The sequence below is a fragment of the Kocuria atrinae C3-8 genome, from assembly GCF_000286355.1.
In the GTDB taxonomy this organism is placed as follows: domain Bacteria; phylum Actinomycetota; class Actinomycetes; order Actinomycetales; family Micrococcaceae; genus Kocuria; species Kocuria atrinae_A.
In genome coordinates, this window is record NZ_AJXN01000061.1 from 1 (window position 1) to 41,498 (window position 41,498).

Consider the following 41,498-nt stretch of genomic DNA (forward strand, 5'->3'; position numbering starts at 1 on the left):
TTCAGGAAGGAACACGGCGTAGTGACTGAAGAACGTCCAGCTGAATCTGCGGGGGACCAGCCCGAGCAGGAGCCTTTGCGCCCCCGCCGCTCGTCGCGTTCCTCAGGAGCACGCAGTGCCAAGAAACCGAACTCGGCGTGGAGCTCCGTCAAGGAGATCCTGATCGTGGTGGTTCTGGCCATCCTGATTGCCTTCATCGTCAAGACCCTGTTCGTCCGGGGTTTCTACATTCCTTCCGGTTCCATGGAGAACACCCTGGAGCTCGACGATCGCATTTTCGTGAACGTCATGAGCGCCAATCTGGGCACCATCGATCGCGGGGACATCGTGGTCTTCGACGACACCAAGAATTGGCTTCCGTCCCAGCCCCAGGGCAGTGACGGACTCGGCGGCGCGATTCAGAGCGCCTGTCCTTCGTGGGCATCCTGCCGGACAGCGGTGACCAAGCACTCGTCAAGCGCGTCATCGGTCAAGGCGGGGACACGTGGTCTGCTGCGACGCGGACGGAAAGATCAGCGTGAACGGCACGGCCCTGGACGAGACCTACGTGTACCCGGGCGCAGTTCCCTCTGAGATTCCGTTCGACGTGATCGTTCCGGACAACCACTTCTTCGTGCTGGGCGACCACCGCAACGCCTCCGCAGACTCCCGCGTACACCTGGCCAACAACAACGCGTTCATCCACAAGGAAGACATCATCGGCACCGCGTTCGTGATCGCCTGGCCGCTGGACCGCTTCCAGATCCTGCACCACCCGGACCAGGTCTTCGCGGACGTCCCGGCCACCGGCTCCTCCGACAACTGATCGTGGCCCCACGACTCACCACGGATCCGGGTCTGGATCTTGAGCGCGAGCTCGCCTCTCAGGGGCTGCGGTACGTGGGCGGCATGGACGAGGTGGGCCGCGGCGCGCTGGCCGGCCCCGCGAGCGTCGGGCTCGTGGTCTTCGACGCCGCCGCCCTCGACAGCGCCGACCCTTCCGCTTGGCACGGGTGCGGGATTCCAAGGCACTCACCGCCAAGCGGCGCGAGGCGCTGGCACCGGTCATCAGTTCATGGGCCGCAGCCTGCACTATTGGGCACGCGCAACCCTTCGAGATCGACCGGCTCGGGATCAGCGCCGCTTTGCGACTGGCCGGACTCAGGCACTCGCCCAGGCGGCGTCGTCGGGGATCACCGTGGACGGGCTGATCCTGGACGGCTCGTACAACTGGCTGCTCAGCGAACCCGTGTTGGGGCAGGATCCCGATCCCTGGGGTGTGCCGTCGGTGGTGCGCACCCTGGTCAAAGCCGACGCCCACTGCGTGTCCGTGGCAGCGGCATCGATCGCCGCCAAAGTGGAACGCGATCGCATGATGCGAGAGTACGCGGGGGAGTACCCGGCGTATGGCTGGGAGTCGAACAAGGGCTATGGGAGTGCCGTCCACCGGGCTGCGATTCAGGACCACGGTGTGACGCCGCTGCATCGGGTGAGTTGGAACCTGGGGATCTAGTGCTGCCCGAGTTTCGGGGCATCCGAACTGCACAGGCCCAGGCTTGCCATGGTGCTCTCCGCCGTGGATCGCCACGATGGTTCCATGACCGCACCTGCTGTTTCCTCTGCCGCTCCCGATCCTCCCGCCGCTCACATCAGTACGGGCCGTTCGGGGGAAGATCTGATCGCCGATCTCCTGTCCCGTGCCGGCTGGCACGTGTTGGACCGCAACTGGCGGGCTGGACCCGGGCGTGATGCGGTGCGCGGTGAATTGGATATCGTGGCCGAGCGGGCGGGTACGGTGACCATCTTCGAGGTCAAGACCCGCACCGGTTCCGGATTTGGCCACCCCGCGGAGGCCGTGGGGCCCGAGAAACTCAGGCGCCTTCACCTGTTGGCCCGTGCATGGGCCTGGGACCACGGGCACGCGGAGATTCCCAGTGTGGACGTGGTCTCCGTGCATTGGCCCGCCGGAGATGCCCCGCGCGTCGAACACCTGGGGTCGCTCAGCTGGCACTGAACTCGAAGGTCACAATTTGATGGACTTCCCGCGTGCTGAGTGACATTGCTAGGTCAACGTGTCACCGTAGGTCGGGGGTCGAATAAGGCACCCTGAACAGCCGATGATCAGTGAGGGCCGCTTGGTGACATTCTCTTTGCCACGCCAGCGAGCTTTCGGTGCCCTGATGGCCGCGGGTCTTCTCGTCACGGCGCTGACGAGCTGCGACGGTGGCGAAGAACGGGCTCCAGAACCGTCTGCCTCTGCATCGGCAGAGAACTCTGCGGCAGGGCTGCGCGGGGGGACCTTCAACGCGAGTCTGCCGTCGGGGGCGTCCGTGCGGATCACGTTGCCTGCCACGCCACCTCCGGATGAAGACGTGGAGAAGCTGCGCAAAGACGCGGGTATCGACCGCGCGCTGTACGCCAAAATCAGCATCGACAATCGAGAGGGTCGCCAACCCGTCTCCGTGAGCCGACTCGTGTTGACCGCCGAGGACGGCGCCATTTACCGCCTCGATGCGCTCCCCAAGTCAGTACCCGGGTGGTCGTCTGATCAAGCAGAAAACGGGGATTGGAAGAACGCCGGTGGTGACCGGGTCTCCGAGGAAAAAGCTCGGGACATTGATCGGCGCGTGGACGACACCGTGGCCAAATACACCGGCGACGTTCCCGTGGGTGGCCGCGGCGACGAAATCCTCGTGGGTGACCTGAGCCGTCTCCCCGCGACCTTTGCGAGCATGGAACTCATCCCGTCCATGGGCGACTCCGAGGAGCGGGCCGTGCGTCCGAGCCCGGACAGCGGTAACGAACCCGCAGCACCCCGCCCTGCGTCTCCCGCGGACCCCGAGGCCCCGGATTCCCCGGATGAGGAACCGCCCGCGGACGGCGGACCCGATCCGAGCTCCGATCCCGCCCCGGAAGAGCCCACGGATGCGCCAGCGCCGCCGCAGGACCCGGTTCCGTCGGAACCCGGGGACCAGCCCACCTCGGCACCTGAGGCCGGAGCTCCGGAGATCCCACCCGCTCCGTCCGTCCCCGCGCAGGCGGCGGGGGAGCAGGAACCGGTGCAGCCGTAATTCTCCGGCTACCAGCGATCCGGTAACCAGCTTTCCAGCAATCAGCTCTTCGGCCACCGTGCGGTCCGAACTCTAGAACTGCACAGCCGACTATTTGCTCTGGGTTACGTGACTGTCCAGCGTCATGGTGTTGTCATGTCCAGACACTCGCTTTTACAAGCCGATCCTCATGCACTTCGAAGCGCCCTCAGATCACTTCTGAGGAGGGCCGGGCGATGACGGGATTCGCGCGGACCAAGTCCGTCGCGTTGGTCGGATTGGACGGCCACGTGGTGGATGTCGAGGCCGATATCGGTCATTCACTGCCGGCGTTCAGCATCATCGGCCTCCCGGACCAGGCCGTGAACGAATCCAGGGAACGCATTCGGGCCGCCGCGCGCAACGCGGGTGTGAAACTTCCCGCCCGAAAGATCACCGTCAACCTGTCGCCGGCCACGCTTCCCAAACGGGGCTCCCATTTCGACGTCGCCGTGGTCATGGCGGTGCTCACAGCTCACGGAGCCATCCAGGCCGCCTCGGACACCGTGTATTTGGCCGAGCTGGGACTGGACGGGTCCCTGCGACCCGTGCGGGGCGTGCTACCGGCCGTGCACGCGGCGGTGCTGAACGGTCACTCGACAGTGGTCGTTGCGCGTGAGAATTACGAGGAAGCCCGGTTGGTCTCCGGCGCCAGGTCACCGCGGTGTCGCACCTGGCCGAGTTGCTCGTGATGCACGGCGCAGATCCGCAACTGCTGAACCGCGTGCCCGTGGCAGGCGATTCACCTGGAGGTCCCGGGGAGGTCTCGGAGAGCGCCGAGCACCCGGACCTGCGCGATGTCGTGGGACAGATCGAAGGTCGACAGGCCTTGGAAATCGCGGCCGCCGGTGGACACCACTTGATGATGGTTGGACCGCCGGGAGCTGGGAAAACCATGCTCGCCGAACGACTACCGGGGATCCTGCCGGATCTCGATGACCACCAGTCACTGGAGGTCACCTCCATTCACTCGCTGCGAGGCGACACCAGATGCTCCGAGTTGATCCGCCGGCCACCGTTGCAAGCCCCGCACCACAGCATCACCACGCCGGCATTGTGCGGTGGCGGTAGCGGTATTCCCCGTCCGGGGGCCATTTCACTGGCGCACCGAGGTGTGCTGTTTCTCGACGAAGCACCTGAGTTCGAGCGCCGCGTCCTGGACACGCTGCGCCAACCGCTGGAGTCCGGGACGGTGACCATCGCACGGTCACAGAACGTGTCCCGCTATCCGGCCAAGTTCCAACTCGTGCTGGCGGCGAACCCCTGCCCGTGCGGACAAGCGGAAGGGGTGGGCAACCGATGCACGTGTAGCGCTCACCAGAAGCACCGGTACTTCAACAAGCTGTCGGGCCCGCTCGTGGACCGTGTGGACCTGCAGTTACGAGTCCCCGCCGTGACGTACCACGAACTCAACTCCGCGCGTGGTGAGCCGCCGGAAGACAGCGCGCCCGTCGCCCAGCGGGTTGACGCCGCCCGAGGGGCACAACGCGAACGGTTGAACCGCTACGGTCTCCAGCTCAACAGTGACGTTCCCGGTTCCCTGCTGCGCAAAACCCTGTCCCCGGAACGGCAGGCCGTGCAGTCGCTGAAAAAGGCGATGGACAATCACACCCTGACCGCGCGCGGCTTCATCAGGGTGCTCCGGGTGGCCTGGACCCTCGCAGACCTGACCGGTGCCAGTTCTCCCACCTCGGAGCACGTGCAACTCGCCCTCTTCTTCAAGACCACGGTGACCTCATGAACCCATCAACAGAGCCCCGGGAAGCCACCTCCGAATACCGGGACGATCTGCGCCGGGCCAGGGTTCAGCTGTCCCGTATCTTTGAGCCTGCGGACCGTGCGGGAATGGCGCTCTTGCACTGCCTGGGACCCATCACCCTTCTCGAAACCGTGACCTCGCATGCGTCGCCTCCGGCGTGGTTGCTTCAGAAACTGCCATCGGCCATGGCCACGTGGGGCCTGCGCAGCAAACCCGCCGACCTGGGCGCCGCTTCGAGGCCTGGCGTTCCAGGCTGCCGGTGGTGGAACCGGATACGGATGCCCGTAACGCCCACTCCCTGGGCGCGTGGATTGTGATTCCGGAAGATGCTGATTGGCCCGAACAACTCGACGACCTCGGCTTGAGCCGCCCATCGCGCTCTGGGGTCGCGGGGATCGAACCAAGCTCTCCGGCCTTGCCCACAGTGTGGCCGTGGTGGGTTCGCGCAATGCCAGTGCTTACGGTGCCGCCGTGACGAGGGACATCACCCACCACGTCAGCGGCGAGGGATGGTGCGTGATCTCGGGTGGAGCCTACGGAATCGACGCCGCGGCGCACTCCGCCGCGCTGACCGCGGGCACGGGTGAGCCACCCACCGCCGCCGTGCTGGCATGCGGGGTGGACAGGTTCTACCCGAGCGCCAACGCGGGTCTGCTCAGCAGGATCGAGGAATACGGGCTCTTACTGAGTGAAGTGCCGCTCGGTTGCTCACCCACGCGATACCGCTTCCTGCAGCGCAACCGACTCATAGCGGCGCTGTCCCGCGCCACGGTGGTCACTGAGGCGGCCTGGCGTTCCGGTTCACTCAACACGGCCCACCATGCCGAAGCATTATCGCGAGACGTCGCAGCCGTACCCGGAGATGTCCTGAGCGGTGGGTCGGCGGGTTGCCACAAGCTGATTCGAGAAGACCACGCGGTGCTGGTCAACAACGGTGCTGAAGTCCTGGAACTACTCGGGCCTCTCGGGAACGACGCCACCGTGGGAATCGACGCCGCGCAGGACAGCATGGCTCAGCGACCAGAGGACTCGCTGGAACCGCATCTGCTGCGCCTCTACGACGCCCTGCCGCTGCGCCAGGATGCCGATCCGTCCCACCTGTGTCGAGTGTCCGGTTTATCACCCACAGAGGTGATGACCGGGCTCTCCACGCTGCGCTCGCGTGGGCTGGCCACTGACTCCCTGTTGGGATGGCGCCGAGTACGCTCAAAGAATGGCCCCGCACCATCCCGAACATGAACCGTCACAGGAACCCGCCCATGATCCGATGCAGGGTGATGAGCCCGCAACGGCCCTCACCTCAGACATCGTGCTGTTCGCTCGCCACCTCCGACACGAGAAGGCCAGGAGCGAGCACACGGTCCGCTCCTACATCGGCGACTTACAGGAACTGTCCGCATGGATGACAGCTCATGGCCTGAAGAGCTTGGAGGATCTGGACCGGGAATCCCTGCGAGGTTGGTTGGCCCAGCGGCACCAGCGAGGGCTCGCCCGCAGCTCAGTGTCCCGGGGAATCGCTTCGGTGCATACGTTCTGTCGATGGGCGGTGGACAACGGGCGCCTGGACCATGACCCGGCCGCGTCCCTGAAGGGACCGAAGAAGGGCCAGCACCTTCCCGAGGTCGTCAACGCCACCGCGTTGTCCGACATGCTCGATGGCCTGGCCGATACGGCCCAACAACCTGCAGAGGATGATCGTCAGGCGGCACTGGCAGCGCGGGACTGGGCGTTGATCGAAATGCTCTACGCCACCGGTGCCCGGATCAGTGAAGTGGTCAATCTCAATGACTCGGATATCGACCGGAGCGCCGGGGTGATCACTGTGACGGGTAAGGGAAATAAACAGCGCCGAGTACCTTCGGAGAACGGGCGGGGCAGGCACTGGAGCTGTGGCGGCGTCGAAGTGAAGTCATCGCCACCGAGAAATCTGGCGAGGCAATCTTCCTGGGTGCACGCGGAGGTCGAATCGATGCGCGAGTGGCCCGCCGAACCGTGGCCGATGCCCTCCGCACCGTGCCGGACTCGCACGCGAGGGGACCCCACAGCCTCCGGCACAGCGCGGCAACGCACCTCCTGGACGGGGGAGCGGACCTTAGGAGCGTGCAGGAGCTGTTGGGCCACTCCACGGTGGCCACCACCCAGATCTACACCCACGTCTCGGTCGAACGACTCAAGGCTGCGTACTCGCAGGCTCATCCGAGGGCATGACATGTTGGCGGCGCAACGGCTTTAGGTTGACCCGGTCACGTCGCTACTGAACAATGGGTGCCAGCAGTCATACGAGCTGATCCACCGGCCTCGAATCCGCGAGAAGAGCTCATGGTGGCTGCACAACAATTGAATGTGTCTGCGGTGGTGAGCCGAAGGACTCCGTGCAGGGCGTTGGGGAAGACGTACCTACATGACGGAGGAACAGGCTATGTCTTCACCAACCACCCGCGGTGTGCTGTATGTGCACTCCGCACCCCAGGCGCTGTGCCCCCACATCCAGTGGGCTCTGGAGTCCGTTTCGCGACAGCGAACGGATCTTGAGTGGACCCCTCAGAACGCTGAGCCGGGCGCATGCGCGCGAACTCGAGTGGTCCGGGGTCGCTGGAACGGGCGCGCTGCTGGCCTCGGCCCTGCGCACCCTCGGACGTGTGCGTTTCGAGGTCACCGAGAACCCCAGCCGTGGCAACGACGGCTCCCGCTGGTCGTTCACACCGGATCTGGGGATCTTCCACGCCACCACGGACGTGGCCGGCAATATCGTGGTCAGTGAGGACCGGATCCGTTACGCCTACGAGGCTGCCGCCGGAGATCCCACCTTGCTCCTGACCGAACTCTCGGTGGCACTGGGTGAATCGTGGGACGAAGAACTCGAACCCTTCCGCCACGCGGCCGAGGGTGCTCCCGTGCGCTGGTTGCACCGCGTCAGCTGAGCTACGGCACGCTGCACGGGGTGAGTCGCAGCGCGGCGCACTGCTCATGAGCTGCAACAGCTCTGCCTGAGCGACTAACGCTCAGAGAGCTTTCGACGGCGCCCGCAACAGTCACGCGCTAACGTCACAAGAACCCACTGAAGAGCCCCGGCTCGCACCGCTTTCCGTCAGCGGTGAGAGCCGGGGCTCTTTACTTCTCAGTCGGTAGCCGACTCCTAGACGGAGCGGAAGGCCGCCACGGAGTTGTGACCGCCAAAACCGAACGAGTTGGAAATGGCCACCATGTCACCCGAGGGCAGATCGCGGGCCGTGGTCACCACGTCCAGATCGATCTTCGGGTCCTGATTGTCCAGGTTGATGGTGCACGGGGCAATGCGGTTCTTGAGCGCCAGGATGGTGAGCACACCTTCCACCGCACCGGAACCACCCAGCAGGTGACCGGTCATGGACTTGGTGGCCGAGACGGCCATGTTGTCCACCTCGGAACCGAACGCGGCGCGCAGGGCACCGGCCTCCGGGATGTCACCCACGGGCGTGGAGGTCGCGTGCGCGTTGACGTGCTTGATGTCGGAGGGCTCGAAATCACCCGAGACCATGGACTCCCGCAGAGCGCGCGCCGGGCCACCCTCATCTCCGATGGCCGGAGACGTGATGTGGTGCGCGTCCGCGCTGAGACCCGCACCGGCGAGCTCGGCGTAGATCTTGGCGCCGCGAGCTTGGCGTGCTCCTCGGATTCCAGGATGCACGCGCCCGCGCCCTCGCCCATGACAAAACCGTCACGGTCGATGTCGAACGGGCGAGAAGCAGCCTGGGGATCGTCGTTGCGACGAGACAGGGCCTGCATCGAGTTGAACGCGGCGATGGTCACGGGGTGGATGGCGCTTTCGGCACCGCCCACGATCACCACGTCCGCTTTGCCCTCGCGAATGAGGTTGAGGCCCTGGTAGAAGGCCTCGGTTCCGGAGGCGCACGCGGAGACCGGGGTGATGGCGCACGCGCGTGCCTTGAACTCCATGCTCACGGATGAGGCATTGCCGTTGGGCATGAGCATGGGAACGGTCATGGGCTTCACGCGGCGTGCGCCCTTGGCCTGCATGGTGTCCCAGGCGTCCAAGAGGGTCCACACGCCACCGATACCGGTACCGAAGGCAACGCCCACACGGGTGGGGTCCACCTCGTCACTGGTGTCTGCGTTGTCGCCGGAGAACCCGGCGTCGTTCCAGGCTTCGCGTGCGGCGGCCACGGAGAACTGTCCTGAGGGGTCCAGGCGCTTGGCCTGGACGCGGGATACCGCCTCTTCCGAGGGGGTGGGGGCGGTTGCGCCGATGCGCACCGCCAAGTCGTATTGTTCGACCCAGTCATTTTCCAGGGCGTGAACACCGGAGACGCCCTTGAGAGCGTTGGCCCAGGTTTCCTGGACGTTTTCACCGATGGGGGTGATGGCTCCCAAGCCGGTGACAACTACTTTGCGGGACATTATCTGCACTTCCTCGTGTCCGGGATCGCATGGGTTCCGGGCGCTGGCCGCGGCCAGGGGTCCGGTAGACGAAGCGCGGCGTGCGGGTGACCCTTGTGAGGTCTACCCGGCACGCCGCGATTCATCGGGGGCTCAGGCCTGAGCGTTGTCGATGAAGTTGACGGCGTCCTCGACGGTCTTGAGGTTCTTGACCTCTTCGTCGGGAATGGTCACGTCGAACTTCTCTTCAGCGTTGACCACGATGGTCATCATGGAAATCGAGTCGATGTCGAGATCGTCGGTGAAGGACTTGTCGAGCTGGACAGCTTCGGTCTCCAGGCCGGTCTCTTCGTTCACGATTTCTGCCAGGCCGGCCAGGATTTCGTCTTTGCTCGCCATGGTGGCTTCCTTTCTCTGGGGTCGCGCTACGCGACCTTGCTATTGAACGACGACGCTCTGGTGAGCTGTCGCTGTGGTTCGCACCGAAACTTCCGGAACGATCCAAGAACATAAGGTGTGCGGTCTAACCCTACGACACCTCACTGGCGGGTTTACGGCAGTAACACCACTTGTGCGCCGTAAACCAGACCCGCACCGAAACCGATCTGCAGCGAGGGCTTTCCGGACAATTCCGGATGCTCCGCGAGCAGGCGGTGAGTGGCCAACGGGATGGAGGCAGCCGAGGTGTTACCGGCGTCCGCGATGTCGCGGGCAATGATGACCGACTCGGGCAGCTTGAGCACCTTGGCCATCTGATCGATGATTCGCATGTTGGCCTGGTGGGGCACGAATGCGGCCAATTCCTCGGGGGCCAAGCCGGCGGCGTCGAGCGCTTCCTGAGCAACGCGCGCGCCTTCCCAGGAGGCCCAGCGGAACACGGTCTGACCGTCCTGGCGCAGAGTGGGCCACATGGTGGCGTCCGGGCGCATCTCGCCGGTCTCCGGGTCCGTGAGGTCCTTGGAGAACGTGCGTTCGCCGCCCTGCTCCACGGTCAGGATGTCCGTGAGGGGGTGAGTCATGCGAATGGCGTCCCACTTGGAACCGTCCGAACCCCAGACGGAGGGGCCGATGCCGGGCTCGTCGGAGGGGCCGATGACCGCTGCACCGGCGCCGTCGCCGAGCAGGAACGAAATGGAACGCTCACCGTTGTCGATTACGTCCGAAAGCTTTTCGGCACCGATAACTAGAACGTTGGTGGCCGCACCGGAACGCACGAGCGCGTCTGCCTGGGCGATGCCGTAGCAGTAGCCGGCGCACGCTGCGGACACGTCGTAGGCGGCCGCCGGAGTCGCACCGATGCGATCAGCGAGCTTGGCTGCCAACGAGGGCGTCATGTACGGGAAGGTCACGGTCGAGACGATGATCGTGCTCAGCTGCTCACCGGTGAGGCCGGCGTTCTCCAGCGCTTCACGGGCGGCGTGCTCAGCCATCTCCAACACGGAGACGTCCTTGGGTGCACGCTTGCGAGTGTGAATGCCGGTGCGCTTGACGATCCACTCGTCCGAGGACTCGATCCACTGGCACACGTCGTCATTGGTGACCGTCACGGAAGGACGGTAGGCACCCATACCCAAAATCTTGGAATGGGCGTTCGGGATGTTCTGCTTAATGGTCGCCACGAGAGGCTGACTCCTTACCTGGTGCGAATCCGTTGCGTGCTGCGCGATGGCGAGGCACCGTTGTTAGCTCAGAATACTCCGAGCCGCTTCAAGATCCGCGGGGTCGTTCACAGCAGTTGCCTGTGCAGACTTCAAGCCGCGCTTGGCGAGTCCAGCCAGGGTGCGGCCGGCGGGAGTTCAATGAGTCGATCGACGTCCAGTTCGGCCATGGTGTCCATGCACGCATCCCACCGCACGTGGCGGCAGACCTGCTCCACGAGGGATTCGAGAACATCGGTTCCCGAGCGGATGACCGAACCATCGAAATTGGTCAGCAGCGTGTGTGCGGGATCCCGCGGGGACAGTTGCGGTGCCAGCTCACGCAGAGGATCCAGCGCGGGGGCCATGTGCTCGGTGTGGAACGCTCCGGCCACCTTGAGGGGAATCACCTTGGCGCGGGCCGGGGGATTCTCCTTGAGCGCATCGAGCTGCTCCAGGGTGCCGGCGGCAACCACTTGGCCTCCGCCATTGGCGTTGGCAGGGGAGGTGCCGGCGGCTGCGATGGCTGCGGCGACGTCGTCGGCCTTGCCACCCAGGACCGCGGCCATGCCCGTGGGCGTCGCCGCGGCGGCCTTGGCCATTTCCGTGGCGCGAACGCGGACGAAACGCATGGCGTCGGCTTCGCTGAGCACACCCGAGAGAGCCGCTGCGGTGATCTCACCGACGGAGTGACCCGCGAACACGATGTCCTCACGGTCCTTCCAGGAGTCGGCCAGCAGGCGACCGGCCAGCAGACCGGCGGCCACGATCAAGGGCTGTGCCACAGCGGTGTCCTTGATGGTTTCCTCGTCCGCCTCGGTGCCGTAATGGGCAAGATCGAGTCCGGCGGCCTCGGACAACTGCGCACATGTTCTGGCACACCGTCCACGGTCAGCCATTCGCGGAGGAAACCTGGTTTCTGGGAGCCCTGACCCGGGCAAACTACGGCAATCACCACCCCATTCCATCAAATCGTGAGTGCAACGGGGGTGTCCTGGGCCACCAAGTGGCGTGTGCGGCTTTGTGTGAGTCCTACAAACCCACGTTATTGGGGCGAGTTCAGGCGCCCGCGACCATGGCGCAGTGCAGTACAAATGCGTCCCTGGGGATCAGTGGGTCCCATCCGGTGATGTCGCACACCCTGCGCAGCCTGTACCGCACGGTGTTGGCGTGCACGAACAACTCCCGGGACGTGGCCTCGAGCGAATTACCCACGCTGAAGTACGTGCTCAAGGTATCCACGAGCCCGGTCGAGGAACTGGACAGCGGTTCCCACACGGCGTCGACCATTGCGCGGAGCGCGAGCGGATCGCCCGACATGGCGCGCTCGGGCCACACGTCCTCGGAGTCCACGGGCCTGGGGGCCTGGGGCCACGCCGACGTCGCTCGGAACCCCGCCGACGCACGGTCCGCCGAGTACTTGGCATCGAAGACGGTGTCCACGGAGGGGCCGAAAACCACGGGCCCCTCGCCGAACACGGACGCGAGCTTGGGCAGCGCGCGCCGTGGGTCGGAGACACCGCCCAGCACGAGGATCAGGCGGTCGGTCTGGATCGAGACGAGGCATTCCGCAGCGTGGCGCGTCGCGGAGCGGCGGATCTTGTCCACGCTGCCGGGACCCGTGGTTGCCGGGGCGGTGCCCACCATGACCGTGACCTGACCCTGGTCCGTCCAGCCGAGGGCGGCCACGCGGGAGCGGATGGAATCCGAACGGTCACCGCGCAAGATTCCATCCACGACCAGGGATTCCAGGCGGGCATCCCACGAACCGCGGTTCTCGGCCGCCTTGGCGTAGACGTCCGCGGCGGCGAACGCCACTTCACGGGAGAAGCGCAACACGGCCTCGCGCAGCGCACTTTCGTCGCTGGGCTGGGCGAGTTCCGGAACCTTCTCCTCCACGACGTCCACCACGATGCGCAGTACCTGTAATGCGTTCTGCAAGGAAATGGAGCGAGTGAGTTCGGTGGGCGCTTGCTTGAAGACTTCGGTGAGCACCCAGACCGGTTCCTGGGGATTCTCGTACCAGCGCACGAACGAGGAAATGCCGCGCTGAGCCAGCAGCCCGAGCTCGGATCGCTCGTCCGCGCGCAACTGTGAGAACCACGGCAGCGACGTGCTCAGGCGCTGGACGGCCACGGTGGAGACCTGGCCCAGATTCGCCTTGAGATTGTCCAGCGTGCGCGGGTGGGGGCTTCCGGCGGGGCGGTTACGCAGTGGCCATGTCACTCGTCGTGAGGAGCGTTGTCTTGAGGGCGCGGTGCCCTTGGAATCGGAAGCCATGGAACGAGGTTAGTGCATCGAAAACGCCGATGCCCGCCCACGAAATTCGTGAACGGGCATCGGCGTCATCTGCGGGTGACGGTCACCGGGAATGGGGTCCCGGGGACCGTTACCGCGACGTCGGGGAGATCAGGCCTCGCCGCCGGCATTGCCGGAGGTGCCGGCGTTGGGGTTGAGCAGGTCGTACTTGTCGATCGCCTGGGCCGGAGCGGACCAGTCCACTTCGCCGCGCTTGGCCAGCATCTCCAGGGTGCGCACCACCATGGAGTGGGCGTCGATCTTGAAGAAACGACGAGCACCGGCGCGGGTGTCCGAGAAGCCGAACCCGTCCGCACCCAGCGAGGCCCAGTCGTTGGGCACGTACTGGCGGATCATGTCCGGCAGGTCGGAGGCGAAGTCGCTCGTGGCCACCACGGGACCGGTGGCACCGGCCAACGCCTGAGCAACGTAAGGAGTGCGGGCACCCTCGTTGGGGTTGAGGAAGGCCTCTTCCTCCGCAGCCTGAGCGTCGCGGCGAAGGTTGATCCACGAGGTCACGGACCACACGTCCGCGGAAACGCCCCAGTCCTCGGCGAGGATTTTCTGCGCTTCCACGGCCCACGGCACGCCCACGCCGGAGGCGAGCAACTGGCACGGGGGCCCTCGTTCTCGGCCGGCTTGACAGGTAGATGCCCTTGACGATGCCCTCGACATCCACGTTCTCCGGCTCGGCTGGCTGGTGGATGGGCTCGTTGTACACCGTGAGGTAGTACATGACGTTGTGGTCCTCATCGCCCGTGCCGTACATCTGCTCGATGCCGCGCTGAATGATGTGCGCGATCTCGTAGCCGTAGGCCGGGTCGTAGTGGATCACTGCGGGGTTGGTCGCTGCCAACAGCGGCGAGTGACCGTCCATGTGCTGCAGACCCTCACCGGCCAGCGTGGTGCGGCCGGCGGTGGCACCAATGATGAAGCCACGCGCCAACTGGTCCGCGGCTGCCCAGAACACGTCACCGGTGCGCTGGAACCCGAACATCGAGTAGAAGATGTAGAACGGGATCATCGGTACGCCCTGGGTGGCGTAGGAGGTGCCGGCAGCGGTGAACGCTGCAACGGCGCCGTCCTCGTTGATACCCGGGTGCAGGATGACGCCCTGCTCGGACTCCTTGTAGGCGAGCATGAGTTCGCGGTCCACGGAGAGGTAGTTCTGCCCGTTGGGGTTGTAGATCTTGGAGGTCGGGAAGAACGAGTCCATACCGAAGGTACGGGCTTCATCGGGAACGATCGGCACGATCCGCTCACCGAAGTCCTTCTCGCGCATCAGGTCCTTTAAGATGCGCACGAAGGCCATGGTGGTCGCGGCGAGCTGCTTACCGGAACCCTTCTTCGCGGACTTGAAGCCCTTGTCCGAGGGAAGGGTGATCTCCTTTTGCTCGTGCGGGCGGTCCGGGGTGAAGCCACCCAGTTCCTTACGCCGCTCGAGCATGTACTTGATCTCCGGCGAATCGGGGCCCGGGTGGTAGTACGCGCGCCGTACAGATCCTTTTCGAGCTCTTCGTCGCTGATCGGGATGCGCATGCGATCGCGGAAGGCCTTGAGGTCCTCCAGAGTCAACTTCTTCATCTGGTGCGTTGCGTTACGCGCCTCGAAGTGCGAACCCAAGCCGTAGCCCTTGATGGCCTGCGCGAGAATCACGGTGGGCTGACCCTTGTGCTCGAGCGCAGCCTTGTACGCGGCGTAGACCTTGTTGTAGTCGTGGGCGCCGCGCTTGAGGTTCCAGATCTCGTCGTCGGAGAGGTCCGCGACCAGTTCCTTGGTCTCGGGGGACTTGCCGAAGAAGTGATCGCGCACGAACCCGCCGGACTCCGCCTTGTACGTCTGGTAGTCACCGTCCAAGGTTTCGTTCATGATGCGGACCAGGTCGCCGGTCTTGTCCTTCTCGAGCAGGGCATCCCACTCGCGACCCCAGACGACCTTGATGACGTTCCAGCCGGCACCGCGGAAGAAGGCCTCCAGTTCCTGGATGATCTTGCCGTTGCCGCGAACGGGCCCGTCCAGGCGCTGCAGGTTGCAGTTGACCACGAAGGTCAGGTTGTCCAGCTTGTCGTTGGCGGCCAACTGGAGCAGGCCGCGGCTTTCCGGCTCGTCCATCTCGCCGTCGCCCAGGAAGGCCCACACGTGCTGGTCGGAGGTGTCCTTGATACCGCGGTTCTGGAGATAGCGGTTGAACTGCGCCTGGTAAATGGCGTTCATGGGACCGATGCCCATGGAGACGGTGGGGAACTGCCAGAAATCGGGCAGGCAGCGCGGGTGCGGATACGAAGGCAGGCCTTCGGGAGCCTTGGTCTTCTCCTGGCGGAAGGCATCCAGCTGTTCCTCGGTGAGGCGGCCTTCCAAATACGCGCGTGCGTAGTTACCGGGGGAGGAGTGACCCTGCCAGAAAATCTGGTCGCCGCCGCCCGGGTGCTCGGGTCCACGGAAGAAGTGGTTCAGGCCAACTTCATAGAGGGTTGCCACGCCGGCGTATGAAGAAATGTGACCGCCCACACCGATTTCGGGGCGCTGCGCGCGGTGGACCATGACGGCCGCGTTCCACCGAATGAAGGCGCGGTAGCGGCGCTCGATCTCCTCGTCACCGGGGAACTCGGGTTCCTGGTCGACCGGGATCGTATTGACGTAATCCGAGGTGGTCACCATGGGTACGCCCACGGAATGCGCACCGGCATACTGCAGCATGGCGCGCATGATGTATTGCGCGCGCTCCGTACCCTGAGTCTCGATCAGACCTTTGAAGGAATCGATCCACTCCTGGGTTTCCTCGGAGTTGGCGTCCTCCAGATTATTGGTCAAGCCACTGAGAATGTGGTGGTTGCTGGATGAAGACACTTCAACCTCTCTATCTTCGGCTCCGTGAATCGGGGTTGGCCCGGCGAGGAGCGTCATCGGGGTCCGCTGTGGGACGTACCGCTTTGCTACATATCGTGTCATAAATGGCCAGTGGTCATAACGCTCAGCGGTGGTTCCGCGGGTCACATCGGGAGTCGTCACAAGAATTTGAATCCGCTCTTTCCTGGCGGTGGAGCTTGAACGAGAATTGAATCCGGTGTTGTCTTGTATCGCACCGTTTCTATGTTTGGTCCGGCACCCGTCGGCCAAGGCATCCATCAGTGCATCGGCACTGTGGGCGGTTGCACGTCTACATCAAGAAGGAGTACATACGGTGAGCGAGGCAAAGGCCCCCGACGAGTCCGCGGTGGACCAGCTCAATTTGAAGGACGGAGACTACGTCCAGGAGTTCGGTTACGACGACGACGTCGACGCTCAGTTGCGGGACCAGATCGAGGCCATCATTGGCTCGGAGCTGTTCGATGACGAGGCACAGGAAGTCGTGGACGCTGTCATCTTGTGGTGGCGCGACGGCGACGGTGACCTGGTTGACGAGCTCGTGGACGTCCAGACCACCCTCGACGAGGGCGGCGTCGTCTGGCTGTTGACTCCCAAGTCCGGCCGCGACGGCCATGTTTCTCCGGCAGACGTTCAGGACGCGGCTCCCACTGCGGGACTGCACGTCACCACCACCGCTCGGGTTTCCCCCGATTGGTCCGTTACACGGTTGGCACCCAAGCGCAATTTCTGACCACGTGCCGGATCACCAACCACTTACGCCAGGAGTTGCTCCTATGACCTCCGTTGGGTCTCCCGCGCCGGATTTCACCCTGCCCAATCAGCGCGGTGAAGCGGTCACGCTCTCGCAGTTCCAGGGCAGTCCCGTGGTGCTCATCTTCTTCCCGTTCGCCTTCTCTCCCGTGTGCACGAGTGAGCTGTGCTATCTCCAGGATCACCCGGAGGTGTTCGAGAAGAGCAACGCCAAGGTGCTGGGCATCTCCACGGACAGCTACTTCACGCTGGATGCATTCGCGCGTCAGGAGTCCTACGATTTCGAGTTGCTGTCCGACTTCTGGCCCCACGGTGAAGTGAGCCGCCGCTACGGTGTTCTCGCCGAGGACGGCGGTTACGCCAATCGCCAGACCGTGGTGCTGGATTCCCAGGGCACGATCGTGGACGCTTTCGAGTCCGATGTCATGGAACCCCGGCAGCTGGAACGATTCGAACAGGCACTGGCCAAACTCGAGCAGTACTGATGCCGGTCCGGGTGATTCGCGCCGGTTACGGTGCGCCCAATGATCAGGCGCTTTTTCCGGATCCGCACGCGCTCGACGCCGCCGCTGGGCTTCCCGCGGCGGCTTCCGCCTTAAAAGGACGTCAGCTCGTGGTCCTCACGGGGGCCGGCGTCAGCACCGACTCGGGGATCCCGGATTACCGCGGACCCGAGGCCAAACCCCGAACCCCCATGACCTATCAGGAGTTCATGGGCTCGGAGCGGATGCGCCGTCACTACTGGGCGCGCAATCAATTCGGCTGGCATTTCGTCGCCAATGCAGAACCTTCAGGAGCGCACATCGCCCTGGCCGAACTGGAGCGCCGGGGCATCGTGCGGGGGATCATCACCCAGAACATCGATCGGCTGCACCAGAAAGCCGGGAGCATCGATGTCCTGGACCTGCACGGAACCCATCAGCGAGTCATCTGCACCCGGTGCGGCACCAGAATTCCCCGCCACATCGTGTCCGATCGCCTGGATGCGCTCAATCCCGGTTTCTACGACGACGTCGCCACGCGGCACGACATCGAGTACGCACCCGATGCGGACGCCACCATTGAGCACACCGAACACTTCGAAATCTATGACTGCCCGGTGTGCCAGGAGGGGATCCTCAAACCGGACGTCGTGTTTTTCGGTGAGAACGCGCCCGCCGAAAGGGTCCGGTACGCCAAACTCCTGGTGGACCGTGCCCAGGCTCTACTGGTCGCAGGAACGTCCCTGACCGTCAATTCCGGGAAACGCTATGTGCGCCGCGCGGTGACCAACGGCATGCCCGTGGTGATCGTCAACCACGGCGTCACGGGCTCGGATCACCTGGCCACGGTCAAGGTCGACGCGTTCGTGGGGGATTTCCTGCAATCCCTGACGGAAGAACTGCTTCATGATCTTGATTGAACCCGCATGGATACATAAACTGTGACATGAAGATCCCGTTGGGACTGCGGAGGGGAAGCCGCGGACCCAACGGGATTCTTTACGTCTGGGAGAGTTACTTCTTCTTGTCCGGGTCGATCACGGCCTTGGCGGCCTGAGAATCACGGCTCTGCTGAGCCCACAAGGCCGCACCCACGATGCCGGCATTGTTCCGCAACTTGGCGATCTCCACGGGGGTCTTCAGCTCCAGGAAGGGCACGAATTTCTCCGAGTTCTTGGAGACGCCACCTCCGATGATGAACAGGGACGGGGAGAACAAGAACTCCACGTGGGAGAAGTAACGCTGCAGACGCTTCTTGGCCCATTTCTTCCAGGGCAGGTCCTCGCGCTCACGAGCAGCCGCGGAGGCCTTGGTCTCGGCGTCGTGGCCGTCGATCTCCAGGTGGCCCAGCTCGGCATTGGGGACCAATTGGCCGTTGAGGATCATGGCGGAACCGATGCCGGTGCCCAGGGTGATGACCATGACCAGGCCGGTCTTGTCGCGGCCGGCGCCGTAGTACGCCTCGGCGAGCCCAGCGCCGTCGGCGTCGTTGAGTGCCTCGACCTCGCGACCTAGCGTTTCGGTCATCAGGCGTCCACGTCCGTGCCGATCCAGGACTTGTCCACGTTGGCTGCTGACAGCGCCACGCCGTCCTTGATGATGGCCGGGAACACGATGCCCACGTGCGAATCCGCGGCCGGAGCCCCGGGACGCGACTGTAGCTCGTCCACGATCTGCTTGACCACGTTGGCAACGGCCTCCGGAGTGGCCGGGTTGGGCGTGGGGATGCGGTAGCGCTCACCCACGAGCTCACCGGTGCTGAGATCCACGATCCCACCCTTGGTGCCGGTGCCTCCGATGTCGATGCCGATACCCAGTGTTGACACGGCGCTGGCGGGCTTGGTGGGGCTCATGAACGGTCCTCTCGGTTCACGGTGAAACCAGGTGGTCAGGGGCATATGGACACGCCCCGAGTGTGCAGTCAGTTTACGGGAGTGTGAGCACGTCCACGCCGTCTTCGGTCACAACCATGGTGTGTTCGAACTGGGCGGTGCGGCGCTTGTCGGAGGTGGTGATGGTCCAGTCGTCGTCCCACTGGTCCCACGCGATCGATCCGAGGGTCAGCATGGGCTCGATCGTGAAGATCATGCCGGGTTTCATCTCGGTGCTGTAACCGGGGGCGGCGTCGTAGTGCGGGATGATCAGCCCGGAGTGGAACTCGCGCCCCACGCCGTGTCCGGTGAAGTCGCGGACCACGCCGTAGTTGAAGCGCTTGGCGTATTTCTCGATGACCCGGCCGATCACGTTGATCTCGCGGCCCGGACGGACGGCCTTGATCGCGCGGTTGGTGGCTTCGCGGGTGCGCTCGACCAGGAGGCGGGAGTCCTCGTCCACGTCGCCCACCAGGAAGGTTGCGTTGGTGTCGCCGTGCATGCCGTTCTTGTACGCGGTGACGTCCAGGTTCACGATGTCCCCGTCCTCGAGCACGGTGGAGTCCGGGATGCCGTGACAGATGACCTCGTTGAGGGAAGTACAAATGGACTTGCGGAAACCGCGGTAGTCCAGGCACGAGGGGTAGGCGCCGTGATCGCACATGTACTCGTGGGCGATGCGGTCCAGCTCGTCCGTGGTGACTCCCGGCTGCGCCGCCGCACCGGCCAGTTCGAGGGCGCGGGCCGCGATTTGGCCGGCCTCGCGGACCAGCTCGATCTCCTCCGGGGTGTACATGTTGGAGTCGTTGCCCTCATTGGCGTCCATCCGTCCCACGTATTCGGGGCGGGTGATCGATGCGGGGACCGTGCGCGTGGGGCCGATGATCCCCGGTTTGAGGTCCCCCAAGGGGGCGGTGGATCCGGGAGCTGGGGCCAGGTTGTGCGATGTCACGGTGGGTCGTTGCCTCCAACGGGTTGAAACGAACGGCAGTTGCCGAGTGGTATGCGGGCACTGCGCGGGTCTTGGCACTAGCCTAATCCTTAGACGCTCGGAGCAGAGCCGGGCAGAAGTCCAGGGTTTCACCTCCCGTGGATTGAACCGTCGAAGGGCGCGGAGCGCCGTGAGAGTGAGGCAATGACATGGCTGAGTACTGGTACAACCTGTACACCAAGCAGGTCGAGGAGGGCCCCAAGGACGACTATCGTCAGCTCCTGGGCCCGTACGCCACCCGTGAAGAGGCATCGCGTGCGCTGAAGACCGCGGCCGAGAACACCAAGCGCTGGGACGATGAGGACGCCGCCTACAAGGGCGAGTGACCCCACCCCACGCATAGCAATGGCCCGAACAGTCCCGTCCGGGCCATTGCTATGTCTTGTCCAGGTTCGGTTGTCAGCCGCGGAAGCTGTGTTCTTCGGCCGGGAACCGCCCGGATTTCACCTCGGACACGTAGCTGCCCACGGCGTCCCCAATGGTTTCGGACAGCTGCGCGTACTGCTTGACGAATCGCGGCATGCGACCGGTCCGCAGTCCCAACATGTCCTGCCACACGAGCACCTGACCGGTCGTGACGTTGCCCGCCCCGATGCCCACCGTGGGGATCGAGAGGATCTCCTCGACCTCCTGGGCGGCGTCTGCGGAAACCATTTCGAGAACCACTGCGAAAGCCCCGGCGGCCTGGACGGCCTGGGCGTCGGCAATGAGTTTGGCGGCGGCGTCGCCCTTGCCCTGGACCCTGTAGCCGCCCAGCGCGTGCTCCGACTGCGGCGTGAACCCCACGTGCCCCATCACGGGAATGCCCGCGCGCACCACGGCGGCCACGTGGTCGGCCAGTTCCTCACCGGCCTCGAGCTTCACGGCGTGCGCGCCGGTTTCTTTCATGATGCGCACCGAGGAGCGCACGGCCTGTTCGGGGGATTCCTCGTAGCTGCCGAACGGCAGGTCCACGACCACCAGCGCGCGCTTGGCCGCGCGAGCCACCGCCGCGGCCAGGGGAATCATGTGATCGAGCGTGACCGGGATGGTGGTTTCGAAGCCCAACACGTTGTTGCCGGCGGAGTCACCCACGAGCAGAACGTCCACGCCGGCGCCGTCGAAAATGCTGGCCGTCAAAGAGTCGTAACTGGTGAGCATCGCAAATTTCTCGCCCTGCGCCTTGGCTCGCTGCAAATGCACCGTGCGCACGCGGGTCACCTCGCTCAGCGAGGGGGTCTTGGCGGCCTGATCTGACTGGGGCGTAGCGGTCATTGGTCCAGGGTACCGCCGACGACGCCGCACGCGCCGGGAGCCCGGGCGTCGCGTCTGCGTGTGGGTACCTGCCGTTAGAGTTGGGGTAGCGGCTCACCTGTGACGGAGACGTCATGGGGTCGCGAGTACATCCGCAACACGGACGAGACACACGAGGTGGCCCCACATGGATCGGCAGCAAGAATTCGTTTTGCGAACCATTGAGGATCGTGACGTGCGATTCGTGCGTCTGTGGTTCACGGACGTCGTGGGTACGCTCAAGTCCGTTGCTCTGGCACCTGCTGAGGTCGAATCCGCCTTTGACGAGGGGCTCGGGTTTGATGGTTCGTCCATCGAAGGGCTCTCCCGTGTCTACGAATCGGACATGCTGCTGCAGCCGGACCCCTCCACGTTCCAGTTGCTGCCGTGGCGCGGCGACGATGAGCCAACCTCCCGCATGTTCTGCGATCTCAAGACGCCGGATGGCGAGCCCTCGGCCTCAGATCCGCGCGGTGTGCTGCGCAGGGTCCTGAACAAGGCCGCGGACATGGGCTTCACGTGTTACACCGCGCCCGAGATCGAGTTCTACCTGTTGCGCTCCTCGGAACTGGACCCCAAGACCGGTGAGCCCACTCCCGTGGATTACGAGGCTACTTCGATCACGTCCCGGGCGGCGTAGTGCAGGACTTCCGCCGTACCGCTGTGAGCATGCTCGAGGCCGTGGGTATCTCGGTGGAGTTCTCCCACCACGAGGCCGGCCCGGGCCAGAACGAGATCGACCTCCGTTACGCGGACGCGCTGCAGACCGCTGACAACATCATGACGTTCCGCACGATCGTCAAAGAAGTTGCCCTGTCGCAGGGAATCTACGCGACCTTCATGCCCAAGCCGTTCTCCCGGCAGCCGGCTCCGGAATGCACACGCACTTCTCCCTGTTCGAGGGTGATACCAACGCGTTCTACGAGGCGGGGTCGGAATTCCGGTTGTCCAAGACCGGCCGCCACTTCATCGCGGGCCTGTTGCGCCACGCGCCGGAGTTCACGTCCGTTACCAACCAGTTCGTGAACTCCTACAAGCGGTTGTGGGCCGGTGACGAGGCGCCCTCCTACATGTCTTGGGGGCACAACAACCGTTCGGCCTTGGTTCGCGTGCCGCTGTACAAGCCGGACAAGGTGCAGTCCTCGCGCATCGAATACCGCGGTATCGACTCGGCCACCAACCGTACCTCTCCTATGCAGCGTTGCTGGGGGCCGGGCTCAAGGGCATCGAGAACGAATACGAGCTGCCGCCGGTCGAGATGGACGACGTCTTCGCGATGTCTAGTGCCGAGCGCCGCGCCGTGGGGCACCAGCCGCTACCCACCAGCCTGCACGAGGCCATCCGCCAGACCGAGGAATCGGAGTTCATGGCGGAGCTGCTGGGCGAGCAGGTCTTCGATTCCTTCCTGAGGAACAAGCGCCGAGACTGGGACAACTACCGGGTGGAAGTCAGCCCCTACGAGCTGCGCACCAACCTGGGAATCCTGTAGGCGTGGGGGCCATGGGGGCAACGGAAGGTACTGCCAAGGAACGCGCGGAAAAGATCTCGGCCAAGCGTCTGATCTCCATCGGGTTCGCGGACGTCACCAACGCCAGACGGTGGCTGGGATTCCGAGAACTCGACGATGTCGATCTGGAGAAGATGCTCAACGGGCTGGCCCATTCGGCCTCCCCGGACGCCGCCCTGCAATTGATTGTCCGCTTGATCGAGCAGCACCCGGAGATCGCTAAGCGGGTCAATGGTGACGAGCGGAAGTCCGAAACCATGTTCCGCTTATTGGGCGCTTCGGAAGCGCTCGGTGAGTTCTTGCTGCGGGCCCCTGAGAATCTGGACCTGTTGGACATCGAACCCCAAGACCAACCCGGTCACGACAACGCGGATGTCTTCCGGGACGCCTGCTGGAGTCGATCGGGGCGGATCCCGAGTCCGAGATCCCCACGGCCACCGTCACTGGTGCGGATGCCTACAAGGCACTCCGTGTCGCCTATCGGCGAGGCATCACCAAGGTGGCTATTCGCGACGTCGGCGCCCTGGACCCGGTGGAGTACATGCCGTCGGTGGGCCGCCAACTCGCCGATTTGGCCGGTGCCGCCATCGAGGCGGGATTGGCCGTGGCTCGCGCGGAGGCCAACGAGAAGTGGGATCAGGCGTTGGTCGATCAGGTGCGTCTGGCCGTGATCGGGATGGGTAAGTGTGGCGCCCGCGAGCTGAACTATATTTCCGACGTGGACGTGGTGTACGTCGTCGACATCAAGGCCGCAGACCACGGCGAAGTGCCGGACGAACAACTCGCCACGGAGATCGCTACGAACCTGGCCTCCGGTATGGCGCACGCGATCATGACCTCCGGACCGGAGCCCGCTCTGTGGGAAGTGGATGCCAACCTGCGTCCCGAGGGCAAGGACGGCCCGCTCGTGCGCACGCTGGATTCGCACGTGCAGTACTACAAGCGCTGGGCCAAGTCGTGGGAATTCCAGGCCCTGCTCAAGCACGCGCGATTGCCGGTGACAGCGAGCTGGGGGAGCGCTACGAGGATGCCATTGCCCCGTTCGTGTGGTCTTCGGCCGAGCGCGAGGGGTTCGTGGAATCCGTCCAGGCCATGCGACGTCGGGTTACGGACAACATTCCCGAAGCGGATCGGGACCGTCAGATCAAGCTGGGCCCGGGTGGCCTGCGCGATGTCGAATTCACGGTGCAGCTGCTGCAGCTCGTGCACGGGCGCAGTGACGAGACGGTGCGCACCAAGGCGACCACGGACTCGCTCGTGGCGCTGGCGGCGGGTGGGTACACCTCCCGCAGTGACGGTGAAGAATTCCACCGCAACTATCGGTGGTTGCGCTTGCTCGAGCACCGCATCCAGCTGTTCCGCATGCGACGAACCCACCTCATGCCGCGGGATGAACGGGAGCTGTCCGTGGTGGCGCGCTCCGTGGATGGGGCGGGGGAGAACCGCCACCCCACGGGCAAGGCGCTGACCGAGAACTGGACCAAGGTCAAACGATCCGTGCGCACCATGCACGAGCGGATTTTCTACCGCCCGATGCTGGCCGCATTGGCCAATGCGCCCACGGATACGACACTGACGACCGAATCGGCACTCGATCGTTTGGCAGCCCTGGGTTATCAGGACACCAAGGCAGCCATGCGCCACATCGAGGCGCTCTCACGCGGCGTGAGCCGACGGGCGGAAATCCTTCGCACCTTATTGCCGGTCTTGCTCGACTGGATCGCCCAGGGTGTGGATCCGGATGCCGGTTTGCTCAACTTCCGCAAGATTTCCGAGGCCATGGGCAACACCCCGTGGTTTCTGCGCTTGCTGCGCGACTCGAACGCGGCGGCCGAGCGACTGTGCCAGATCCTGTCCAGCTCCCGGTACGTTTCGGACCTGCTGGAAACTTCGCCGCAGGCGATTGCCTGGCTGGGTGACGACCCGCAGCTCCGTCCACGCAACCTGGACGAACTCGTCAAGGAAATGCGCACGCAGCTGCAGCGTCATACCGAACCGGAGGAGGCCATTCGGGCGATCCGACAGATCCGTCGCCGCGAACAGCTCCGGATTGCGCTCGCGGACACCAGCGGCTTGGCTTCGGTCGAATCGGTCGTGACCGGGCTGTCCAACGTGGATCAGGCCACCGTGATGGGTGCTTTGTACATCGCCCAGCGGGAGTTCTGCGAGGGCGATGACAAGGATGCCCTGGCGGATGTCATGGTCGTGGCCATGGGTCGCCAAGGTGGCCGGGAAATCGGTTACGGGTCTGACGCGGACGTCATGTACGCGTTCGAACCTCGAGAGGGAGTCGAGTCCAGTGACGCTCGCTCCCAGGCCGAGAAGATTTTCTCGCGCATGGTGCAGTTGCTCAAGATGCCGTGCAAGCCGCCCATCATTGCCGAGCGCACGCTGGAGATCGACAACGATCTGCGGCCGGAAGGCAAGCAGGGGCCCATGGCGCGTTCGGTGGAATCCTTCGCACAGTATTACGACCGGTGGGGTCAGACCTGGGAGTTCCAGGCGCTCACGCGGGCTCGTTATCTGGCAGGCAATGAGGACGTCGCCACGGCGCTCGTTCGCGTGTTCGACCGGTTCCGGTACCCGGCGGATTTCACCGACCGGCAGCTCATCGACGTGCGCCGCATGAAAGCCCGCGTGGAGAGCGAACGTATGCCGCGCGGTGCCGATCCCAATCGTCAGCTGAAGCTCGGTCGTGGTGGGCTCTCGGATGTGGAGTGGCTCGTGCAATTGCTGCAGTTGCAGCACGGTCACAAGGTCGAGGGGCTGCGCACCACATCGACCTGGCTGCGCTGGAAGCTGCGGTCGAGGCGGATCTGTTGGCGCCCCAGGATGCTCAGGTGCTCAAGAGCGCGTGGACACTCGCGACGGCCATCCGAAACGGAAACGTGTTGCGCTCTGGTCGGTCTTCGGACTCCGTGCCTTCGCGCCGCGTGGACCTGGAGGCAGTGGCCCGGTGGATCGGGTACGAACCCGGTTCCGCCTCACAGCTGGAAGAGGATTACCTGCGGATCACCCGTCAGTCGCGCACCGTGTTCGAGCGGGTGTTCTACGGGCACTAGGTGCTAGGTCATCAGTAGGCGGTGAGCTGGCACGAACGCCCGGGTCAGGTGCACGCCGGGCGTCGTTAGGGCCATGTGCAACACCTGAGGGGCCGGCGGAACCCTTTTCCCTCGCGGGAAGGGTTCCACCGGCCCCTCAGATGTATTTGCAGGATTTTTTGGTGCCCCGAGAGGGAATCGAACCCCCGACCAAGAGATTAGAAGGCTCCTGCTCTATCCACTGAGCTACCGAGGCAGGCCGCGTGAAGCGCCAATCCAGTGTAGCAACGGTTGAGCAGGTGCCTCACGTCTGAGGGCGGCGCGGACCATGTCGGGGTGTGACCGGGAACTGGCCCGGCGTCTCGGCCTCGGCGCGGTCACTGCACAGACGCTGGCCAAGAGCTCCACCGCCTCGCTCATCCACATCTGACGGGTTTGCTGGGTCGGGGGTCCGTCGCGAGAGGCACGGTTGAGGCACCCCTGAATTTCGGGGCACCGGTTCCGTCCTCGCCGTTTCACGAACCGCGGGGATGGCTCACACGAAGGAGCATCCCATGCCCGAGCACATCACCCTCCGAGGATTCGTCGGCAAAGATCCCGAATCGCACCTGTTCGACGACGGCACCGTTGCCGCACGCTTCCGACTCGCCACCACCACGCGTCGTTTCGACGCGGACAAGAACACCTGGGTGGATATCAGCACCAATTGGTATTCCGTACGGTGCTTCCGCGGATTGGCGATGCACGTGATGACCAGCGTGCGCTGCGGGCAGCCGGTCATCGTGACCGGAAAACTGCAGATTCAGGAGTGGATGTCGGACAACGGCCCGCGCACCACGGTCCAGGTTGATGCCACGGCCATCGGCCATGACCTCAACTTCGGCACGGCCAACTTCTCCCGGACGGGCGGGCAGGGTCAGCGTCCGCTCAACGCGCCGAGTGGCAGCGAGGATTCCGCAGAGCCAGCCGAAAGCGGGAACAAGATCGGCGGCCTGCAGGACCACGAGCGACTGGACGAGCACGGTCACGGGAGATCATCGCATCTGATCCCGATGACACGTTCACTCCCTTGAGCGACCTGACCCACGGAATGGACGTGGCCGAGCACGCCGATGAGGACTGCGAGTCCGAGGAACGCACCCCGGTGGGGGTGGGCAGCGACTGAGAACCTATCGATCACAACGTCCCACCGTGCGTTACCGGGGCCCATGTGTGACCCCGGTAACGCAACGGAGCGGCGTCGTCGGCGGAACTGAGCGCTGGGAGCTGAACGTGGCTGGAAGAGGCGCGCGGGCGCGGTAGCCTGGAGGGTATGGCGGAATTCATTTACACCATGTCCAAAGCCCGCAAGAAGGTGGGCGACAAAGTCATTCTGGACGATGTCACCATGTCGTTCTATCCCGGCGCCAAGATCGGCGTTGTGGGTCCTAACGGTGCTGGTAAATCGACCATCCTGAAAATCATGGCTGGTATCGACCAGCCCTCCAACGGTGAGGCGCGGCTGAGCCCCGGCTACTCCGTGGGCATCCTGCTGCAGGAACCGCCGCTGAACGAAGAGAAGACCGTTCTGGGCAACGTCGAAGAAGGCGTTGGCGAGATCAAGGGCAAGCTCGATCGTTTCAACGAGATCTCCGCCGAAATGGCTGAGCCCGATGCAGACTTCGATGCGCTCATGGAAGAAATGGGCAAGCTGCAGGAAGAGATCGACGCAGCGAACGCGTGGGATCTCGACTCCCAGCTCGAGCAGGCCATGGACGCGCTGCGTTGCCCGCCGCCCGAGACGGACGTCAAGGTTCTCTCCGGTGGTGAGCGTCGTCGTGTCGCGCTGTGCAAGTTGCTGCTTCAGAAGCCGGACCTGCTGCTCCTCGATGAGCCCACTAACCACCTGGACGCAGAGTCCGTGCTGTGGCTCGAGCAGCACCTGGCCGCGTATCACGGCGCCGTTCTGGCCGTGACTCACGACCGGTACTTCCTCGATCACGTGGCCGAGTGGATCTGTGAGGTCGACCGCGGTCGCCTGTACCCCTACGAGGGCAACTACTCCACCTACCTGGACACCAAGGCCAAGCGCATGGAGGTTCAGGGCAAGAAGGACGCCAAGCAGGCCAAGCGCCTCAAGGACGAACTCGAGTGGGTGCGCTCCAACGCCAAGGGCCGTCAGGCCAAGTCCAAGGCCCGTCTGGCGCGCTACGAGGAAATGGCCTCGGAAGCCGAGAAGACCCGCAAGTTGGACTTCGAAGAGATTCAGATCCCGCCGGGACCCCGCTTGGGCAACCTGGTCATCGAAGCCGACAAGCTGCAGAAGGGCTTCGGCGATCGCTCGCTCATCAAGGACCTGTCCTTCTCGCTGCCCCGTAACGGCATCGTGGGCGTGATCGGTCCCAACGGTGTGGGTAAGTCCACGCTGTTCAAGACCATCGTGGGCCTCGAACCGCTCGACGGCGGTGAGCTCAAGGTGGGCGACTCGGTCCAGATTTCCTACGTGGACCAGAACCGCGAGAACCTCGACCCGGAGAAGACTCTGTGGGAGGTCGTCTCGGACGGCCTGGACTACATCAACGTGGGCAAGGTCGAAATGCCGTCCCGCGCGTACGTCTCCGCGTTCGGCTTCAAGGGCCCGGATCAGCAGAAGAAGGCCGGTGTGCTCTCCGGTGGTGAGCGTAACCGCCTCAACCTGGCGCTGACCCTCAAGCAGGGTGGCAACCTGTTGCTGCTGGATGAGCCCACCAACGACCTGGACGTGGAAACCCTCGGTTCGCTCGAAAACGCGTTGCTGGAATTCCCCGGCTGCGCCGTGGTGGTCTCTCACGATCGTTGGTTCCTGGACCGCGTGGCCACCCACATCCTCGCCTGGGAAGGTACCGAGGAGAACCCGGACAACTGGTACTGGTTCGAGGGCAACTTCGAATCCTACGAGGAGAACAAGATGGAGCGTCTCGGCCCGGAGGCCGCACGTCCCCGTCGCCTCACCCACCGTCGCCTTACCCGCGACTAAGGGCGAGCAACAGTTCGACGACGCCGCCCCGGCACTTCGCACGAAAGGTGCCGGGGCGGCGTCGTCATTCTTGCGGGTGTTCTAGGGCAGCGTGAAGAACGCGAGCCGCCCGGTCTTGTGGGGAAGGTCGATGACCGGGCCGAGGGTGAATCCGGTGGCCTGCAGTCGCGCGAGCGCGAGGTCGTTGGACGCATCGGGTTCCGCCACGATCCGGCGCGTGCGGCCCTGCATGATGATTTCGCATTGGATCAGTGCGCTGATCGCGTCGGTCATTCCGGGGACCCGGTTCCGGACCGGCGCCAGGAGCACGTGAATTCCCAGATCTCCCGGCTCCACCGTGTAGAACGCACCGGTGATGTCAGCGTGCGGTTCGTACGTCTGGAACAGTCCGAGCGGTCGTTGGTTGAGTTCGATGAGCCACGCGTGGTGCGTGGTCGTGGTGGAAAGGAACGCGTAGAGGTCGCGGACCTGCTCGAACGTGAGATCGTTCATGCCCCAGAACCGGGCACGTTCCTCATGGACCCATGAGTAGATCAATTCGCAGTCTCGGGCGGCATCCACCGGGCGCAGCGAGAGGTGACCGCTCACCACGTCGTTCACATCCTGGGCGGAACCGACCACGGGCACGAAGGCCGCCCCACCGCCGCGAGACCGTCCGACACCTTCCGAGGCCCAGGCGCATCGGTCGGCTCGAGTCCGCCGGCGGGAACCCAGGGGAGGGCGTGGTCCATCTCGCCCGCGGCCCAGCGAAGTACCGGCGCGGCCCCGAGTGAACCGCGATCCACGGGGTCCGGTGTGATCCACCACGACGCCGCCGGGTCGGCCAGATCCCACAACACCCTGGCCGCCGGGACACGGGCACACGCCGGACCCCAGCCGGGGATGGTTCCCGCGGACAGTAGACAATCGGTATCTCCACCGACCGGAACAGCAGTGAAGGGTGGAAGGTCCGGGTGGGCACGGTGGGGTGCGAAGGCGTGCAAAAGACCCCAACTCGGCTGGTTCTCAACCGAGCGACTACCGGCGGTGTCCATTGCTTCGGTGTGTTCGGCCGCCACACTGTCCAAGGTCCTGACGGCCGCACCCTGCGGATCCAGCCCAACGCTTGGACCGCGCACCACGATGCTCTCCAGCGCCAGTCCCACCCGAGCCACCGGGTCGAGGAACGGTTGCCACAGGGCGGGCAGTCGGCTGGAGGCAAGCAGCGGTGTGAGGACCTCCGAGGCGGCCAGTTCCCGGGCGAAGGTATCACGCCACCGAGCAAACAGCGCCGCGACCTCGGAATCGGCGGACATGTCTCCGTCCCAGGCCAATAACCAGTCGCGGAGAGTCTTCGCGACAGGTCCCCGGTCTCCCAAAAGCTGCGCCAACAGCCCCGGCCAAGTGCTCAGGTGGGTGTCCACTTGCGCGGCCAGCAGATCCTCGTGGCTCACGACGCCACGCTCCGCAATGGCTTGCTCGAGCAGCTGGGTTGCCCGTCGCGCTCGGTGCGGGGGAGCGCAGCCGAGCCTCGCCGCGGACTCGTGCTCATCGGCCGGCCGCTGATTGGCCCTGACCATGACGTGGTCGAGATGCTCGCCACGAGAGCGACGAGAGCCACGTGCATGAGTGGCCCCGGAGGGCTCCAGGGATCCAACGGAACCAAAGGCACCCACAGGCGCGGCGGCGTCGTCGTACGGCGCAGGCAGGTAGCTGCCCGCGACCGTGTGTAGGCACGCGCCGGTGCGGTCGGCGGCGATCACATCGTTGACGGGGACCACCCAGCCCTGCCACGCGGCCGCAACGTCCGCGACGGATATCGCGCTCAATAGCTCCCGACATGCAGAAACGGCTCGTTCGGGTACGCACGGTGGAGCGGGCCGGGCCACGAGAACCCGGGCGGACTCGCCATCGGGCAGTTCGAGGAGGCGTTGTTCGGCGTCGTCGTCCCCGGGGAGCACAAACCCGTCCGAACACCGGCGCACCCAGCGCGTCTGGGGACCGCAATGCGCCGACCTCAGATCGACGGCGCGCTCATCCAAAGGCTCGCCGGTATCCACCGCGACGAGCCCGCCGGCACGGCGTTGCACCGTCACCTCACACAGGTTTCGGTGGTGGTCATGGCCGCGGTGATCGCCCAGGCAGCGGACTCGGTGCGTCCGAAATGCGGCACACCGGGCAGTCCCACGAGCGCCAAGCCGCGGACCCGCAGACCGGGAGCCGAGAAACACACGCTGGTACGTCCGGATTCCTCGACCACGCGGTGGGGATCCGCGGCGATCAACGGCGCTCCTGACACCGAGAGGTCCGCGGGCACGAGCCAGGCATTGGAACCGGAACCGCGTGGAGTTTCCGCATCGAGCACGGCCACCCACTCGTCACCCAGCGTGGTTCGTACCCGGTGCCGCCATACCTGCTCCGGCAGTGAACCGGACAGCAGATGCGCATCAAGGTGCACGGCCAGGGCGTCCACGGCTGCCACGGTCGCGGTTCCAGATCGGCCAGCCCGAGTTCGAGCGCTTCCGGGCACTCGGCCCATGCGGATCCGATTGAGCCGTTGACCCCGTCCGCGTAGGCCGCGAGAAATTGCTGGTCCTCCGTGCCAGCGGCCTTCCACCACCGCAGTGCCGTGAGCTCGACCTCCATGGCCAGGGACAGGTGATCGGCGTCCACCTGATCGGGGCCCAACAGTTCCGCCGATCGCCCTTCCGCCCGACGCCGCAGCACTTCCAGCTGCCACGGCCGATCCACCGCCGTGACCGCTCCGTGGCCCGTGGCCAAGCTCATGAGGTCCGAACCTTGGACGTGGGGCACACCGGCCGGGTCGCGGAACACCCGCCACCCGGCTCCTGACAGTTCTGGTGTCATGGGGTGCCACCCACTCGGGCCGTGCGGTAGCGCGCCAAGGGGTTCTCCAAACGACCCGCGAGGGTCAATGACCCGGCCGGATCCGTGAGGTCCACCATGTGCTGCGGATTGCGTAACTGCAACCGGTTGAGGCACGAATGCACAAAGCTGTCTCGGAACAAATCCAGCTCACGCCAGTGGCCGGGAAAACGATCGCGGTGCTCATCCAGGACCTCCGCGGCCAGTGACCAGAACTCGGCTTCGGGCAGCAGCCCGTGGCCGTCCAGGAGCACGGCCAGGTGACGCAACACGCCGTCGACTACGTCCGTATGAATAGACAACTCGCGCGTCTCGGGCGGAACCACCGTGCGAATCCGCTCAAGCTCCTCGGGCACCGGGCGGTCACTGAGCACGGCGAGTTCCTCGCCCAGGTCCTTCCAGAACGCTCCGACCGGGAATCCGTTGCGTAGCCGCAGAATAACGTTCTCGCCGTGGGGCATGAGTGCTATGTCGTGGGCCAGCAGCAGGTGCGAGACCGGCACAAGGTACACGTTCAGGAGGGCTCGAACCCAGTCGTGAGCGGAGGCCCCCGAACGTTCGACCCAGGCCCCGATCAACGTGCCACCGAACGGATCGGTGTGCAGCACCCCGGCCAGGCTGGCCGCGTGTTCGTCGATGCGCAGCAGCGAAATTGGCGATTCCCGCCACAGCGCCGCGAGTTGTTTCGTGTGATCGGAGGAAACACCGGACCGGTGATGTGCGTCCCCGGTCCACCCGACCGACGATCGTTCTCGCAGCACCCGGATCCCGGATTCCACCAGAAACGAGTCCGAGGTCACGGTCTCGTGCAGCCAGTCGCTGATCGCGGGCATGGTGCGCATGTACGCAGGGGAGAGCCCCCTCAGAAACCCCATGCTGTGTACGCCCAGCGCGGTCTTGGCGTAGTCCCGCGAGGGGTCGTCCACGTCCAGGAACGTGCGCAACGATTGCTGGGCCCGCCAGCCGTGCGCGCTCGGACCGACCAGGATCAGGTCGTGCCGCAATACGTCGGGAAGCATTCCCGGCAGGATGCGATGTTCCCACTGCCACGGGTGCACGGGGATCGGCGTGTACTCACGGGGATTTTCACCCGCGGCGCGCACCGCGCGGTCGACCTGTTCCCGTTCGGTCGGCAGCAGGTGCAGATCGAGGTGTTCACGCTCGGTCAGTTCGCTCGACAGAGACACGGTGCACAAGGATTTACGAGCCGCGAGCCACACGAGCCGCGTGGGGTTTGCAGCCTCTGGGGACCACGCCTCCTGTTCGTTCGCGCCCATGCCCACGCGCCCGGAACTGGCGACGAAACCTGGGTGTCCCCGGTCCAGGTACCGCTCCACCTCCGCCAGCGGGCTATGCGCCAGTTCCCACGACGACGGCGCTCGGCCGGCCCGTCGGCGGGCCATCGTGAGCATCGTGGCCGAGAGATCCTCCAGGTACAGCGGAAGAACGGCGTCCGCGATACCCAGCGTGCTGCGCAGGTCCAGGATGGCCTGCTGCGGGTCCTGGTTCTCACCGGCGGGCAGCCGCCGAATCGATTCCGGTTCAACCTCCCAGTGGTTCAGGGGATGTTGAGTTGCCCTGAACCACCACCGGATGCGCCCACTGTCATCGCTGACAGACCAGCCGTCGCCATCGGGTTGGGGGTTGAGCATGCGTTCGTGGGTGAATTCGGAGAACAATTTGGCCAGCACGGCTCGGTGCAGAGCATCCGTTGCCGCGGCGGTGAGTTCCGGTGGGGCCGTGGGTGTGACCCATGGATCGACAGGTGACGTAATGCTGTCGGTTGTGTGATCGAAAGTCATGAGAATCCTTGGTGTGTCGAGGTCAGTACGACGGGTTCAGATCGATGAGTCAAGGACGGCGGGCCGCTGCTCGGCGGGTTCCCATCGCGTGGTGTTCGCTCCGCCGACGTCGCGCCAAGAGTTTTGGGACGCAAGCGGCCGTTCCAGCACGGACAGACACGCTGTCTTGTCCGGGAGGACCACGTCCGCCAGCTCCCGGAATCCCGCTTTACGGTTGACCGCTCGCACCGCGTGGTTGTGTACATCGGGTTCCACGAGCACTCGCTGAACCGCCGGGTCCGCCCACAGCAGGTCCAGGGCGGCGGCCATGACCGCGCCGGTCGTGCCACTCACCGGTTCGGAGGTGGGTGCCAGGAACAGGTGCAGTCCGGCGTCCCCGTCGCGCACGGGGAACACCTCAGCCAACGGACTGCATGCCGGGTCGTAGGTTTCTACGAGCGCCAACGGGTGACCATTTTCGTGGACCAACCACGCTGTTTCCGAGGGGTCTTCGGCCATGCGGCGATACTCGGTGGCCACGGCTTGCTGCGATGCGCCCACCAGGTGCCACGCGGCCGCGCGCGGCTGGCTCAACCAGTCATGCAGCACCGGAAGGTCACGGTTGACGGCCACATGCCGGAACTCGAAGCGCCGTCCCTGGCACTCAGTCGTGAACCGAATATCGTCACCCTTGCCGACGGCACCGGGCGCCCCGTCCAGACACGGCACGGGTCGCGCTTGGGGGAGCCTCCCGAAGCTCTGGAAGGTGGTGCGCTCCTCGGTCCGGTACTGCTCCGAGCCCACGATGCGATTGAGGATGTGGGCGTTGCGCAGCGGCCCCATTCCCAGGTCGGGAGCGGTGAGAGCGTGAGTGTGTTCACCGTGGTTGAGCACGTGCACGGTACCGTCCGCGCTGGCGCGGTGGTAGCGGTCCGGCGAAATACGACCTGCAGAATCCAGGAACAGCTGGTCCCGCGCCTCGTCCAACCACGGCAGTGGGGACGGGGCGTACCCGGTGCCGGCCACCACGGCGTCCGTGATCGTCTCCCGCTCGTGGCCGTTCTCGGTGTTCCGCCAGGACAGCAGCACTCTGCCATCGTGGGATTGTGACCGGGTCAGTTCCGTGGCGGCGAGCAACCGAACCGGAGCGTGCGAACCGGAGTTGCGGCGCACGTACAACGCCTCGTGCAACTCACTGATGGTCTCGTCGGAAATGCCCGGTGCAGTTGTGGTTGGCAGGCATTGACACGATCGCGTGTCTGCTCCGGCAGGGCGCGGAAATGATCCAGGTACTCGGGCGAGGTGAGTTCCAAGCTCAGCTTGGAGTACTCCATGGGGAAGAAACGCGGAGACCGAGTGATCCAGTCGACCGCGGGTCCGTCCTCGGTGTTGAGAAGGTCCAGCACGACCTCCGCCGCCGACTGACCCGAACCCACGACGGTCACGTGTTCTCGGAGGCCAGGCGCTCGCGATGGGTCAGGTACTCGCCGGCGTGCACGGCGGCCCGGCCGGCGCCGTCGAGCTGGGAAGCACCGTGCACTGGTTCCGGTGCCGATCACCAGGTGACGAGTCCACCACGTGGTGGACCCGTCCGGCCCAACAGAAGTCACTCGCCACGGGTCCCCGGTGGCAGATCGGGTGGCGGCCACGACGTTCTGGCCCCAGTGCAGTCCGCGCACGTTATGGGTGGCCCAGCGGCAGTAGTCGTTGTACTCGCGGCGCAATGGGTAGAAGGATTCGCGCACGTAGAACGGGTAGAGTTTGCCCGTCTCCTTGAGCCAGGCCAAGAACGAGAACCGCGAAGTGGGGTCCGCCATGGTGACCAGGTCGGCAAGGAACGGAACCTGCAGGGTCGCTCGGTCGAAGAGCAGACCGGGGTGCCAGTTGAACTCCGGTGCCCGGTCCAGGAACGCGATCGACAGGTTGTCGAGTGGGTCCGCGAGACACGCGAGACCCAGGCCGAACGGCCCGATGCCCACGCACAGCAGATCGAGCGGTTCGTCTTCCGCTCCGTGAGTCGTCGTAGTCGGTGTGGCGGGAGGACAATGCTGCGAAGTCATACCGCGGCCTCCCGGTAGGTGGCGGAGGGTGCGGGCAGGGATTGGCCGGCGCGGTGGATGAGTGTCATGACGCTCATGACGTCCGCGTGGGTGGCCTCAGGATTGAGCAGCGTGATCTTCAGGCACGGGCGGTCCTCGATCACGGTTTCGGCGATAGTGGCGTGGCCCGATTCCCACACCCGACGCCTGATCGCCCGGACCAGGTCATCCGGCGGGGTGCCGTCCGATGGGAGCCAGCGGAACAACACGGTGCTCAATGAAGGACGGCACACGAGTTCGAAGCGCGGGTCTTGTTCCAAGGTGTCCGCGACCTGCTGGGCCAATTCGATGACCTGATCGAGCATGTCCCCGATCACCTCCGCACCCAGGGTGCGCAGGGTGAGCCAGATCTTGAGCGCGTCGAAGCGGCGCGTGGTCTGCAGCGAACGGTCCACCTGATTGGGTTCGGGGGTGTCCGCGGGGTTGAGATAGGCCGCGTGGTGGGTACAGTGCCGCAGCGTACGGCCCTCCCGAACCATCACCACCGAGCAGCTCACCGGTTGGAACCACGTCTTGTGGAAGTCGATGGTCACCGAATCCGCGTGCTGGATGCCCGCAAGCTTTCCGCGATGACGGGTACTGGCGAGCAACCCTCCGCCGTAGGCCCCGTCCACGTGCAACCACACCTTGTGGGTGCGGCACAGCGCGGCAATCTCCTCGAGCGGATCCACCACACCGCGGTCCGTCGTACCGGCCGTGGCGACCACGGCCAGCGCAGTGAGACCTTGCTGTTCGAGACCGTCAACCAACTCGTTCAGCGCGGCAACGCACATGCGTCCGTCCGCGTCGACGGGAACGGTGACCACGGCGTCGTCGTCGAGACCCAGGATGCGCGCGGCCGTGACCACCGAGAAGTGACTCTCGGCGCTCGCCAGGATCCGCAGCCGGGCCGCGCGGACGGGGCGGGGAGCCGCTCCGGGAATCCGCCCGCTCGCCTCCAGCGATTCGTCCCGGGCCAGCATGAGCGCCTGCAAATTGGACGTGGTGCCGCCAGGGGTGAACATTCCGTCCGCGCCGCGGGGGAATCCGATCTGCTCTGCGGTCCACGCCAGAATTTTTCGTTCGATCAACGTTGCTCCCTTGGACTGGTCCCACGTATCCATCGAGGTGTTGACGGTTGCGGCCAGTGCGTCGGCAGCTACGGCCGGAAGGGCCACGGGACAGTTCAGGTGGGCGATGGTTTGGGGGTGGTGGAACCACACGGCGTGCCGCAACCACAACCGGTCGATCTCGTCGATGGCGGAATCCAAATCGCGCAGGTGTTCGTTGAGGTCAACCCGGTCGAACATGCTGCGCAGCTGGTCATGGTCGGCCGGACTGTGGGGGATGTCGGCTGCGGCCAACCGGGCGGCACCGGCGGCGGTGGCCGTGGTGACGGCCCGCATGAGGTGAGGGACGGTTGAGCCATTCAGCAACGGTGAGCTCATGAAAGTGCGTCTTCCCGTAGGGGTCAAAAACATGAATTAGGGCATACGACTATGCTCTAATACCGAGTAGGTGAGGCTAACCTAACATTGCTTGTGTGATCCGTCGAACACGAACTAAAGGAGTCCACGAATGCCCGAATGGGAGCATTTGGTGATTCGAGCCCTGGGCTCAACGGAGACGGAACTGACCGTCCTGCGCCGCCGTCACGTCAGTCGCACCTACGTCCGGATCCAGGTGGCCGACGGTGGCTTACTCACCCGTTGGCCACCGTTTCCCACCATGTGGCTGCGGTTGTGGTTCGACGACAACGGCCGCTCGCACCAACGGGCCTTCACGGTCGTGGACCCGGAACCGGCGGAGGGTAAATTCTGGCTCGAATTCGCGCTGCACGAGGGTGTGGCCTCGGACTGGGCCCGCACGTGCGTGGCCGGTGACACCATCGGCGCGTCCTTGCTCGGCAGTGCGCCACCGTGGGAACTGAAGAAGCGCGCTCGACGTCGCGCGGCGCCGTCGTCCACCGCGGATGCTCCGGCCATGACGCTGGACGCACCGTGGCCGGGACGCACGATCATCGTGGGTGACCCCGCGAGCCTGCCGGCGGTCAATTCCATGCTCGAACGCCTGGGCGACCAATCGGCCGAGGTGTGGCTCGAACACCTGGATCCCAGGGATCACGAGCTGCCCGTCACCAGCGGCCCACAGCACCGGGTGCGCTGGGTGCACCGGGACGACAACGGTCCCGGAATTGCGGAAGTTCTCTCCGAACACTGGGAGCAGGAGCCTCCCACGGAACGGGACCGCGTGTGGATCGCGGTCGAGGCGGCCGCGAACCGCCAGCTGACGTCGACTCTGCGAACCCGCTTCGAGCTCCCCAAGAACAATGTTTGCGCTACCGCCTATTGGAGGCACGCATGAGCACCGCTCAGTTGGGTGACCGCACGGCACCCGCTTCGACCGCACACCGGAGTTTTTGGATCCTGCTGTGGGCCCTGTACACGACCCAGTTCATCGGGGCGTCGTTCCTGTCCACCGGATTGACGGGCATCCTGCGCGACGGGGGAGCGGACCTCTCGACGCTCGGCTTGTTACAACTGCTCGGACTGGTTTGGCCCCTCAAATTCCTCTGGGCTCCGCTGCTGGACCGCTGGTCACCGCGCGCGGCGTCCGGTCACTACCGCACGTGGTTACTGATCCTGCAGTCGCTCATGGTGTTGAGTCTGCTGGGGCTCGCCCTGGTCACCGATCCGGTGCAGGGCCTGGGCACCGTGGTGATTCTGGCCGGTGCCTTCGTGCTGTTCTCCGCCACCCAGGACATTGCCGCGGACGCGCTGTCCGTGCGGGGGCTGGATTCGGTCCAGCACGACAAGGGTGCGGGCATTCAAGTTGCCGCCAGTTATCTGGGAACCTTGTGGGCGGCGGCCTTGCGCTGCTCGTGTACGACCTGTGGGGATGGCGCGCGGCAGTCCTGACCCTCGTATTCTTCACCGCGCTGCCCTGGCCACGGTGGCGCGCTATGTGGAGCCGCCGCGCGCACCGAGGTCCAGCTCGCGGATCACGTTCAAGGACATGTTCGGTGTCCTGTCCCAGCCGGGTGCGCGCACCTGGGCTCTCGTGGCCGTTCCCCTGATCGCCCTGGGGTCCGGCGCACTGTGGTCCCTGGTCACTCCAGCCCTCGTGGATGCGGGCTGGTCGCTGACCCGAATCGGTGTGGTCACCTCCGTGGTGGCCTCGGTGCCCGCGCTGGCCGCGGCCCTTGCGGGAGGGGGCATGTGCCGCCGCTGGGGTAGGGCCACAACCATGCTCCTGGGTGCGGGTATCCAGCTCATCGGCGGACTCAGTTTCATCCCGGTCATCACTACACTGTGGCCCGTGAGCGGTGGGTTGGAACTGGCCTTCGGCGTACTGGGAACCTCGTGCGTTCTGGCCGGCTACACGATCATGAACACGGGTATCTATGCGGTCAATCTCGGCCTGGCGCGCACCGAGAATCCCGGCGGTGACTTCACGTTGCTGACCTCCATCAGCATGCTCGGTGGCACCGTGGGCGCGTGGGCTGGGCTCACCATCGCGGCCTACAGCAACTACGGGGTCGCCTCGCGGTCGGTCTGGCCTGCGCCGGCCTGGGGATCGCGGTGAGTCGCCGCGGCGTGCGGCTCGCACGCTGAGCACACAATCCCTGCCCGGCACCAACGACGACGGCGCCCGCTCACGCGAGCGAGCGCCGTCGTCGTTGCTACTCCGAGTGGAACTCGGGAAGGCGCATCATGCCTTCCTGGGCGGTCGTGGCGATCAACATGCCGTCCTGGGTGAACATGCGGCCCACGCCCAAACCGCGAGCCGAGGACGCGCTCGGGGAGGCCTGGACGTAGAGGATCCATTCGTCCGCGCGGGCGTCACGGTGCCACCACATCGCGTGGTCCAGAGACGCCACGTTGAGGCCGGGTTCGACCCAGGATTTGCCGTGACGGCGCAGCACGGGTTCGAGCATCGTGTAGTCCGAGGCGTAGGCCAGCGCCGCGCGATGGATATTGGGATCGTCGGGCAAGGGCGCGAGAGCCTTGATCCACACCGCGTTGTACGCCTCGTTGGTGCCGCGCCACGGCAAGAACAGCGGCTCGGTCACGTAACGCATGTCGAAGGGCCGCTCGAACGCGGTGGCCCGAGCCTCCGGCAGATCAATGCTGCCCAGCAGGTCGCGCAGCGTGGGAAGCGTCTCGGGATCCGGCACGTCCTGCGGTATCTCGTCCTGATGGTCCAGGCCGCCGGCCCGGGCCTGGAACGAGGCGATCATCGACAGGATCGTCTTACCGTCCTGATACGCGTGGATTCGTCGGGCGGAGAACGAACGCCCGTCGCGAACCCGCTCCACGCCAAAGGTGATCGGGAAGTTCACGTCCCCGGGACGCAAGAAGTACGCGTGCATCGAGTGGATGGCGCGGTCCTCGGGAACCGTGCGGATCGCGGCCATCGAAGCCTGGGCCAGAACTTGCCCGCCGTAGACCCGGTTGCGCATGCTGGTGATCGTCTGACCGACGAAAATATCTTCGAGGGTTCTGGCCCCTCCACCGTCCGCCAGGTCCAACATCTGGAGCAGGGCTTTCACGGGTTCCTTCTGGGGATCAACACTCATGACCACCACTCTAGTGCGGCGGTGGATGTGATCTGATGGGGACATGACTTCCGTAACCATCCCCATTCAAATGCGTTTCTCGGACATGGACGCCTACGGTCACATCAACAACGTGATCATGGTGCGCTTCTTCGAGGACGCCCGCGTGCGTCTGACCTCTTCACCCATCAAGGCGGACGCGGACCACGGCATCCCGGAAGACACCACGTTCCGCGAGTCCATCGGTGACACGCGCACCGTGGTGGTGCACCAGAACATCGACTACAAGGAACAGCTGTTCTACCGTCACGAGCCCGTGTACGTGCGCACGTGGATCTCTCGGGTGGGCGGATCTTCCTTTACGATTTCTTACCGCTTGCAAGAAGAGGACGGCTCAACTGTTTACGCGGAGGGTGAATCCGTGATGGTCTTGATGGACCCGGAGACGGGCAAGAGCCAAAAGCTGTCGGACGATCACAAGGCTCTCTTGGACGCGCTGGCAGACGAAGTCAAGGAGCTCGACGAACGATGACATCTCCTGGGGGCGCACAAACCCCCGGTATTTCACTGGCAGGTCCCGCCGAAGCATCAGACCTGGCCACCCTGCTGAGCCGCGCCCGCAGCCTCGACGCGAACGCTGCCGTGCGACTGCAGGGCTTCGGCCATGCCCTGGCCACGTGGTTCCGGTGATTTACCCGACCAACATTCTGGACCCCTCACCCGTGGTTCTTGGGCTGCGGGCGGTGTCCCTGGCGCATCCCACGGACCTTGATCTCACGGTCCCGGCATCGGCCATTCTCGACCGCCTGGCCCGGTTCTCGCGGTCCGATCCCGCGTTGCAGAGCGAACCCGTGCACATCAGCGCGCCGCCGCAAGAGGTTGCTGCGCCGTGGGCGGGCATGGTTGCCCGCGCGGAGGGTGGTCCAAACGCGGCGTCGTGTCCGCCCACCACGTGCGTGACGTCGCCCGCGCCGGTATCCAAAAAGTCGCCGACGCCGTTCCCACCGATTCCGGGGCCGCACTCGTGTCCAAGGTGCGCTCGGAAATCTGGGGCGCGAGCTCCGGGTGGGGTCCCATGGACGTCCCCGACATCCCGGACGGCGCAGCCTTCGGCCTGGACGTGCTCGGCTTCATCCCGCCCTCCGAGTTCGAGGTGGCCGTGGCCGCCGAAGAAACCGGGCAGTGGCTCAGGCTCTCCACGGAGGCCGGTCACGTGGTGGTCAAGAACGGCCAGCGCTAGATTTTTCTCGGACCACAGAAGCAGGGCGGGTGCACGTGCACCGCCCTGCTTCTGTGGTCC

32 protein-coding genes, 1 tRNA gene and 10 pseudogenes are annotated in these 41,498 nt (G+C 65.0%); 24 read left to right on the forward strand and 19 right to left on the reverse strand.

Features of this window, described 5'->3' with window-relative positions; genetic code table 11:
- The 10 genes and pseudogenes from lepB to YO9_RS0107620 all read left to right on the forward strand — a co-directional run.
- Positions 1 to 573, forward strand: a 573-nt coding sequence (gene lepB / locus YO9_RS19815) for a signal peptidase I (protein ID WP_262925617.1), incomplete at its 5' end; no start/stop codon positions are given.
- Entirely contained in the window at positions 518 to 805 is a 288-nt protein-coding gene (locus tag YO9_RS19820; protein WP_016996929.1) for a S26 family signal peptidase, read from the forward strand. The genes lepB and YO9_RS19820, both read left to right, overlap by 56 nt.
- A 249-nt stretch (positions 806 to 1,054) precedes the next feature.
- Positions 1,055 to 1,492, forward strand: a complete 438-nt coding sequence (locus YO9_RS17490; protein WP_223286267.1) for a ribonuclease H family protein — start codon at positions 1,055 to 1,057, stop codon at positions 1,490 to 1,492.
- 48 nt (positions 1,493 to 1,540) lie between these two features.
- Positions 1,541 to 1,993, forward strand: a complete 453-nt coding sequence (locus YO9_RS0107595; protein ID WP_016996931.1) for a YraN family protein — start codon at positions 1,541 to 1,543, stop codon at positions 1,991 to 1,993.
- A 124-nt stretch (positions 1,994 to 2,117) separates the two neighbouring features.
- Positions 2,118 to 3,050, forward strand: coding sequence for a hypothetical protein (locus YO9_RS0107600; RefSeq protein ID WP_223286268.1), 933 nt, complete (start codon positions 2,118 to 2,120; stop codon positions 3,048 to 3,050).
- 215 nt (positions 3,051 to 3,265) lie between these two features.
- Positions 3,266 to 4,809 (forward strand): annotated as a pseudogene (locus tag YO9_RS0107605) (YifB family Mg chelatase-like AAA ATPase).
- Positions 4,806 to 5,144: a hypothetical protein gene (locus YO9_RS17495; protein WP_223286269.1), complete on the forward strand. Its 339-nt coding sequence runs from the start codon at positions 4,806 to 4,808 to the stop codon at positions 5,142 to 5,144. The pseudogene YO9_RS0107605 and the gene YO9_RS17495 overlap by 4 nt, the downstream one beginning before the upstream one ends.
- Before the next feature lie 16 nt (positions 5,145 to 5,160).
- Positions 5,161 to 6,066, forward strand: a complete 906-nt coding sequence (gene dprA / locus YO9_RS0107610) for a DNA-processing protein DprA (protein WP_223286270.1) — start codon at positions 5,161 to 5,163, stop codon at positions 6,064 to 6,066.
- A gap of 28 nt (positions 6,067 to 6,094) precedes the next feature.
- Positions 6,095 to 7,060 (forward strand): site-specific integrase, encoded by a 966-nt coding sequence (locus YO9_RS21500; protein ID WP_472973940.1) that lies wholly within the window; start codon positions 6,095 to 6,097, stop codon positions 7,058 to 7,060.
- 186 nt (positions 7,061 to 7,246) lie between these two features.
- Positions 7,247 to 7,748 (forward strand): annotated as a pseudogene (locus tag YO9_RS0107620) (DUF3145 domain-containing protein).
- 215 nt (positions 7,749 to 7,963) lie between these two features.
- Here YO9_RS0107620 and YO9_RS0107625 read toward each other — a convergent pair.
- From YO9_RS0107625 to aceE, 6 genes and pseudogenes are all read right to left on the reverse strand, one after another.
- Positions 7,964 to 9,225, reverse strand: a pseudogene (locus YO9_RS0107625) (beta-ketoacyl-[acyl-carrier-protein] synthase family protein).
- 132 nt (positions 9,226 to 9,357) lie between these two features.
- Positions 9,358 to 9,603 (reverse strand): acyl carrier protein, encoded by a 246-nt coding sequence (locus tag YO9_RS0107630; protein WP_016996935.1) that lies wholly within the window; start codon positions 9,601 to 9,603, stop codon positions 9,358 to 9,360.
- A gap of 152 nt (positions 9,604 to 9,755) precedes the next feature.
- On the reverse strand, positions 9,756 to 10,823 hold the full coding sequence (locus YO9_RS0107635; RefSeq protein WP_016996936.1) for a beta-ketoacyl-ACP synthase III: 1,068 nt from the start codon (positions 10,821 to 10,823) through the stop codon (positions 9,756 to 9,758).
- 63 nt (positions 10,824 to 10,886) lie between these two features.
- Positions 10,887 to 11,796: pseudogene (locus YO9_RS0107640) on the reverse strand (ACP S-malonyltransferase).
- A gap of 104 nt (positions 11,797 to 11,900) precedes the next feature.
- Complete coding sequence (locus tag YO9_RS0107645) at positions 11,901 to 13,121, reverse strand: PucR family transcriptional regulator (RefSeq protein WP_031272872.1); 1,221 nt, start codon at positions 13,119 to 13,121, stop codon at positions 11,901 to 11,903.
- Positions 13,122 to 13,250: 129 nt separating this feature from the next.
- Positions 13,251 to 15,986, reverse strand: a pseudogene (gene aceE, locus YO9_RS0107650) (pyruvate dehydrogenase (acetyl-transferring), homodimeric type).
- A 334-nt stretch (positions 15,987 to 16,320) separates the two neighbouring features.
- Here aceE and YO9_RS0107655 point away from each other — a divergent pair.
- The 3 genes from YO9_RS0107655 to YO9_RS0107665 are packed head-to-tail and all read left to right on the forward strand — an operon-like array spanning position 16,321 to position 18,159.
- On the forward strand, positions 16,321 to 16,737 hold the full coding sequence (locus tag YO9_RS0107655) for a DUF3052 domain-containing protein (RefSeq protein WP_016996939.1): 417 nt from the start codon (positions 16,321 to 16,323) through the stop codon (positions 16,735 to 16,737).
- A gap of 43 nt (positions 16,738 to 16,780) precedes the next feature.
- On the forward strand, positions 16,781 to 17,242 hold the full coding sequence (locus YO9_RS0107660; RefSeq protein WP_016996940.1) for a peroxiredoxin: 462 nt from the start codon (positions 16,781 to 16,783) through the stop codon (positions 17,240 to 17,242).
- On the forward strand, positions 17,242 to 18,159 hold the full coding sequence (locus YO9_RS0107665; protein ID WP_016996941.1) for a Sir2 family NAD-dependent protein deacetylase: 918 nt from the start codon (positions 17,242 to 17,244) through the stop codon (positions 18,157 to 18,159). The genes YO9_RS0107660 and YO9_RS0107665 overlap by 1 nt, the downstream gene beginning before the upstream one ends.
- Before the next feature lie 94 nt (positions 18,160 to 18,253).
- Here YO9_RS0107665 and ppgK read toward each other — a convergent pair.
- Positions 18,254 to 19,092, reverse strand: a pseudogene (ppgK, locus tag YO9_RS0107670) (polyphosphate--glucose phosphotransferase).
- A gap of 73 nt (positions 19,093 to 19,165) precedes the next feature.
- Positions 19,166 to 20,062 carry a type I methionyl aminopeptidase gene (gene map, locus YO9_RS0107675; RefSeq protein ID WP_016996942.1) on the reverse strand — a complete coding sequence of 299 codons (897 nt, stop codon included), beginning with the start codon at positions 20,060 to 20,062 and terminating at the stop codon, positions 19,166 to 19,168.
- A gap of 188 nt (positions 20,063 to 20,250) precedes the next feature.
- Between map and YO9_RS17500 the strand changes: the two genes are divergently transcribed.
- Entirely contained in the window at positions 20,251 to 20,427 is a 177-nt protein-coding gene (locus YO9_RS17500) for an SPOR domain-containing protein (protein ID WP_016996943.1), read from the forward strand.
- Between the two features lie 73 nt (positions 20,428 to 20,500).
- Here the strand turns inward: YO9_RS17500 and panB are convergent, their stop codons facing one another.
- Positions 20,501 to 21,355 carry a 3-methyl-2-oxobutanoate hydroxymethyltransferase gene (gene panB / locus YO9_RS0107685; RefSeq protein WP_016996944.1) on the reverse strand — a complete coding sequence of 285 codons (855 nt, stop codon included), beginning with the start codon at positions 21,353 to 21,355 and terminating at the stop codon, positions 20,501 to 20,503.
- A gap of 166 nt (positions 21,356 to 21,521) precedes the next feature.
- On the opposite strand from panB, the pseudogene YO9_RS0107690 reads away from it, so the two are divergent.
- Positions 21,522 to 22,862, forward strand: a pseudogene (locus YO9_RS0107690) (glutamine synthetase family protein).
- 11 nt (positions 22,863 to 22,873) lie between these two features.
- Positions 22,874 to 25,942 (forward strand): annotated as a pseudogene (locus tag YO9_RS0107695) (bifunctional [glutamine synthetase] adenylyltransferase/[glutamine synthetase]-adenylyl-L-tyrosine phosphorylase).
- A gap of 159 nt (positions 25,943 to 26,101) precedes the next feature.
- Here YO9_RS0107695 and YO9_RS0107700 read toward each other — a convergent pair.
- A tRNA-Arg gene (locus YO9_RS0107700) sits at positions 26,102 to 26,177 on the reverse strand.
- A gap of 298 nt (positions 26,178 to 26,475) precedes the next feature.
- Here YO9_RS0107700 and YO9_RS0107710 point away from each other — a divergent pair.
- Both YO9_RS0107710 and ettA read left to right on the forward strand, forming a co-directional pair.
- A complete protein-coding gene (locus YO9_RS0107710; protein WP_016996949.1) occupies positions 26,476 to 26,994 on the forward strand; it encodes a single-stranded DNA-binding protein in 519 nt (172 codons plus the stop codon).
- Positions 26,995 to 27,233: 239 nt separating this feature from the next.
- A complete protein-coding gene (gene ettA / locus YO9_RS0107720; RefSeq protein WP_016996951.1) occupies positions 27,234 to 28,916 on the forward strand; it encodes an energy-dependent translational throttle protein EttA in 1,683 nt (560 codons plus the stop codon).
- An 81-nt stretch (positions 28,917 to 28,997) separates the two neighbouring features.
- Here ettA and YO9_RS0107725 read toward each other — a convergent pair whose 3' ends face one another.
- The 8 genes and pseudogenes from YO9_RS0107725 to YO9_RS0107755 all read right to left on the reverse strand — a co-directional run bounded on the left by YO9_RS0107725 (position 28,998) and on the right by YO9_RS0107755 (position 37,088).
- Positions 28,998 to 29,543, reverse strand: coding sequence for a GNAT family N-acetyltransferase (locus YO9_RS0107725; RefSeq protein WP_016996952.1), 546 nt, complete (start codon positions 29,541 to 29,543; stop codon positions 28,998 to 29,000).
- Positions 29,513 to 30,985, reverse strand: a complete 1,473-nt coding sequence (locus YO9_RS0107730; protein ID WP_262925618.1) for a penicillin acylase family protein — start codon at positions 30,983 to 30,985, stop codon at positions 29,513 to 29,515. The genes YO9_RS0107725 and YO9_RS0107730 overlap by 31 nt, the downstream gene beginning before the upstream one ends.
- A gap of 2 nt (positions 30,986 to 30,987) precedes the next feature.
- Positions 30,988 to 31,377 carry a penicillin acylase family protein gene (locus tag YO9_RS19825; RefSeq protein ID WP_031272877.1) on the reverse strand — a complete coding sequence of 130 codons (390 nt, stop codon included), beginning with the start codon at positions 31,375 to 31,377 and terminating at the stop codon, positions 30,988 to 30,990.
- Positions 31,378 to 31,424: 47 nt separating this feature from the next.
- Positions 31,425 to 31,763, reverse strand: a pseudogene (locus YO9_RS19830) (penicillin acylase family protein); the annotation flags it as partial.
- Positions 31,760 to 33,583 (reverse strand): IucA/IucC family protein, encoded by a 1,824-nt coding sequence (locus YO9_RS0107740; RefSeq protein WP_016996954.1) that lies wholly within the window; start codon positions 33,581 to 33,583, stop codon positions 31,760 to 31,762. The gene YO9_RS0107740 and the pseudogene YO9_RS19830, both read right to left, overlap by 4 nt.
- A gap of 36 nt (positions 33,584 to 33,619) precedes the next feature.
- Positions 33,620 to 34,405 carry a GNAT family N-acetyltransferase gene (locus tag YO9_RS0107745; protein WP_223286273.1) on the reverse strand — a complete coding sequence of 262 codons (786 nt, stop codon included), beginning with the start codon at positions 34,403 to 34,405 and terminating at the stop codon, positions 33,620 to 33,622.
- A gap of 222 nt (positions 34,406 to 34,627) precedes the next feature.
- Positions 34,628 to 35,622 (reverse strand): annotated as a pseudogene (locus YO9_RS0107750) (lysine N(6)-hydroxylase/L-ornithine N(5)-oxygenase family protein); the annotation flags it as partial.
- A complete protein-coding gene (locus tag YO9_RS0107755; RefSeq protein ID WP_016996956.1) occupies positions 35,619 to 37,088 on the reverse strand; it encodes a pyridoxal phosphate-dependent decarboxylase family protein in 1,470 nt (489 codons plus the stop codon). The pseudogene YO9_RS0107750 and the gene YO9_RS0107755, both read right to left, overlap by 4 nt.
- 130 nt (positions 37,089 to 37,218) lie before the next feature.
- On the opposite strand from YO9_RS0107755, the gene YO9_RS0107760 reads away from it, so the two are divergent.
- From YO9_RS0107760 to YO9_RS17510, 3 genes are read left to right on the forward strand one after another with little or no spacing between them, the layout of a single operon-like run.
- A complete protein-coding gene (locus tag YO9_RS0107760; RefSeq protein WP_016996957.1) occupies positions 37,219 to 38,004 on the forward strand; it encodes a siderophore-interacting protein in 786 nt (261 codons plus the stop codon).
- Positions 38,001 to 38,558 (forward strand): MFS transporter, encoded by a 558-nt coding sequence (locus YO9_RS17505; RefSeq protein ID WP_223286271.1) that lies wholly within the window; start codon positions 38,001 to 38,003, stop codon positions 38,556 to 38,558. Before YO9_RS0107760 ends, YO9_RS17505 begins: the two co-directional genes overlap by 4 nt.
- Positions 38,539 to 39,225, forward strand: a complete 687-nt coding sequence (locus YO9_RS17510) for an MFS transporter (protein ID WP_223286272.1) — start codon at positions 38,539 to 38,541, stop codon at positions 39,223 to 39,225. The genes YO9_RS17505 and YO9_RS17510 overlap by 20 nt, the downstream gene beginning before the upstream one ends.
- A 97-nt stretch (positions 39,226 to 39,322) precedes the next feature.
- Here the strand turns inward: YO9_RS17510 and YO9_RS0107770 are convergent, their stop codons facing one another.
- Positions 39,323 to 40,219, reverse strand: coding sequence for an acyl-CoA thioesterase (locus tag YO9_RS0107770; RefSeq protein WP_031272879.1), 897 nt, complete (start codon positions 40,217 to 40,219; stop codon positions 39,323 to 39,325).
- Between the two features lie 43 nt (positions 40,220 to 40,262).
- Between YO9_RS0107770 and YO9_RS0107775 the strand changes: the two genes are divergently transcribed.
- The 3 genes from YO9_RS0107775 (at position 40,263) to YO9_RS17520 (ending at position 41,438) form a co-directional block, all read left to right on the forward strand.
- The gene (locus YO9_RS0107775; RefSeq protein ID WP_016996959.1) at positions 40,263 to 40,730 is read left to right on the forward strand and encodes an acyl-CoA thioesterase; all 468 of its coding nucleotides are present in this window, start codon (positions 40,263 to 40,265) and stop codon (positions 40,728 to 40,730) included.
- The gene (locus tag YO9_RS17515; protein ID WP_016996960.1) at positions 40,727 to 40,888 is read left to right on the forward strand and encodes a DUF8010 domain-containing protein; all 162 of its coding nucleotides are present in this window, start codon (positions 40,727 to 40,729) and stop codon (positions 40,886 to 40,888) included. The genes YO9_RS0107775 and YO9_RS17515 overlap by 4 nt, the downstream gene beginning before the upstream one ends.
- Positions 40,889 to 41,135: 247 nt before the next feature.
- Entirely contained in the window at positions 41,136 to 41,438 is a 303-nt protein-coding gene (locus YO9_RS17520; RefSeq protein ID WP_016996961.1) for a DUF8185 domain-containing protein, read from the forward strand.
- The last annotated feature ends 60 nt before the right edge of the window (positions 41,439 to 41,498 follow it).

Coding starts and splice junctions, on each gene's coding strand:
- YO9_RS17490 (WP_223286267.1), top strand. CDS start 1,055: ATGGGCCGCAGCCTGCACTATTGGGCACGCGCAACCCTTCGAGATCGA.
- YO9_RS0107595 (WP_016996931.1), top strand. CDS start 1,541: ATGGTGCTCTCCGCCGTGGATCGCCACGATGGTTCCATGACCGCACCT.
- YO9_RS17495 (WP_223286269.1), top strand. CDS start 4,806: ATGAACCCATCAACAGAGCCCCGGGAAGCCACCTCCGAATACCGGGAC.
- YO9_RS21500 (WP_472973940.1), top strand. CDS start 6,095: ATGCAGGGTGATGAGCCCGCAACGGCCCTCACCTCAGACATCGTGCTG.
- YO9_RS0107630 (WP_016996935.1), bottom strand. CDS start 9,603: ATGGCGAGCAAAGACGAAATCCTGGCCGGCCTGGCAGAAATCGTGAAC.
- YO9_RS0107645 (WP_031272872.1), bottom strand. CDS start 13,121: ATGGCTTCCGATTCCAAGGGCACCGCGCCCTCAAGACAACGCTCCTCA.
- YO9_RS0107660 (WP_016996940.1), top strand. CDS start 16,781: ATGACCTCCGTTGGGTCTCCCGCGCCGGATTTCACCCTGCCCAATCAG.
- YO9_RS0107665 (WP_016996941.1), top strand. CDS start 17,242: ATGCCGGTCCGGGTGATTCGCGCCGGTTACGGTGCGCCCAATGATCAG.
- YO9_RS17500 (WP_016996943.1), top strand. CDS start 20,251: ATGGCTGAGTACTGGTACAACCTGTACACCAAGCAGGTCGAGGAGGGC.
- panB (WP_016996944.1), bottom strand. CDS start 21,355: ATGACCGCTACGCCCCAGTCAGATCAGGCCGCCAAGACCCCCTCGCTG.
- YO9_RS0107710 (WP_016996949.1), top strand. CDS start 26,476: ATGCCCGAGCACATCACCCTCCGAGGATTCGTCGGCAAAGATCCCGAA.
- ettA (WP_016996951.1), top strand. CDS start 27,234: ATGGCGGAATTCATTTACACCATGTCCAAAGCCCGCAAGAAGGTGGGC.
- YO9_RS0107740 (WP_016996954.1), bottom strand. CDS start 33,583: ATGACTTTCGATCACACAACCGACAGCATTACGTCACCTGTCGATCCA.
- YO9_RS0107745 (WP_223286273.1), bottom strand. CDS start 34,405: ATGGGGCCGCTGCGCAACGCCCACATCCTCAATCGCATCGTGGGCTCG.
- YO9_RS0107755 (WP_016996956.1), bottom strand. CDS start 37,088: ATGAGCTCACCGTTGCTGAATGGCTCAACCGTCCCTCACCTCATGCGG.
- YO9_RS0107760 (WP_016996957.1), top strand. CDS start 37,219: ATGCCCGAATGGGAGCATTTGGTGATTCGAGCCCTGGGCTCAACGGAG.
- YO9_RS17505 (WP_223286271.1), top strand. CDS start 38,001: ATGAGCACCGCTCAGTTGGGTGACCGCACGGCACCCGCTTCGACCGCA.
- YO9_RS17510 (WP_223286272.1), top strand. CDS start 38,539: ATGGCGCGCGGCAGTCCTGACCCTCGTATTCTTCACCGCGCTGCCCTG.
- YO9_RS0107770 (WP_031272879.1), bottom strand. CDS start 40,219: ATGAGTGTTGATCCCCAGAAGGAACCCGTGAAAGCCCTGCTCCAGATG.
- YO9_RS0107775 (WP_016996959.1), top strand. CDS start 40,263: ATGACTTCCGTAACCATCCCCATTCAAATGCGTTTCTCGGACATGGAC.
- YO9_RS17515 (WP_016996960.1), top strand. CDS start 40,727: ATGACATCTCCTGGGGGCGCACAAACCCCCGGTATTTCACTGGCAGGT.